Source organism: Psychromicrobium lacuslunae, assembly GCF_000950575.1.
GTDB classification, from domain to species: Bacteria; Actinomycetota; Actinomycetes; order Actinomycetales; family Micrococcaceae; genus Renibacterium; species Renibacterium lacuslunae.
The window spans coordinates 3204220-3261890 of record NZ_CP011005.1 but is presented as its reverse complement, the minus strand read 5'-3'; the positions used below and the strand labels follow the sequence as shown (position 1 = coordinate 3261890).

Here is a 57671-nt window from a genome sequence, read left to right as displayed (position 1 = left end):
CTGGGCCGATCAGATTCTTCCGGAATTCGTCAGACATCCGAACCGCCTAGAGGCTCTTGCCAGCGGAGCCGAGCTCCTGTGCAGCAAGTACCAAACGCGCGGCCAGACCAGCTTCAGCAGAAGCACCCCAGACTCGCGGGTCGTAAGTCTTCTTATTGCCGACCTCGCCGTCCACCTTGAGCACGCCGTCGTAGTTCTTGAACATGTGATCGGCCACCGGGCGGGTGTAGGCGTACTGGGTGTCAGTGTCGATGTTCATCTTGATCACACCGAAGGAAACCGCGTCGGCAATTTCCTGTGGAGTGGAACCCGAGCCGCCGTGGAAGACCAAGTCGAAGGGGCTGCTCTTACCGAGCTTGGCACCCACCTGATCCTGAATTTCCTTGAGGATCTCGGGGCGCAGTTTCACATTGCCCGGCTTGTATACGCCGTGCACGTTTCCGAAGGTCAGCGCCGTGATGTACCGGCCATTCTCGCCCGAGCCCAGCGCCTCAACGGTCGCCAAGCCATCGGCGACGGTGGAATAGAGCTTGTCATTGATCTCGTTATCAACACCGTCTTCCTCACCGCCGACCGCACCGATTTCGACCTCAAGAATCATCTTGGCGGCCGCCATCCGGGGCAGCAGTTCCTTGCCAATCCGCAAGTTCTCCTCCAGAGTCTCGGCGGAGCCATCCCACATATGCGAGTTAAAGAACGGGTTACGGCCAGCAGCCACCTCCGCCTCCGAAGCGGCCAACAATGGCAACACAAAGCCGTCCAGCTTGTCCTTAGGGCAGTGGTCGGTGTGCAGCGCTACTTTGACCGGGTAGTTCTTAGCCACCTCACGAGCGAATGCTGCGAAGCCCAGGGAACCCGCCACCATGTCTTTGACCTTGGCACCCGACCAATAGGCTGCGCCACCGGTGGAGACCTGCACAATGCCATCAGAACCGGCGTCGGCAAAGCCTTGCAGGGCTGCATTGAGGGTCTGCGAGGAGGTCACGTTCACTGCGGGGTAGGCGAAACCGCCAGCCTTTGCGCGATCGATCATCTCTGCGTATTCGTCCGGTGTCGCGATAGGCATACGTACTCCTTGAGGTAACTTGCTGGGTCGCTCTCATCTTAACTCAAGCCGCCTGCCCTCGGGGTAGTTATTGCGCAAGCTCGCTTTCCCACACTTCGATTACACCGATCGCTTGGACCTCAGATCCTGGCAATCGACCAGCAACTGGTCACTAGCTGCACAACTGCTGGGCCTTATCCCACAGAAAGCTGACAGGGGAGATCTACCCATTGTCGAAGCCGCTTTGCCCTGTTTGACTGAATCCGCTCAATGATTCTCGGCATCACCAATCGAAAGATATGACTATGACAGATCAAGGATTTAGCCGGAAGACTTTTCTCAAAACCGGTGCCTTAGGCGCGGCCGCTGCAGTGCTCAGCGTACCGACTTTAGGGGCTGGCCTGGCCAGTGCAGCGTTGCCAGCGGTCAATATGGAAAAGGTCGTTCTGGCCGCTCAAGTTGACCCATACCGCGGTTCGGTCGCGATCACCGCTGGCGCTGGCCCTTCGGTGAAGCTAGTACAGCAGGCCCTGATCGCCAAGAAGTTCCTGGCCGCAGGCTATGCCGATGGAAACTTCGGCAAAATGACGATTGCCGCCTACAAGAAATACCAACAGTCGCTCGGCTACACCGGCTTGGATGCCAGCGGCTTGCCCGGTCCAACCTCGCTGAAGAAGCTCGGCACCAATCGCTACACGGTGACCAGGCCGATTACCGTTGGCGCGAAAACCACTGTGAGCGGTAAGCGAGTGAACACTCGGACCAAGAACATGCTGGTGGCAGCGGGCAAACGGGCTGGCATCACCATGTCACTCACTCAGGGCTCCTACAACCCGGGTGGCGTCGGCGCCTCCGCTGGTACGCACGACGGTGGCGGCGTGGTCGATATCTCGGTGAGCGGTAAGACTTCGGCGCAGATGACCAAGATGGTCAAAGCGCTCCGTGAGGTTGGCTTTGCCGCCTGGCACCGCACCCCGGCGCAGGGCTTTGCGCATCACATCCACGCGGTGGCCATCTGCGACACCGATATGTCTCCTTCAGCTCAAGCCCAGGTCGGCGATTACTACCGTGGTCGTAACGGCTTGGCTTCGCATGCGGCAGATGATGGCCCCAAGGTCACCAAGACTTATTGGGAAGAGTATCTGCGCTAAGCCCCTCTATCGGGCTCTGCCCTGCTGTCTCGGTTCGAGTTGAACGACATTTTTGGGGGATTTCAACTCCACCACTCGAAGGCAGCGGGGCAAAGTCTTTTAACAGATGGACAACCGCTCGGATCACGAACAGCGCGCTCGGCGTAAGCCTCTAAGCGCTAAACCTTGGCTCAGGGCGCCGATCCGGAAACTCGCTGACCGAATTCGTATCTGCGAATCCAAGCATGCATCGCAATGGCCGCAGCCGCTGAAGCGTTGATTGAGCGAGTCGAACCGTATTGGGCAATCGAAAGAGTTGCTTCAGCCGCCTGATGCACTTCCGGTGTCAGCCCGGGGCCTTCCTGGCCGAACACCAAGACGCATTTGCTCGGCAGCGGGTAGCTTTCCAGGGGCACCGAATCGGGGAAATTATCAATCCCGATCACGACGACCCCCTCCTCCGCCGCCCAATTCACAAAGTCCTCGACCGTCGGATGATGCCTGACGTGCTGGTACTTATCGGTGACCATAGCGCCGCGCCGGTTCCAACGGCGTCGGCCAATAATGTGCACTTCTTTGGCCAGAAAAGCATTGGCGGTGCGCACCACCGAACCGATGTTCAGATCGTGCTGCCAGTTCTCAATCGCGACGTGAAACTCGTGGCGACGTTCATCCAGCGCGGCCACGATGGCATCATGTCGCCAGTACCGGAACTCATCTATAACGTTCCGGCGGTCGCCTTCGGCGAGTAGTTCAGGGTCCCACTGCTCGCCTTGCGGCCAGGTTCCCTCCCACGGGCCGACGCCGATCATCTCCGCCACTGCCTCCGCACCTGTAGCCGGTTCGCTATCTGCTTGTTTGGAGGAATCAGCGCCCTTGGCGGCAGCTCCGCTCAGCTCAATCGGATCTTGGCTAGTCGATTCCGCTGCTGGGATGGCGGTATGGGGAGTGTCCGGGGCGCCGTCTCCGGGCTGCGCGATTGTGCTCACATAACTAGCCTATCTACCCGAGCTCTAAGCTATTTGCCTCACGTTGACCTCGAGTTACTCTCGAATCGGTGAAAGACTTGGAGGTATGGCACACGACGAACCCCGCAAAGCTGAAGATATTGAATGCTGGTTGACCGATATGGACGGCGTGCTGGTGCACGAAAATCAGGCCGTCCCGGGCGCTGCCGAGTTGATTCAACGCTGGGTGGACACCTCCCGACGCTTCCTGGTGCTAACCAATAATTCGATTTACACCCCGAGGGATCTGGCCGCCCGGTTGAAGGCCTCGGGTCTGCAGATTCCGGAGGAGAATCTGTGGACCTCGGCGCTGGCGACAGCCGAATTCATGAAATCGCAAATGCCCGGAGGCCGTGCCTTCGTGATCGGTGAGGCTGGGCTGACCACCGCCCTGCATGAGGCTGGCTTTATCCTGACCGACCAGAGTCCCGATTACGTGGTGCTCGGCGAGACTCGTAGCTACTCCTTCGACGCCATCACCAAGGCGATTCGCCTGATTGGCGAGGGCGCCCGCTTCATCGCAACTAATCCGGATGCCACCGGGCCGTCCAAGGAGGGGCCGCTGCCGGCCACCGGGGCGATCGCCGCTTTGATCACCAAGGCCACCAACCGAGAACCTTATGTGGTGGGCAAACCGAATCCGATGATGTTCCGCTCGGCAATGAATCAGATTGAGGCGCATTCGGAAACCACCGCAATGATCGGGGACCGGATGGACACTGACATCATTGCCGGTATGGAAGCAGGTTTGCACACTGTCTTGGTGCTCACCGGGATCACCCAGCCCGGCGATGTTGACGCCTTCCCGTTCCGACCGGACCAGACCCTCGAGTCGGTTGCCGAGCTGATTCCGCTGATCTAAGCGTCGCAATAAGAGGATGCACGGTGGAATCTGCCACTTCAAGACCATGAAATGAACCGACTGCTGCGCCATCCAAGCACGCCAACACTGGGCGAGCCACTAACCACCAGTTGTCACCAACACCGGGTGACTTCTCACCATACTTCGTGAGTAGCCACCCGGCAGTTGAGAGGCGTGAACTACTAAATAGTCAGGAGACTACGTATATTTCCTCATGTATTTGCTCAATCTTGTGATAGTCATTCTCCAATTGAGCCTCATCTTCGTGGGTCATAAAAAACCGCAGCGGACTCGACAGTAAATCAGTGGTTGGTCGAATTACGTCTCCGGGTTTCTTTTTCACGGTCAGATCTACCACGCTCGGAAAGTCACGTATTCGTGACACAAGCTCATCATCGATTGAAACAACGGTTCCGCTATGCGAAGTTGGGGCGTTATAAACGACTGCGGGCTGCCTAACTGTGTAGGGCTGTTTAAGATAATTATCAGTAAAATCCTTAGAAGAGGCATACAGCTGAGCTGTGAGCTTCGCCTGATCTGTGCCGAGGCAAATATCATGTAGAGCCGGGTGCATATTGCCATTCAACCGGCCTCCAATCTCGACCAGAGCCGGCCCATCCGCTTCCACAATGATCTCAGCATGCGCTGGCCCGTTCTGAATACCCAAAGCATCTAGAACTCGAGTGACGTATTCACGAAGCGAGTCACAGATTGGATCCGATGGCGCAACCAGGACATCACGATTGTAAATGGGGCTCCCGTCATCGAGGAGAAACTTCTCATAACGCCAGATGCCAACGACACGGGCTTGGCCATCACAGGAAACAGTATCCACAATGTACTCAGTGCCCGCTAAATACGTCTGAACTAAGACTTGGTCATTAAGCTCATCGAAAATATCGCGTTTTCCAAGAATCCTTCTTGCTGCCGAAAGCACCTCCGCTTCAGATCGACAAACAACGACGCCGTCTGTTGATGCTGAGGAGATGGGCTTTACTACACATGGCCAATGAGCATTGGTTCTTGCCCAATCCGCCGCCGCCTCAGCACTATTAGCGAGGCTTTGCTTCGCGACTTTTAGGCCCGCTGCACCTACCGTCTCGATCATCTCAAATTTGTTTCGCCTCGCCGAAGAAAGCGCGGAACCATTGGTTCGGAGATTAAGGGTCTCGCTAAGCCAATCTGCTAGCGGAACGCCTGGCTCCTGCCCTGCAATGACAAACGAAGGTTGTAGGGCTTGGAGCTCAGCCACAACGTCATCCCGGCCCATGGCGAGCATCTTGCAATAGCCATCAGGATTGGGTTGAAGCATAGTGGTCATCGGCTCCGGAGTGCTAAAAACATGAACTAAATCAATTCCTAATTCATCGAAAACAGGAGGTAGATAGTTCCCCGTACTGTAGGCATCCACAAGAACGCCTACAGTACGTTCAGGAATCATTGATCCCCCACAGCTTCATTGCGAGGCTTGATCCCAAGTTTGTCCAGCTTTTCCACCCATTCGGCTTTGTCTTGCTCTGAGCGGAGTACACAGAAGTTGTTGCCCTCCAGATCTGCCATCACCACCCAACCCTCACGACCTTCATTGTCACGGTGATCTTCGAGAATGGTTGCCCCCATGTCTTGAAGTCGCTGCACTTCTTCAGCCTGAGTGCAGTCGGTAGGTTTGATATCCAGATGCATCTCTGTTGGGCGAATTCGCTCGCTATCGCTAGGACGCTCTCTTTCGAAGACGAGCGCAGGCAACCCATCACCTGTGGTGATGAGGAGGCCACAAGGATCCTCAGGATAATTTCGGTTGGTCGGATCTTCGGTGTACCCGATCACTTTCGCCCACCACAAGCTCTGTCCGTACGGATCCTTGCTGTCAACCGATACGCGGAGAATTTCAGAGGTCATTTTGCTACCTTTTCTTTCGTTTTAATAGTCAGCGCCGGATGACGCTGTACGTCTGTGATCGCCGATATCAGCAATACTCTGAAGGACATTAGCCGGATGCTCGGCCAATCGATGCAGCAGATGGAGCCACCAAGACCGGCCATAACAGCAGTAAATTCTGCAGGGAACTCCCTCCTCCTTAAGGCTCTTCAGGAGCCCCGGTTGAACCCCATGAAGCATTTCAACTTCTTCGACTCTCGAGAGCAAGCCCTCATTTCTCGCCATTGAAATAACCGCAGAGTCGTGAGTCGCCATCGACGTCTTTATCCCCAACTCGAGCATGTATTCAAGTAAACTCTCATACCTCCGATTGAGCTCTTCCCCCCTAGGCAGCGCTAGCTGCACTGGCTCGTCATAAACACCCTTAACAAGCCGCACCTTCGCTCCGATTTCGGCTACCCGAGCAATATCATCACGAGTTCGATGAAGGTAGGCTTGGAGCGTTATCCCGATATTTTTATGATCTTTTGCAAGCCGTTCAAAAACCCTCAAAATATTGGGGAGTTGTTCACTGTTTTCCATGCTCAGGACGATGTGAGCGTTTTGTTCGGCAGCCACGGTGAGCAAGCGCGCTGTATTCTCCTCGGCGAGCTGCCAACTCAGAGTTGAACCCAGATTGGATAGATCGAAGCCTAGCTGTACGGGCTCATCGATAGCTCCGGGGAGATGCTTAAGAAGCGCTAGATATTCATTGACAACGATGTCAATTTCTTCTGCTGTTTTAGCCTCTTCGCCAACTAGCTCGACCGCAAGCCGATAGCCCTTGGCCGCTAAAACCGGGAACTTCTGCAACAAGCCAACGGAATCTTCGCTAAGAATATATCGGTTAGCTGCTGGCCAAAGCGTCTCCCTAAGTAACTCACCATTGTCGAACGCGGCTCGGTACTCTGGCGAGCGTGCCAAGCGCCTGAGAGTTCGACTAGCCTCCGCGTCATACAAGTTTTCATCAAAAGTCATTGATTTCCTTTAGTTTTCTGAGTCTTAGATCGAAAGACTTTGTCAGCGCTTGATACCGGCCACTTCGTCTATGCTTCGTCGGCTTTCATCTTGTCGTTTGATTTTTGGCCGCTCCCGGGAGGAACCTTCGGGCTTCGCGACAAGAGATACAGCGGTGCCGCTGCTGCCAACACGACCCCCGCGACAATGAAGGCCAGCGCCGATGATGCCCAACCAACTACCTGAGTGAGGACGATCAATCCCAGCGCATTGGCGAGTTGATTGGCAGTTGAATTCACCGAAGATGCGGTGGTGCGATGGGGGCCCTCAATGGCATCGTGCACCATTGAGTTATGGAGTGGAGTAGCAGCGCCATTGATGATGTACGAAAAAAGGTAACCGAGGACTACGCCTACTGGTCCAGCCACCAAGCCCATTGCAATCACCGCAATACCTTGTACTATTTTCAAAGTGACCGCAGCGCCAACACGTCCGAATTTCCGGGTGAGTAACGGTAGAGCAGCTGCCCCGAGCGCGGACACTCCCCAGCCTGCAGCAGTGACAGGACTGAGAATAACGGCAGCGACACTTTGAGAAGTAATCTCTTCGAGTCGAAGCGGCACCAGGGTTTCGGTAGCAACCATTCCGAATCCCCACAGAAGCTCCACGAGTACCAAGCCCAGAAGAATTTTACTGTTTCGAACCAACCGCAAGCCGTCCCGCAGAGTAGCCGGAACGCTCCGGATTGCTCGGCCGAAGGGCTGTGACGATGACAACTTTGTCTCCGGTATGAATCGCAGAGAAGCCGCCAAAACGATGAGATTGATAGCTACCGCTAACAACACCGGTTGATTTAGCGCCGTAACTCCTGGAATCGGATGCCACCAGACAAGAACGCCGCTGAGCAAGCAACCCGCACAAATTGACCATCCCAGAACTGCCCCAGAGAGCCTAAATCCTCTTTCAATTGAGTCTTTTTTCCCGAGGGCGATCATGGAATCCACATACCAAGCGTTCAAGGTTCCGCTATCCAAACCTCTGTAAAGTCCCTGCAATACGGAAAAAATGACTAAACCGCTGAGCGTCGGGATGGTCGCTAACGCTAAGTGGCTCATGAGGGTCACAGCAGCCGCAGTAAGCAGAACCGGCCTGCGCCCCCAAGTGTCCGCCAAGCTGCCAGCTGGCAAATCCATGAACAGCCAAATGAAACCCCGCAAACTAAGCGCGACACCGACATCCGCAACCGAAATGCCTCTCTCCAGACAGAGCAGTACCAAGGAAGGAATTAATAGACCAACTGGCACCCAGCGCAGCCCGTAAAGTGCCAAAAATCTCCGCAACACCTGCGAAGCTGTGATGTTTTCAATACCCATTGGTGTCCGCTCCCTTCCGGCCATCCCGCACGTTGCTGTGTCGGGTTAAGTCGGGCGATGAACTCTCAGTTTCAGGCATTCCACTGCATTCGGACGAGGATTCGACAAGGGCAGATTGGAACAAACTGAGCTCGGCTTCTAAACAACTCTCCAAAGTTTCGATTTTGACAAACCCGTGACCCTCACCCGCGATAGTCTTATAGGTGTTCCTTATCCGAACTTTCTCATCGCCCACAGAACCTACTGCGTCGATTAAGGCCCGAGCCTGTTCCGGTGGACAAACAGTGTCTTCTTCTCCTTGGAACAGTGCAAAAGGCACTCGGATCGAACTCGCACTGCTTAAAGGCGAACGCTGCCGATAGACCTCACGCTGTTCGGGCCAAGGACCGAGGAGTGAATCGAGATATCGCGACTCAAAGTCATGAGTCCCGTTTTCGTACCACAGCTCAGGTGAGATCACCGGATAGTAGATAGCAGCCGCTGCAAACCTTCCAGACTCTTTGCCGATTGCACAAGCCGCTGTCCAACCACCCGCGCTACCACCGCGAATAGCAAGCTTCCCAGCTTCGCCCTCCTCCAGTAGCTTATGGGCTACAAACTCAACATCCATCACATCGATAACTCCCCAGTTTTGCTGAAGTAGCATCCTAAATTCGCGGCCAAAACCCGTGGATCCACCATATTGAACGTCTATTACCCCTATTCCCCGGCTGGTGAAATAGCTGAACTCCTGGCTTCTTATGGCTTGGCTGCGGCTTGTTGGCCCGCCGTGAGCGACAACAATATAAGGCGGTTTTTGTCCCGAAGGGGCGGTGAAAATCGGACTATAAGGTCGATACTGATGGGCATGAACCTCACGCCCATCAACGTGGCGCCAAACGCGGAGTTCAGGAACAGAGGTATATTCATCGTTCGAGGATATACCGGGCCGGATGGTCTCCCAGGTGTTAGTTTCCGGATCAACCGTTATGACGGTACGCCGATGAACCGGAGAAGCAGCCACCGCGACTATTTTCCGACCGTCGGTTGAGATTGAGAACCATTCCGTAAATGGCGTATCCAAATCAGTCAGATGCCCGTAGATATCTAGAATTCCCAGCCGCCGAGTGTTCCTGCCATGCACCACGGCGATCGAACCGTTATCCAGCGGCACAAACCACCGCTGACCGATCCGCCATAATGCGTCCGCAAATTCCTCGGCCGCCGCGTGTAGATTTTGACGGGTTCCGTCTTCATTGATTTGATCAATGTTCCACCAGCCACTCCGATCGGTCACCACCAGCAATGCTCCGCGATCGCTGGTTGACCATTCCAATTGAGTAATCGACTCCGCGTCCTTACCTGCAACGCACATTGCAGATAGCGATTCATCACCTTGGGGAATTTCGGCAATCATGACTTCCGTACGATCCCAGGGCATGGCCGGGTGATTCCAGCCGATCCAGGCAACTCGTCTACCATCGTCCGAAATCTTCGGTCCGGTCATAAAGTCATGGCTGGCGGCCCTGACTCGCACTAGCGAGCCATCGGATGCTGCCGCTCCCGAGATCGGAAATGAGACAATGTGTCGCTGCACATTTTGGCCAGCCTCGTCCAGCACAGTCTCTCTTAAACACCAGATTTGATGGTTTGTCACGGAAAATTCGGAGTATCGGTATTCTCCTTCGATCGCCTCGGGCGTCAGTGCAACTCGATCATTCCCAGGTCTCAAGAGATAAACGCGCTGATCGACGCCATCAACAATGAGCAAACCATCCGTATCAGATCGTGAGACTGGCGCCCACGGCACCCCACCATAGCCAATGACTTTGCTCTGGACCGAAGATTCCCAGCGAATATCTCCAGACTTTCCTTCGTGCGAGCGAACCAGTGCGCGACGTCCCGCTTCTGCTGGTCGTGACTCAATCCAGCACGGATCGGATCCGTAGAATCCTGCCCATTCGACGGGAGCATCGCATTGAGCTACTTGATAAGCAGTAATCGGTGAAGCCCATTTTCCAAAGGGAAGCACTGAAGATTTATGCATGCTGCTCATATTTCCGGTAGTCGATGACTGGATTACCAGAGCGACTAGAATCAAGCCAGTATTGCATTGTTGGTTGGTCGCCGGAGATCCAAAAGTGCCCATCCAGATCTGTCCAGTCCGCCAGGGCGTTTAACTGAGCGGCATAAGCTACCGCGTTGGCGGGTTCGAGGAAACTGCCCAGCATGCTTGTCCGCCCGTTCTGACGCAATCTCTGCAGGGACTGAATTGCCGGAAACAGGCCCCCCATCCGCATGATTTTAACGTTGGCACCGACCCCGATCCGCAGAGCCCGTTCGATATCACGTTGATCGTGGATGCTTTCATCAAGCACGATAGATGTGGACGGCAAGCTCTCCTTGATTTCCTCGAGTAACGTTTCATCTTTGGTCGGGTCTTCTAAAACTGCGGGCGCAAGACTTTGCACAGCAGCAGACAACTTCTGCCACGCATCCCGATCCCAACCTTCATTGACGTCGAGCATAATCGGACCTGCCTGCCCCTGCAGACTCTCGATGACCTCAAGGTCGTGTGCTCCCCCGACTTTGACTTTGAGCGGTCTTTGTCGAACTGAAGCGTCCTCCCCGATCGGCACTGTGTGTAACAACTGGATCTTCCCAGGCTCCGGTAGGCGTAGTACTTCCCAAGTTGATTCGTCTCTAAGACGGGCACACCGGTCGAGCAAAGCCATCTCAGCAAGCAGAAGAGCCGGACCAGATACCCGCCCCCGCCAGCTTCCCAATGCTTTTTCGATTTCTGCTACCTCGGACAGCTCGCTTTCCGAAAAGCCCTGTTCAACGATGTCCCTCGCTTCTTGCGCGATGAGTTCCGCATTTTGATCGAATGCCGAATCGGCCGAGATCTCGCCACTGCCAGCGCTCCCGTCTGGCCCGGTCAATACTAGGTGAAGTAGATGCACCTGGGAGGTAACCGCATGCGATACTCGGAATTCACGCTCCAATTTGAACGGCTCAAGGCTCACACTAACTGTGGTCTTCAACTCCGCCACCTTTCGTTCCGCTCCAGCAAAGTTCCGAGCCCGTCGAATACTGACCCGTCGGCCATCGTGAACTGCACAGTTCGGCTGAGCATACGAACGTACTCTTCAACCTCACTCGCCTCGCCCGCCGCCGTACCGACTATTACTCCGATGCGGTCTCGGCTGCTTTGATATCTCCTGATAGACCCGCCGGACGTCACTGAAAGTTCTGCATGAAGCACCCCGGGCTCGTCCAGCACAACTGGCCACCCCTCAATCGCCACAATTTCTCCCGGTGGCGGGGTGAGATAAATTGCCGCGGTTTGCCTGGGTGGCGATAGTTTTTCCTTCGGAACTGCCGAGCCGACCGCGTCTGCGAAAACCTCACTGAAATAATCAACGCCCGAGGCATATTCCGCCATCAGATGAATCCAGTCACCACCCACCCGAGTATGAATCTCGCCAAGAGTTACCTCGCCCTCCTCGATCCAGCCTTCGATGTGGAACACCCCAAAGCTCAAATCCAGGGCCTCGAGTGCCCGAGTTGTTGAGTCCTCTATTTTGCTCCGCTCAGCCGGCCCGTACGGAGCGGGTACAACGTGCCCCACCTCAACAAAGCAGCTACTCGAAAGCGTTCGCTTGGCAGTGCAGGCAAGGTAAACCGGTTCGCCTTGCAGAAAGTAACCTTCGATGCTGAACTCTTCGCCGTTCACGTAGCTTTCCGCTATAAAGTGGGAATCTGGCTCTGGTAGCAATTCAATTGCCGCGGGAAGTTCTTCGGGGCCATTTACTAAACTCACTCCGATGCTGGCTGTTCCCGCTCGCGGTTTAATAATGACTGGTCCTGATTCTCGTGTAACAAAGAGTTCAGCCTCTTCAAGCGAGCTACACAGCTGAAAGCGAGGCTGTGTTAGGCCGGCCGAGGACAGCGCGGCGCGGCAGAGATCTTTATGGATGGCGCGGTGGACGCTCTCGACTGGGTTGCCACGGGCCTGCAGTGCTTCAGCAATCTCTGCTACCGCCAACTGCATGGCATCACGCACACCGAAAACCACTTGATACGGTTCTTCGAGGTCGTTGATGTAGCGTCGCCGCTCAGCTGTATCGGCAAGGCTGACAGCAACTACATGGTCAGCGAGGTCACAGACCGCTTGGGCTTCCGGACTCTCAATATCGGAAAAAGTTACGGTTATCTCAAATCCCAAGTTCTTCGCGGCAGTCATTGCCCGACGGCAGGCATCAATGCTGAGGTCAGAGGGGCCGGCCCCACCAACCATCAGTAGCTTAGTTGCGCTCATTAATAAGGTCCGTATCCGCGCCCTGATTCGCTAGAACATATAGATCATCTTTTAGCTTTTGAATCTGCTGATAGTCGGCGCGAATTTCATTTTCAGTCTCGGCTATCTGATGTAGACGGAAAGTTGCGCTGTATAAGTCTGCCGTTGGCACGAGCTGATCGCCTGGACGCTGGCGGGGTACGAACTCCCGAACAGTCGGCAAATTCCGAATGTCGTTCGCCACCGTCTCATTGACCGCCAGCACCTCCCCGGATTGTTCGGTGATTCCGTAAGTCACGCTCCCATGGCGAAGTTTTCGATAGGTGCGACCCGCATATTCGGAGTTAAATCTGGCTGGGTCGGTGTAGGCGAGAGCCAGCACATCAGCCTGGTTTGTTCCAGTGCAGGCATCATGAAATGCTGGCAGCAATGAGCCAGAGGTTCGAGCCCCTACTTCAACGAGGGCCGGCCCATCCTGGGTAATAATAACTTCAGCGTGCGTTGCGCCATTACGAATCTCGAGGGCCTCTAAGGCCAGATCTAGATAGTTGATAATCTCGGCCGCAACCGGATCCGTCTCGGGGTCGACGATCTCACTTCGATCATAAACTCGGTGACCATTGAGCAATCTCTTGTGGTATCGAGTGATGCAGCAGGTGTACCTGCTGCCATTTAGCGAGACCGTGTCGATATTATATTCATCGCCGTCAAGATAAGACTGGACGAGGATGTGATTATTCTGAGTACCAAAGATGTCCCAGCTACCGAAAAGTTTTTCACAAGCCTCACGCACCTGCCCAACATCGGTGCAGATAGTAACTCCGTCCGATGCAGCTGAGGAGATCGGTTTAACCACCACCGGCCAGGCGCCGTGTTGCTCAACCCAGTCCAGAATCTCCCCGATATCACCTGAGCGCATTTGCTGCGCAGAATTCAAACCTGCACCCTTGATGGCCTCGATCATTTCAAATTTATCCCGACGAGCTTTGCTCATTCGAGTACCATTTCCCGGCAGGGCCAATCGCTCAGCGAGTTTGTCAGCTAACTCCACGCCCGGTTCCTGACCCGCAACCACGCAACTTGCCCTGAGCCCACGTAGCTGAGTTACCACCTCCTCAAAATCTTGGGAAGCCAGCACATAATCGTAGGCTTCTAAGGCAGGTGGTTTCATCGTCGTCATCAGCTCAGGCGTAGATTGCACATGGGCCAATTCTGCCCCGGCACGACGAAAAGCCGGAGGTAGATGATTCCCACTGGTATATCCATCGACAATCACAGCGAGACCGGACGATAGGTGAGTTCCCATAGTGGATGTTTCCCTTCAGGAGTCGAATGGGGCAAGGTATAGTTCGATTGGCGGATCCGGGCTCAAGTAAAAGTGGCCTCCAGGCAATTCTCGATGGCGGAACTCACCGGTTGTTAGTTCTGACCAACGTTCGCCGTCCTGATAACTCACATCTGGGTCAGTGGCCCCCCTGACCACGAGCAACTCGCAACTCAATGCGGGACCAGGCATTCGTTTATATCTCTGAAGCATTTGATAGTCCGCTCGGAGATACGGCAATACAAGTTCCCGCACCCTGGGGTCGGCAAGCAGTTCTGGGTCCTCATTGGTTCCCCCTAAAGAGACCAACGATTGCATCGCGGCGTCGTCGTCCCAAAGAACCTCGGAGTCAACGACGTTTCCACTCTCGTCCGGAACCCGACAAGCAGAGGCGATGAGCCGGCTTGGCTGAAACTCTGCGCTTGTCGCCAACCGAGCCACCTCGTAGGCGAGCACAGCGCCCAAACTATGCCCGAAAAAAACCACATCTCGCCCGCTAAAAGAAGGCAAAGCCTGGTGAACTGCCTTCGCCATCTCGCCTAAATCTTCATAGCAGTCTTCCATCAAACGGTCTGCCCGTCCTGGGTACTGAACAGCGAGAATATTTAGCTCGGCCGGCGAAGACTTCGCCCAGGTGCGGAAATAGTTCGCTGACCCGCCAGCGTGGGGAAAACAAACGAGCACTTTTCTTGCGGCCGGGTCACCATTAAGCACACGCAGCCACTCACTGGACTCAATCATTGAGAACCCTAGCGGGGCCTGCGATAGCCGAACGATACCCGCCGAGGACGAGCATTTCAGTCAGATCTTCCACGGAACGCACACCGTAAACGTCTTCGAAGGGCAACTCAATACGTGTGGACTTAGCGATATCATCAATCAGCCGAATCAAGTCAAGTGAGGTTCCGCCCGCCTCAAAAAAACCTATCCCGGGCTGAGGCTCCGAACCGCTATGTTCAGTCCATAGCCGCGTCACCGTAGCAACAATTCCGGCCGGATCCGCTGAAGCAGAAGAATTACTAATGGGCGTGGAGTCGCGTTCAGCTAAAGCTTTCCGGTCGATTTTTCCAGAGGTATTCAACGGAAAAGCAGTCAATTCATCTAGAAAATCTGGAACCAGATAGCTTGGGGCTTTAGCAAGCAAATGTGTTCGCAGGTCGGCGAGACTAGATTCGGGCTCCCTGAGGCGGACAAACGCTCGGATCCTGCGCTCGTGGCCCTGGCCTACAGCAATAGCAGCCACCTCCCGGACTAGAGGTTCGGAAAGCAGCAAATTCTCGACTTCAGTCAGATTGACTCGATGGCCACGAACCTTAATTTCGTGATCGACCCGTCCCCGGAATTCAAGGTTTCCATCAGGGAGCATGGCTACTTGGTCACCAGTTCGATATATCCGATCAGAGGGATTGGATGAAAACGGGTTACTAATGAAAGCCTCATTGGTAGTAGCTGGATCATTGAAGTATTCCAGCGCTAGCCGATCTCCCCCAACATACAGTTCTCCAACCTCCCCTTGAGCCACGGGCTCCAGATCACCGTCAAGAACGTGGCAGCTTGCACCTGCTATTGGGACACCGATCGGGACAGCACCTTCAGGTCTCTGCCATTCGCTTAGCCGGAATGCGGTGCTGATGATCGTGTTCTCAGTAGGTCCGTAGCAGTTCACGATATCCAACTGAGGACAACTCTCGATTGCGATCCTCGCCTGCTCGGCGGGCATTACGTCACCGCCAATAATTAGACAGCGCAGCCGCTGTAACTCCTCGGCATACCGCTCGACCATCAGGGCAAATATTGCCGGGGTGAGGACAGCTACGGTTACCAGCGGATCGGCAAGCAACTTGGCCGTCTCCGCTAAGGACAAAACTGAATGCGGCGCGCAAAGCACCGAAGCGCCGATCAACAGCGCTGACCAGATCTCAAGCATCGACGGGTCGAAAGCCAAAGTGGTATGAACAAGAAAAACGTCATCGGCATGTAGCTGCGTGGGACCCGGGCGCTGACTAAGTGCAGCTAAAGCACCTTGCGGCACGACCACGCCCTTTGGCGTTCCGGTCGACCCGGAGGTGAAAAGGATATAGGCAGCACTATCTTCGGAGCCTTGGCTAGAGGCTTTCACGCCAGGCTGAGACTCAGCGAGTTCGGTAATGCATTTCTGCGGACACAACACGGTGGAAAGCCGGTAATCGCCAGACGTCAAGATCATCTCAAGATCCCCGAGCTCAACTATTCTTATGATGCGTTCCTCTGGGTGGGCGGGATCCAACGGAACAACACAGATTCCCGACAACCATGCACCCAGCATGGCTACAATGGTCTGCTGGCTACCGACCCCTAATACACCTACCCTGGCACCCTCCAAGACACCCTCAGATCTAAGTGCCACCGCGAGTTGATTGGCCAACTCCCAAACTTGTGAAAAGGTGTAGTCCCCGGAGGGATCCCGGATCGCTACCTTTTCCGGGTTAAGCTCAACTTGCCTGTGGAACGCAGCGGCAATTGGCTCAAAGTAATTTCGATTCGTCATTCGTCTTCTATCTCCGCTCGCAGCGTCTTGACAAGTTTTATTTGGGCTCCGAGAGATTGAGCTTTGAGTAGATCAGCCAGCTCGATAGCCAGCGATAAGCTTGATTCAAGATGCCTGGCTAATCGAATCAACAGCAAGGAGTCACCACCTCGCTCAAGAAAATTGTCGGTGGTTTGAAGATCATCGTGACCAAGCAGATCCCGCCAAGCTTCGCGCACTGCGGCTTCTGCCGAGGTGAACGAAACCTCGGCAGGCTGATTAGCCACCTGGTGAGTTGAAGATGTAACGTCTCCCAATGACGCTTCCGGAGCAACGAACTGTTTCCTATCCATTGCTGATCCCGGCAAGTGAAGACGGCGTCGGTCCACCACTCCGAAACTCAAATCGATCGGCTGCCCCTCGACCCACAATCTGGCGAGTGTGTCAGCAGGTCCGCTCAACATGGACTTTGCCGCCCCGCCCAGCGGAAGCGTTTTCACTCCCGCGGCCGCAGCCATTACAGATAAGGCCTGACCCGGTCCGACTTCAATCGCACGCGCCTCGGGGTATAAGTCGCGCAATGTTTGAAGACAGTCCCCAAAATTGACCGTCTCCACAATGCCATCCGCAAGGAAATCCAAGGACGATAAAACGCTACCCTCTTCAATCAAGTGAGCAGTTTGACCAGTCACCATCGAGACGTTGGTAGGTTCTGCGCTTAGCTCCTTCGTGTAATTTCGAAGTTGTGTCGCCGCCTGAGCCATTAAGCTGCTATGGAACCCGTGGCTGGTGAGCAGTCGCCGAGTTCGATACTTCCCAGCCAACTGCTTTTCAAGTTCATCAATGTCTTCCAGTCGTCCACTCAGAACTTGACCCACTGGCCCGTTTGACGCCGCCAGTTCAATGAGCCCGGTCGCCTTCTTCAAAATCTCCTGGACAGCCTCAGCTGAGCAGGAGACACTTAGCATCGCCCCTTCAGGACAAGCCTCCATCGCCTCAGCGCGACGGGTTACTAAGGCCGCCGCATGACCTAAACTGAGCATTCCAGATAAACAGGAGGCAGTGATCTCTCCTAGGCTGTGACCCGCTACGCAAAGCGGAGTTAGCCCGAGTTCCTGCAGTGCTGTCGCCGCTGCCCATTCGAGAGCAAAGAGAGATGGCTGCGCCAAGGCTGTGCGGTTCAGCTCTTCCGGGTCAAATCCTAAGTCAGTCAACGCCCGGCGTATTTTATCTGCAAGCTCCGGTTCAAAATGGTCCAAACATGATGCGAGCTGATCCGAGAAACCAGGCAGTTGCTCAACGAATTCGATTCCCATTCCTGGGCGCTGGCTGCCCTGTCCCGGAAATAGAAAAATAATAGGAGCGGGCCCATGCGTCGGGACAGTGCCTCGGACGCCCTTTCCGCTTCTGAGAGCGTCAACAGCCTCGGCAATCGTTCGGCCGACTACCGCCATGCGCTCGGGCAGTTCAGCTCGTCCAACGCTTAGGGTATGGCTTACCTCGGCGAGCTCCACCGATGAGCTAGCCAGGTGACCCGCGAGTTCCTGTCTGGTCTGGTCTAATCTGCCTTCCTCAATAGCTGAAAGAGGAAGGATCCTGATGGCCTCAGTAACGTCTTTACCATCGGTAGCCTCGACTATCGGCGGCTGTTCAACGATGAGATGTGAATTAGTTCCGCCGATCCCAAAAGAGCTGACCCCCGCTCTCCGCAAGCCCGGCGACAACCATGGCTCAGCATTAGCAGGCACCCGCAGCGGGGTCTCAATCTGTTCAAGAAGGGGGTTGAGACGATTGAAGTTTGCCAATGGGGGGATCTCGCCGCTAGCAACGACCTTGAGCGTCTTGAATAGTCCAGCGAGACCAGAGGCAGCGTCGAGATGACCGATATTCGCTTTGAGTGCACCTATCGGTATCGCTCCTTCGCTCACCCCAGCCTCGCGAAACACTTCTGAAGTCGAAGACCACTCAATCGGATCCCCAACCTTTGTTCCGGTACCATGCATCTCGAGGTAACCGATCGAAGAGGCCGTGATATCCGCCGCCGCGAGCGCGGCGCGCATGGCTCTAGCCTCACCCTGAGGTGAAGGCGCATTAAAACCGGCCTTTATGGATCCATCATTATTGATCGCCGAGCCAAGTATCACACCATGCATTGGCACTTCATTTTCTGCATCAGCATATCTGCGCAGCACAATCGCTAAAGATCCTGAACCGCCGACCGTGCCATTTGCTTCAATATCGAAGGGCCTGCAGACGCCGTCAGGTGACATGATTCCGCCGCGGCTATAGCGATAGCCCGCGTTGGGCCAGCCAGCAGAAGCGGCCACCACAACAGCCTGATCGCAGTCGCCATCAACCAAAGCCTGCATGGCCAGATGAACGGCTACTAGAGAGGACGAACATGCTGTGAGGACACCCATCGCTGGACCATTCAAACCCAGGTGATAGGCAATCCGAGAGGCCATGAAATCTCGCCCGGTCCCCACCTCAACCTGCTCGATGACCTCTTGGTCGAGATCCGGGCGACTCAGTATGCGAGCTGCATAACGACTGGAGCTTGAGGAGGCAAAAATTGCCGTTCTAAGGTGATCTTCCAGCGGATTACGACCTGCGTCTTCTAAGGCGAGCCAACTTCCTTCCAGCATCAGTCGATGTTGCGGATCGATCAGTTGGGCCGAGCGCGGCGGTATGCCGAATAGTTCGGCATCGAAGCGGTCAATATCTCTGATACTGCCTCGGACCGGAACATAGCTCGAGTCAGAGCGAACCTCGCGGGGAATTCCCATGGCTGCCAGGTCAGCATCGGAAAAACGACTGGTCAGCACTTCCCCGTCGCAAACCGCAGACCACCACTCGGCCAAGTCCTCAGGACCTGGAAGCCTCGACCACATACCAGTGACTGCGATATCAAGTGAGCGATCCCGCATATCGTTCACTTCGTCGCAAGTCGCCGCGAGCGAGCTGCTGCGGAAGCTAGTCGGGATTGCCGTAGCCCCGTGGAACTATTGTCTTTTGTCGCGCTCTGCTGCCGCCCTTTAGTTAGCAGCTCTGCTTGGGCGCTTACCGTTGTCGCGGTAAATAGGTCTACTATAGACACTTCGATTCCGGTTCTGCTCAGTAGCTTCGCTCTCAGCGCGGGCACTAATAGCGAATGCCCGCCAGCATCAAAAAAGTTAATATCGTGAGCTACAGAATTCATCTTTAGAACCTCGCACCACACGGTGTGAACAACATCGATAGTTTCTGACACCGGGGCTGCTTTGCCATCACGGGCCGGAACTTCGGTTAAATACTCCTGGGCCATACTCTTGAGTCTTTCCCGGTTCAACTTGCCGTGAGTTGTCCTCGGTAGGCCGGGAACAACTCTTACCGAGCTGGGTAGCATCGCGGGAGGCAAAACTCGTGCAAGTTTTGTCCGGATCTCGCCTACTTCGGTTTTCAGAGACTCGTCAATGAAAGCGGTTAGTGTCGCATTGTCGTGAGTTACCGCAGCCACTTCAGTGGCCGACAAGGTCAAGCGCATTAGACTCTCAACAGCTTCCAAATCCACTCGTTGGCCTCGAATCTTGACCAGCGAGTCCCGCCGCCCGCGGAATTCAAGTTCGCCATTTTCGGTCCACCGCACATAATCTCCAGTACGATACATTCGCTGAGCCTTAGCGCCCAATGGATCCGGAACGAACACGGAGTCCGTGTCTTGTGGTCGATGTAAATAGCCTCGCGCGAGGCCAGGGCCACTAATGCACAGCTGGCCAGTAGCGCCCCACGGCATCAACCTGTCATGTCGGTCTAATACGTAGGTCCTGACCCCCGGAATCGGTTTCCCGATAGAGACTTTCTCCGGCCGATTAAAACGCGCGTAAGTGGCCCAGATAGAAGTCTCGGTCGGACCGTATTCATTGACCAATTCTGCTGCTTCAGCCCATTTGAAATGTCGCTCTACTGTGACTTCGGAGAGGCTCTCGCCCGCGGTTATCACGGTCTTCAACGAGGTGGGTCGACTAATTTGGCTACGATCAACTTCGTCGAGCATGGCGCTGTAAAGCGCCGGCACAGAGAGCATCATGGTTATGGCATGAGCATCCAGCAGATTGAGGATCTCCCGCGGATCCTGAATCTCCTCGCGCTGGGCAACGACCAAGCACCCACCGCTGGTCAAGGTGCCCCATAAACCTGCCAGCGAAGAATCAAATGACATCGGTGACAGTAAGAGAAACTTGTGACGGCCCGGGTAGACCTCGCGTCGAGCGGCGGTGGAAGCAGCCAAAGAACCATGCTCTACAACGACGCCCTTAGGTTCGCCGGTACTACCAGATGTGTAGATAATATAAGCCGCGTCATTCATTTTGACTTCGCCAAGGGGCGCCGAGGTAGTCCGAGATGCCGCAATTTTCGGATTGATGACCTGCTGGACGCTCTTCAGATCAAACTCGGTGATAACTATCTCGATACCAGCGTCGGAGAGGATCGCATCGATCCGTTCCTGGGGATATTCAGGATGCATCGGAACGTAGGTTCCACCCGCTCTCAGGATGGCCAGAGCTGAAACGATGCCTTCGACCGAGGGATGGAGAAGGGTTCCAACCGGAGCTTCTTTGCGGAGCCCCGCTTCCAAAAGAACCTGGGCCAAATCAGCTGAACGTTCTTCGAGCTCTTGGTAGGTCAGGCGAGCATCGGCACCTACTACTGCTAGGCTGTGAGGATTTTCGGCAGCCAAGTCAGTGAAGAGCTCGTGAACCGGACGAGTTCCCTTATTTTCGAGAGCTGGCCCGCTGCCGGTATCCAATTGTTTGCCCCGTTCCGCCTCCGATAACTGCCCGAGAGCTGACACGGTTCGCTGGAGGGTCATCTGGGAAAACCCATCGGCAACGTTCTTGACTATTCGCCTAATCATCGATTCTGAATAGAGGCGTCCTCGATAGAGGGCGACTAACTCAGCGGTCTCACCATAATCTCGCAAAGTAAGCGTCAGATCGTAGAGAGAGACCGGCATCGGCAGTTCAATAAGCCCTACACGGACGCCTTCTAAGCTGGGGCTCGGCGGCCGCGATTCATAATTGAATAGCACTTGAAATATGGGCGTCCGGTTGCCGTCAGCTCCACCCCTCAGCCGACGTACAAGCTCCTCGAAGGCAATGCCCCGATGGGAATAGGACCGTAAAAGCCTGCGGTGCACATGGCCAAGGTATTCTCCGATAGACATCTGATGATCCACCTGGATCCGCACCGGCACCGGATTGACGAACATTCCAACCGTGTCTATATGGGCTGGAGCACGGGTGTCCATGGTTCCGCCCACCACAATGTTCTCAGCGTCTTTATAATGGCTAAGTGTGGCGGCAAACGAGGCCAAGCCAATCACTTGGGGCGTCGTTCGATTCGTTTGCGCTAGTTCGCGAATTGCCTCAAGCTGAGGCCCGCTCAGCGGCTGGCGCACTGATGAGGCTAACCGATCTTCTTCTACAGTCGCAGGCGGAACACCTAGAGGATCCTGATCATCAAGTACTCCTATCTCATCAACCCAGGCATCGATCTGGGCCTCGGAAGGACGGCTCCGGCGTTCTTCCACGACGTAGTCGAGATAAGTTTGATCTTCCTTGGATGCTGGCTGCCCTGCATAATTGTGAGCCAACTCCGACACCACGATACTTAAGGATCGACCGTCGAGGACTGCGTGATGAGCAACGATGATTAGAACATGCTCCTCGGCACGGACGCGGAGCAAGACTGCTTCGGCCAGGGGACTGTCTATCAGTGGGAAAACCTTGCGGGCGGCTAAATCAAGTTCCTCGGCCACTGCCTTCGGCGAGGCATCCTCATACCGCATTTGAAGATTATCGACTTCCCAATAATCCCGGCGCGGCTCATCACCACATTCCAGCACTCGTAGCCGTAACTCGCGATGCCGATGAAGAACCCTTCGCCAGGAAATTCGAAGTCGTTCAGCATCAAGCGATCCATGCAGTCGAGCCGCCCAGGCGACAGTGAATTCGGGGCTCGCCGAACGCATCTTATGAGCAAACCAGAGTCGTTTTTGAGCATTTGATAATGCATCTTCCGCAGCTTTCACTTCTGCGTCATCATTGGAAATATCAGTCGAAACTTCACTCCCTATAAAATCGCCATCAGCCTGGTTCTCGCGATTAAATTGTGGATTCATATTGTCCCCCGAGGTCAGCTTCCGGTGCACTCACAGGCTACGTGCCTTGAACGAAGTTTGTCGAATAGGTCACATTTTCATCAGCCGACAGCTGGCAGATTGATCTGGCTGGCTGGCGACTTTGAAGGAAAGTTTGCGGATCCGCAAACCTGGCTGAAGAAAGCTTACTGAGGCTCAACTACTTGCACCTGACTCAGCGGGAATAGTCGAACCTCTAGTTTGTCGAAACCATTCAAAAAGGCAGAGGCACTGGGAACCGGTGCGTCTGATAAATCCATTCGCGCGACGCGTTCAAGCAGCACTTCAAGAAGAACTCGAATCTCCGTTCGACCAATTGCGGCTCCGATGCAGTAGTGAGGCCCGCCTCCCAAACTCAGATGAGGATTGGGACGGCGGTCAATTCTGAATTCGTCGGGATTGTCGAACACGGTCTCATCACGATTGCAGGAAGGGATCCAGATCACCACCCGATCACCCGCCTTCATCTTGACACCATCAATTTCGACATCAGCGCTAACCGTTCGCATAACATGCATTGGCGGGGACGCCCACCTGAGTATTTCCTCCACGGCCGAGCGCACTAAGGTACGGTCTGCGCGCAGTCTCTGCCATTGCTCTGGGTTGGACGCGAATGCCAGAATCGCTGCCGAGACCGCATGTCGCGAAGTTCCTAAACCGCCGTTGACCAGTCCGTCGCAGTTGAGAAGAACTTCGTCGTGAGAAAGAGAGCCTTCCGACATTGAAGCCTGAGTCAGCAGGCTGACAATGTCTTCCCCGGGTTCTTCTGCACGCCATGCAACCAGCTCTGTGAAGTAGGAAAACACTTCTGAACTGGCAGCGGCTTGTTGAATTTTTCTCGCCGGGTCATCCAAAGTGGTCTCGTCAAAACTAGATCTGACAAGTTCACTGAGCAACTCGGTCTCTTCTGCCGGAGTCCCCATCATCTGCCCCATGACACAGGTCGGAATTGCGTCCGCAAGCTTGTCCACTACGTCTATCGACTCCCCAGTTATCAGGGGTTCTATCAATTTCTCGATCTGGTCTCGAAGCACCTCCCCCAAAGCCTTTGCGTTTTTAGCAGTGAACCACGGTGAATGAGCGGCACGTATCCTTTGATGGGAGGCGCCGTCTGCAACTACAAGCATGCGATTCGCCGCTGCTCCGACAGAAGATTGATGGCCACCGATCCGCATTCCCTCCGAAGAAATAAAGATCTCGGCTTTCTCAAGAATTTGACGCGCGGGTGCATGTGAAGTGACCGACCAGTACTGCCCATGACGTTCTGATTCAAGTCTGATAATGGGGTGTTCTCTGCGTGCTCTCCGCCAAGAATCTAGATAGTTAGGTTCAAGGAAGGTTGTGGGTTCAGTAAAATCCGGATCATTAGCACGCAGGTTCATCACTTTCCTCTTCTGCCTCAGCTCAACTGAGGCAATAACTTCGTTTACGGCACGCGGACGCCTCTGACAAATACGCCCTCGAGGAATCATCGCATATGCTGCTGTAAATAGTGATCCAGCTAACAAAAAACGTTCGTCTACCATTAGGCTATATTTTTGTCATGATGTGGAGGCCCTCGCCGAGCATCCATCTAGGCCGCAACTCATGGTGGATGGATGACGCGTCAATAGTTGCGGCTCAATACGGGAGATGTAGGAATGGGAGATAAGTAAGGCGAAAGCCGCGCGACGCCTTGGCAGCAATCTGATCAGCTGGGGACAATGAAGAAGGGGAGTTGCAGCGTTGGTTACTGATACGCGCAAACACATATTGACTCCGCCGCTGGCGATCGAGCTTGCCGGAGAAAGAAGACATCTAGAATTTTGGCGAGAGCTAGGGCAGTTTCTGGAGTCAACTGAAGCCGTTGATCTAATTAGCCTGGGACAAGATCCAAACGCCGACCCCAGAGCTTTGTACAGAGCCATGGGTGAGCAAAGATTACTGGCCCCATGGTTTCCGCTCGAATTTGGCGGACGAGCCCTCGGCCAAATCGAGGCGGTGATGGTGCTCAATGCTCTTGGCATGGTAAGCGTTGTGGACACGCTCTACGTCACTTCGCTTCAAGTGGTTGGAAACGTTCTGCTGGACCATGCCTCTGCTCAGCTGCAACAAGAATTCTTACCCGAATTGGCGTCCGGACGTCTATCCGCGAGCGTACTCTATTCGGAAAAAGGAGCTGGCTCTGACCTCCTAGGCATTAGAACCCGTGGCGAAAAAGCCGACAGCGATGGATGGCTGGTAAGTGGGGAAAAATGCTGGTCCGCCAGAACACCATTGGCCTCCCATGCGCTCTGCGCCTTCCAAACCGAGAAGTCACCATCGAACCCTTACTCCGGTTTCACCCTGGGCCTCATTGACCTCAGCGATCCAGGAGTGGCTTTGCAGGAAGAACCCACTCTGAGCGATGAGGCGTTCTATCGGGTATCACTCGATAAGGTGCTGATACCGTCAGCGAGGATGGTTGGTGGTACCGGCGAAGCATGGCCCATTATTAGCTCTTCGATCTCTTATGAACGCACCGGAATGGACTACCTGACGCGGGCCACTCGGTGGCTTGATTCAGCTGATGGTTTTGTCGACACCAATAGACTCCAGAGGTTACGGGACCGTATCGCCGCAGCTTATTTTCTAGCGTATCGGACTGCGGATGAGGTTGATAGAGGTGGTCGAGACGACCGGGATGCTGCGCTCGTAAAGCTAGTCGCCAGCGAACTAGCTCAAGAGTCGGCTTATTTAATAGCCGAAGCAGGCCTGGCCGCGCACCCGGCAATTTTGGAGGCACCGGGGCTCACAATCTCTGCAGGACCAAGCGAGATGCTGGTAGACATGATCGCCAATCAGATCCCAGAATCCGCAGTGGGAGGCACGTTATGACATTGTTCAATGATCCGGTTGCCATAGAATTTCGCGACCTCGCCGCAGCAGCATTTGCCGGGCGCGACCCTCGAGACTCAGATGAGATTCTCACCGGCTTAATCGAGGCGGAGTGCCTCAGCCTCGAACTCAGTACTGATCTCAACGGCATGGGTCTTGGTTTAACTCCCTCAGTCGAAATTTTTGCTGCTATTGGTTTGACTGGAGCGGATGTGACGGCAGCTGAGCGTGCCTTCGCATCGCTCGACGCACTAGGAGAACACGGAGATGACGAAGCCCTGGAATGGTCTGAGCGTGTTTTGGCTGGGTCAACCGAACTAATCCAGGTATCTAACGGCTGGCAGCTACAGGAGTGCGGCAACTCTTTCGCACTTAGCGTCGGACCTCAGTGGAGTTCTCGCAGGGCGATTCGTCGCGCAAGTTATTTGATCGGTTTGGCGGACTGCTGTTATCAAGAAATGGTGTCCCACACGCACAGGCGTCAAATCGCTGGAGCCGGGTTATTTTCCAAACAACTCGTCGCCGACAAAGTAGTAAGAATCTTGGCAGAGATTCGTTTGGCATCCTCGGCCTGCCGAGAAGCAGCCTTAGCGGCAGACGCCGGAGCAGAAAACCGTGTGGCGGCTGCCCTTCGAGCGCATAGATTAGCTATCTTCGCGGCCCAGAAGGCGAGCAGATCACTCGTGCAGTTGCGAGGAGCGAGGGGAATGACAGCTCACAGTACGAGCGGCCAGTTATACAAGCTCTCTCATCAGCATTCCGGAACCGAAGACCTCGGTTGCAGCTTTAGTGAGCCTCGGCTCGAGCAGCAACCTTTGCCTTTAGCTGTGGCTGACTCCGGGATACAGCACTGACCACAGGCATAACGAAAGCGCAGGCTGATGAACGACCTTTCCACCTTAATTTCTCGTCTTCCCGACCAGAGGAGAGAGGATCTCCTACGACGGCTAGCCTCGGCCCGGGCAGAAAAACTCAAACTGGTTCGTCGTCGCCCAGGAGCCGAAACTCCCGCTAGTTTGCAGCAGCAATGGTTCGTCGACCAAACCCACAGGGATAATACTGGAGATCGTTTTAACCATGTCTGGACCTTGTTTGGTTCCCTCGATCTTGAGGTTTTCCGTGCTGCCCTAGATATTGTGATGGCGAGGCACGAATCGTTGAGAACGAGCATGGCGATGAGCGGAATCGCAGAGCTGTCTGTGGTTGAAGCTAAAGAATTCCCGCTCAGCTACCGAGACCTATCAGCGGAGAAGGACCCTGAAGCTTCATTCAGGATCCTCGCCGATGAAGTACAAAAAAGCAGTTTCGACCTCCAGCGTCCCCCCCTCTTCAAGGCAGCTCTGGTTCGCATGTCTCCGCAAGAGCATCGATTCCTTTTAACTGTCCACCACTTCATCTGGGACACCGCCTCCGCCAACATCTTCTGGAGAGAGCTAAGTGCCTCGGTCAAAGTTATTCTGGGGGTCGAGCAACTAAGAGCTGAGAGTGCGATCAATTACCGAGATTACGCAGTCTGGCAGCGGACCGCTGTGACGAAACGAAAGCCCTCGCTTACGCAATGGTGGCGAAGCTATCTGGAGGGGGTGGAGGCTACCGAATTGCCGGGAGATCGACCTCGTCAGGAGTTACAAAACCGCAGAGCAGCCGCACTGAACGGCACGCTAGCTGGAAAAGAAACCCTAAGTGATTTAGCCAAGCTCTGCACTTTGGAAGGAACCAATTTATTTGCAGGCCTAGCGGGTATTTTTGCCCATCTTCTAGGGCGGTGGACCGGCTCCGACGAAGTAACTTTCGGCGCACCCTTCGACCTCCGAGTTGACGAACGCCTGAGAGATTGCATCGGGCACTTCAGCAATATGCTGCCGCTGCGTTGCGACACTGGCAACGCCCGGACTCTCCGAGAACAGATCGGAGTTACTCGCGATCTGATAGACGCCGTAAAAGCGCGCCAGGACCTTCCCTTCAACGATATAGTCGCTGCGATCAATCCAAAACGAGATCCAGGTAGAACCCCTCTATTTCAGATAGAACTAGCATTGCAAGAGAGCCATCCTGGACAGCAGGAACCCGTTCTTCCTGGAGTCACGGTATCTCCGGAAATCAACCAGACCGAAAACGCCGAGTTTGACTTTTCTCTCTTAGTCCAAGTTGACACTGATCGCCTGAGGTTCATCCTCGAGTACAACACGGAGATCTATGATCGACAAACGATGGAGGCTTTCTCAACATCAATAATCACGCTGATAGCTCAAGCGGTGGCAACACCCAACGCACCACTTGAGTCGATCGAGCTGATCGATGAATCTGAAAAGGCAATATTGGAAGAACTCGGCGACGGCGGTCCGAAGACCGGCGACTGGAATATGCCGGTTCCAGAGATCATCTTGAACCGGGCTAAGGATTACCCGCAGGCCGTTGCCGTTTCCTATGCCGACCGTAACCTCGAGTACGGCGAACTAGTGGCCCGCGCTAGTTCGGTGGCAGCTCGATTGGGGCAACTGGGGGTGGGACCTGGTGACCGGGTACTTCTGGTGGCTCGACCATCCGACGAGGCGATAGTTGGCATATTAGGAATTCTTCTTCTAGGTGCCACCTACGTCCCTCTAGACCCGGATTTGCCAGTCACAAGGGCGCGACACATCGCCGATCAAGCCCAAGCAGCAGCTTGGCTTCTCGATTCGGTTGAGGTAACCAAATTTTCAGATCTGATTTCAGTCCCCCGCATGACGATATCCTCTGCTGAATCGGTTGATCTCGTAGTCAACTCTCACGCTTCTGCGGAGGGAAGCGCTTATGTTATCTTCACTTCCGGCACCACGGGTCGTCCCAAGGGGGTCGAGATCGATCACACTGCCCTCGCCCACTTCTGCGGTGAGATTCGCCGCGCCTACAGCATCACCAATAGTGATCGGGTACTGGGCTTCGCAAGGCTGAATTTCGATGTTTCAGTTTTCGAAATTTTTGCCACCTTATCGGCTGGGGCCACGCTCTGCATCCCGGAACTACCGACCCGTCGAGATCCGGTCCGATTACAGAACTACCTTGATCATGAAAAGATCTCAGTTGCCGAGCTTCCACCGGCATTATTGCCGCTCCTCTCCCCCACTCTTTCTTCGCTCCGCTTGATTTCAGTCGGTGGGGAACCCTTCTCTGGACAACTCGTCAAACTTTGGAGCAGAGATCGGGAATTCTGGAACGGTTATGGGCCAACCGAAAGTACAGTAGCGATAACGCTCAAGCAGTGTGCTGGGGACTGGTCTACCAACCCACCGATTGGCAGACCCCTGCCTGGGGCACGGGCCCGAGTCATTGACTCAGCGGGTCGATTGGTACCTCGCGGCTGTGTCGGGGAGCTGATGGTTACTGGGCCAACTGTGGCGCTTGGTTACTTTCGTGACGAGACGCAAACCAAGCGAGCATTCGATGAATCCCATGGCGAGCGATCCTTCCGTACTGGGGATCTTGTCCGCTGGCGCTCCGATGGCGAGTTAGATTTCATCGGACGACGCGACCGGCAGGTCAAAGTAAACGGATTTAGGATCGAGCTCTCCGAAGTTGAACACGCTCTCCTCGAGGTTGATGTGTCAAGCCAAGTTGTTGCGAAAGTCGTTAAAGCAGAAGGCCTAGGCCAGGTCCTCGTTGCTTTTGTCACTCCACACTCTGATCAGCAAGCGGACCCGATGCTGCTTCGAGCTGAAGCGGCAAAGAAGCTCCCCCCGTACGCAGTACCAGCCCGGATTATTTGCTTGCAGGCCATCCCGCTAACCTCAAGCGGAAAGGTAGATCATCGAGCTTTGGACAGCGCGCTCGAGCTTGATTTACAGCGCGGACGCGGAGCTATGCAGAGCAGCCGCGAACTCAGCTCGGCTGAGCACCACTTGGCCGTCAACGTATTTTGCCCAATTCTTGCCATTAGCGAGCTTGATCCCGATGCCGGTTTCTTCGAACTGGGCGGAAACTCTCTCCAAGCAACCCAAGTTACCGCGCTGGTTGAACAGCGGCTCGGAATCAAAATCTCGATTCTAGAGCTCTTCCAGAACTCAAGTGTGCGCGCGCTTAGCTCACTTATCGAATCGCACCGATCCGGGGAAAGCTCGAGCTCATTCAGAGGCAAGAACGCCCTCTCCGCGGAGAGTGCAAGCCAATGAATACAACTCAAGCAGAAACCGCGCCTTGGCTACGCTCTCTTCGCCGGTCCGAGGGAGCTGGTTTCGCCAGACTTATTGTCTTTCCTCACTCGGCCGCAGGACCAGCGTCCTTGGAGAAGTTCTATTCGACGCTACCATCATGGCTTGAACTCTACGGTGTAGTTGCCCCAGGACGTGAGAATCGCTTTACCGAGCCGCTCGCATCAGATGCATCACAGCTTATTGCTGAGGTCGTAGCGGAGTTAGCAGAGTTGCCTAGCTTACCGACCGTGCTCTTCGGGCACAGCCTTGGCGCACTATTAGCTCCTTTGGTTGCACTCAATTGCTCACATCTGGTTGAGGGACTGGTGCTTAGCGGTTTGGCACCGAAGCAAGTTCACCAGGATTCAATGGAGCTAATACGACAAGCAGGCCTCACTCCAGACGAGTTGCTGGGAGATGAGGGGTGGCATACCCACTTGGCGGCTTTAGTCGATGCGGATGGTGCCGTAGCGGAACAAGCGAAAACACTGCTGGCGAGAACCGTCGTGGAACATCCTGCACTGGTGATCGGTGGTGATTCGGACCCCTTTGCCGATCCGAAGGGGCTCGAGGACTGGAGACTTCACGTCAATGGGACAGTCGAAATTCGAACCTACCCAGGAGACCATTTCTTTATGCTAGATCCGGCCAGCACATCCCAAGTTGCAGAAGACGTTGCTCAGGCAATAGCTGGCTGGTTAAGAGGCGACCTATGGTAACGACCCACGCCGGCGGACATCTCTGACCAGAGAACCCGCGCCCGATGGCGGGCCGTTAAGACGGCCCTAAATCAGCCGATCCAAACACCTCTGCAAGGAAAGCAGCCTCCTGCTCAATGCTGTCGATGATGTTTGAACGCATTCTGAGACCATGCCCTTCGCCGGGATACAGGACAAGGCGCACTGGCACTTGACGTTCGATCAGGAGTTCTTTTAAGCGCTCTGACTGGTCGATTGGGACTATGGGGTCGGCCGTGCCGTGCAGCAACAGGGTAGGGGTATTAAGGTTAGCGATATACGACAACACGGAACGGCGCTGGTATTCGAGAAGAGCGGCGGGCCACGGGCCAATCAGCCCAGTTAAATAGTGCGATTCCATCTTATGAGTGCGATCAGGGATGCTGCTTGGGTCTATTACTCCGCTAAAGCTAATCACTGCCGCGAATTCATCGCTCTGGGCCGCGGCCAGCAGCGCAGTGAGCCCCCCGGAGCTTAGTCCCCTGATGGCAATGCGCTCCGGATCAGCTTTCCCGGTTGCGATCAGATACCGAGTTGCATCGATGCAGTCCTCGACATCGGCAATTCCCCAGCGCCCCCGAAGACTTTCCCGGTAATCCCGTCCATATCCAGTGCTGCCACGGTAGTTGACCTCAACCACAGCAACGCCCCGGCTCGTCCAGAAGTCCACCAGATAGTTTCGCGCACCGTTGAAAGTAACGGAAGGGCCCCCATGGCAGAGTACGAGAAGTGGGCGTTGGTAGTCCGAGCCGACGGTCGGATAGTAAAAAGCGTGGATCAGCTTGCCGTCCCTGGCTGGGAAGACAATTTTTTGCGGAGGACTCGGAATATCTTCCTTAAACTTATTCCCATAACGTTCGCGAATACTCATTGGTGATTCAGTTCCAGAAGTCTCGAGGAGGGACACGTTCAGCGCCTCACCATGCCGCGCTCCGAGAACAGCCAGGGTCCCTCCTGCGGCTGACACGGTTTCGATGGCTTGCCAGCAGTCAGGTAGCTCCGTCGAGAGACCAGTTGCGGGTTCAATGAAAATGAGTCGATCTCGCCCATCGGAACGTGCAGCGGCAACGATACGACCGTCCTCAAGAAAATCGTAGGTACGCTGCCCGCAGTTCCAGTCTGGTCGCCCGAACTCGGCTTCCTGTGGCGCTAGGGCGACGAAGTCGTCACCCCCGTACTCGGGACGAATGTAGAGGTTCCACCAACCGCTGCCGTCGTGCACCACGTGCAGTCGGCCGTCGGGACCATATCGCGGCTGAGTATATGATCGACCAGGCACTGAACCGATGATGTGTTCTCCCTCAGGGCCTAACTCGTGCAGCGAGCTCTGGTCCCATGCCATATTGGGGTGTTCCCACGCGACGTAGGCTAACCGTCGGCCATCAGGGCTGATAGCCGGAGCCCCATAAAAATCGCTCCCTGATGCTATCTCGACTATGCGTTCGGAACCATCAATGGCCACTGCAACAATGTCGTGGACCGTTTCCGTGTCGAACTCACGTTCTCGCACGGCGTAGAGGAAGCCACTTCCCTCAACGGTGATCGGTGCCGCGTAGCGAGTTGCTGACACTCCGGGGTCATGACAGGTCAGCGCAACCGCACCACCTTTTTCCGACCATTTGTAAAGCTGTTGGCTAGATGATTCCACAAAGAATATCTCGGATCCAATTACACAGTAAGGCAGCGCCCCGTAACCATACACTGCCGACCCCACGCTCATCGATTCCGTAATGGCTAGCGTCGGCGAGGCTCCGTCCTCAGCACACCAGAGCTGAGAACCAACTGATGCCTCGGAACTGAGTTCAACCCAGTATGTCCGATGTCCACCCCGAAATAGGTAGCTTAATTCACGAGCCCCTTCAACAAGGTCCTCAGCAACGAGCGGCGTAACGACCATTACAGCTTTTGATACATGACATGCAATCCGACTAAGCCATCCTCTGGGTGATCGAATGCTTGTGGCACGGTTCCGATAGTCTCAAAACCCAAAGCTTTCCATAGATGAACAGCTGCATCGTTCGATTCAACCACCGCGTTGAACTGGATACCGTGATATCGAGCATCTCGGGCCCAGTCCAGAACATATCCGCCTAGACGTCGACCGATGCCTCGATTTTTATACCTCTGGTCCACCAAAAAAGACGCCGTAGCGATGTGTTGTCCGCGTCCAGGCCTGTTTGGACCCATTTTCGCTGAGCCTACAATCTCACCGTCCTCGATAGCGACAACGGTCTGGCCGGGGTCGGCTTCCATCCACCAGGGCCTGGCCTGTTCAAGCGTTTGCCCCGTGGGGAAGGCATAGGTGCGTCCAGCGTCCATAATCTCTCGATAAAACCGAAAGATCTTTGGCCAGTCCTCATCGACAGCTCTTCGAATCTCCATGCCAGCTATTGTAGCTTCACCCCTTTGCTCTGGAGAAACACTAACAACGTCGAAAGTTCGCATTCTTTTTCGTAGTAATCGACATGAACTCAGGCTCAAAGGTGTCTATGAATAGATGCCATGGATTTACCGATCGGATCACAGACACAAATTTAAGAAAGTTACTCCTTACACTCGCAAAATGACCGATAAACCACCTGCTCCACACGATCAATCTTGGACCCAACGGGTTCATAGCCGGCAAGGACCAGTTTGAGCTTAGTCGAGGCCGAGTTCGTCTTTGGAGAAGGCGTAGAGATAAGGCACACCGGTTTCCTTTTCAATCAAGTCCTTGGCGCCGGTAGCTCGGTCAACGATGACGGCCACGGCCTGCAGCTGACCGCCAGCTTTACGCACCCCTTCGACTGCCTGTAATGGGGAGGCGCCGGTGGTTGAGGTGTCTTCCAGCACGACGACGGGGCGTCCCTCAATTGAGGGGCCTTCCACTTGGCGGCGCATGCCGTGTGATTTCTGTTCCTTGCGGACCACAAAGGCGTCGATCGAACGCCCCTGCGCGGTGGCGGCGTGCATTACCGCGGTGCCGACCGGATCAGCCCCAAGGGTCAGGCCACCGGCCGCGGCGAACTGGATTCCGGCGTCGTCGAGCATGCCGAGCATTACCCGACCCACCAATGCGCTGGCTTCGTGATGCAAGGTGATCCGGCGTAGATCAATGTAGTAATCAGCCTCTTTGCCGCTGGAGAGCGTCACTTTGCCATGCACGACGGCGATCTCCTTGATCAGTTCCAGCAAACGGGCGCGGGCAGCAGCAAGATCCAACACGTCAGTCATAGCTCCAAGCTTATCGCCCGAGGGACCCGAACCGAGGCACGAGGTTTGGGAGGGGGATAAGCGTTATCGCCCGAGGGACCCGAACCGAGGCACGAGGTTTGGGAGGGCGATAACGCTTATCCCCACAGCCTCCCACCTTTCGTCCCTCAAGGTGGGGCCCTCGGGCTCTTGCGAACCTTAGAGCGCTAGATGTTTGGCGGGCGCCTCACTTGTTCGGGACCCAGTCCCGTCCAGGACCGGGGAATCGGTTCCGGCTTCTTCGAAAGCGGCAACTTCAACCACCTCTTGGTTCCTGAAATGCCCAATCATGGAGAGCACAATTCCCAGCAAAGCCCAGCCGGCCAGCACCAACCAGGAGAAGAGCGTCGGGCTCTCCGGGAAGTAGGAGGCATCACGAAGCAGCGTAGTGGAAGCTCCCGGCACGAACCACTGACCAATCGCTCCCCACGGCTCCGCCATGAACTGCACTGGCTGAGTCGCTGAAGACAATGGGTTGCCAATCAGCATGGTGATCACCGAGCCAACCGCGACTCCGGCGCGGCCCAGCAACGCCGTAGCACCAACAATGAAGACCGCGGTGGCAAAGGCGGAGAGCGCTATCACCGCGACATTGAGCAAGAAATTGCCTTGCACGATGCCAAACCACGGACCCAAGACCGCGGCAGCGAGGAATCCGACCAGCACAGCGTAGGTCGCCACACCCACTAAACGACGCCACACCCCGGAGAGCAGCAGGGAGAGCAAAATGCCGCCGATCATGCCGCCCAGCACCATCGGGAAGGAGGCAGCCGCGAGTCCAGTGCCACGAGCGTCAGTGGAAGCCAGCGGTACCACGTCAGTCACCACCAGTTTCACGGTGGGCGTTGCCGGGGCGCCAGCGGCGGCGGCCTGCGCAGCTTGCAGGCTCAGTTGCTGCTGCAAGTTTTGCGCTAGTTGATTCATCATCTGCAATGGGGCGGGACCAGCGGCGGAAGCCTCAAGGACTTCAGGAGCCTGTCCGATCACGATTGCACCGTAGTAGCTGCGATCTTTGATGCCGCTAACGGCCGCGTCCCGACTCTCCACTACGGTGAGTTCGAAAACACCCTCGGAGGCCTTCTCCAGCTGCGCCTTGAGCTGCTGCACGGGAGCCGTGGGCCCGGAAATTGCAATCGGTAGTGACTTCGCTGAAGAGGTGACAGTGGGCCACAAGAAAGCGAGTACCACCAGGGTGACTGCCACTGCGGCGGCGGCCGCAAGTCCCAACGCTACTTGCCATTTAGTGTGCTTGACCGATTCTTCCTGTGCCATTTCAGGCCCCTTCAACTCTTTAAAAAAGAATGTTCGTTTTTTATAATGAAACTAATGCGCTAGATTGTCAATATAGGAATGTTGAGGAGGGGCAGTGCCGAAGGTCTCGGAACAGTACCGTAAGGAACGGCGACGCGAAATCATGTCGGCGGTGCTCAAATGCTTCGCGCGTAAGGGCATTAAGGCCACTTCAATCACTGACATCATCACCGAGTCAGGGCTCTCCGCGGGCGCCATCTACGGGCACTTCGGCAATAAGGAAGAGCTGGTGCTCTTTGTGGTGTCAGAGGTATTCGATCTGCTCGGCGAAGAAACCGGGACGAACGAACCGTCCGCTGAGGTGCCGCATCCGGCGCAACTGATCCGCGGCGTGCTGGCGCGCATCCGCACAGAAATTGGGAACCCGGCGCTGTTATTGCAGATCTGGGGTGAAGCGGTAACCGAGCCTAAGGTTCGCGAGCTCTTCAACCGGGTTTACGGGGTTCTTAGCAAGCAATTCAGCTCACGGGCCAGCCTTTGGTTTCAGGAACACGGCCTGAGTGAGGCCGAAGCCGATCGGCGCGCTGCCCAGCTAATGCCACTGCTGATCGGGGTCGGCCAGGGGTACATGATTCAATCGACCCTGATCGACAGCTTTGACGACCAGGCCTACTTCGAGAGTTTTGAAAATCTGCTGAGTCAACCCTGATTTGTGGGCAGCCACTCACCGTGACTTAGACCCGAGGGCGCCGAAAGTAGATTGCGCCACCAACCAGCACGAGGACTCCCACCAAGGTCAGCAATCCAAACAAGACCCCCAGCCCAGAGAGCTCTACGCCGGTAGCCGGCAGCTCGCCAGCCGATCCCTGCGCTTCGACGCCCCCGCTCCCCGAGCCACCGCCTTGGCCTTCAGCGCCAGCTTCGGAACCGGCGTTGCCCTCAACGGTAGTGGATGTCGGGTCCACTACTGCCCCCGGGGTGTTTTCACCAGCAGCGGCGCGCACCGAAAGTGCCGTGCTTGCCACAGCTTTTCCCGCCACCGAGGCCAGCAAGCTGTGCACACCAGCGGCGGTAGTGGCCGGAATCAGCAGGTTCGCTTGAGCGGAACCAGCGGCGTCGGCGGTCACCGCACCGAGCAACACCGGGGTTGAATGCAGCCATAGCTCAACCCGACTTCCGGCGTCGAAACCGGTGAGCTTAATAGTCAGCTGCTTTCCGGCCTGAACCGAATTTGCGGCCTTAATGACCGGAGACCCGCTGGGCTTGCCGAGCGGCGGAATCACCGCGGCCGCTGCGCCAACCGTCACATTCCCGGCCACATCGGTGACTCGATACTGCACCGAGAGTCCACCAGCATTCGCAGTGAGCGGCTTACTGTACCGTTTCCAGGTCTTACCGCCGTCCAGCGAGTAGTCGATGAACGCCACACCAGATCCGACGTCCTTAGCACTCAGCGTGAGTTTACGTTGCGCAATCGACGCCGAGATGTCAGGCTTCCCGGTATCCACTTTGAGCGTCGACGACTGCACCGCCTCGGCGTTACCCGCCTTATCCCCTGAACGATATTCCAGTTTCTGGACGCCGTCGGGCACCGTGAACGGAGCTTTGTATTCGCTCCAGTTAGCGGCTTGCCCAGCCGCCGATCCCGAGCCCGTTCCAGCGGCGCCCAATCGGTACTGCGTCGAGGCTACCGCCACGTTGTCACTGGCGCTCAGCGTGACAGTTGGGGTGCTGAGGTACCAGCCGGATGCCGCCGGAGCACCAGAAACCGAAGCCTTCGTGCTCGGCGGTGCGGTATCTGGCGGTGTGCAGCTGAACTTCGCATTTCCCCAAATGCCGTGCGCACCATTGATTGCACCCGCGTTAGCCGGGTCCAGTCTCAGCTCAAGATACTGCACCCCGCTGAGATTCGCGTTGATGTGCTCGGGTGCAAAGCCAGGAGTGAAAGTACGGCTCTGGTAAAGCTGCTTACCATCACCGTTCACGGTGAAGATAATGGCACCACCAAAGTCTTTCTCCAGCCCGACGTCCGCGGTGAAGGCGCTGCACTGTCCACCCAGGTAGTAGGTGATATTGCTGGCCGCATGTGCCCCGAGGCCTTTAGGGTAAGTCGGGTTCTGACCGGTGGCCGGATCGGTGTAGTTCACCGCAAGTGGCAGATCCGGCGAGTTCGCGGCATCCTTATTGGCTACGTCCTTGCCGATCACGCCGTAGCCATTCGTAGCGCTCGCCCAGGGCCAATCGGAGGCGAAAACATCTTTATCGGGAGCGGCGGGCAGCTTCTGGCTGATCACCTTCCAGTCAAAGAATTTCACATTGCTAGCCACCGGGAGCGTCACTGCGGCGAGCTGTTTGCCAGGGATTAATCGCAGCGTATTGGAGATCACTTGGTACTTGTACTGGGTGTACTCGGGCGAGGGGCCGTTGGCGTTATTGCGACCCTGGCTGGAGATCGCTAGCACTCCCCCGCCGAGGTCTTTGGGCTGCAACCAGTTCGGGAAGAACACGGTCTGCTTCTGTCGCGTACCGTCGGCATAAATCAGCGTGAGCTCGGGGCTAACGCCGCTACCGCTGGCCGCGGACGCCAGCACAGCTAAATGGGTGCCGGTACCCGACAGCGCTACGGTCTGCCCGTTCAGGGCCACCGAGTTATTGACATCTGGACCGGCAGCGGGCCAGCTGTAATCAATGGTCGAGCCATCAGCGGTTGTCACCGAGACCTTCGACCCCGGTTTCACTCCCCCGCTGGGCACGGTGGCGCTGGCTAGCTGCTCAGCCGAGAAAGTGGCACCGCCGCCGTCGAAATTACCGGTAGCCTTGCCCGCCACGGTGGTCACCGAGACAGCGTTGTAGGCACCTGCCAGGCTGCCGTAGGCGACGTCGATCTGATTCGCTCCGCTGAGATTGTGTGAGCCGCCGAGCGAGTCTTTGTATTGGCCAGTTGCCTCCAGGGTTTGCAAGCCTGCCGCCGAGCCCGCCCCCGGCACCACCACGAAGGTCGCGGTCACACTAGCGCCCGCTGGAACGCTCGACGCCGAGGTACCGCTAGAAGATTTCACGCTCCAGCCGGACGGAACCTTGATTCCCAGTGTCACATTGCTCTTCGGCTGATCACCAGTATTGCTGAAGACAGCGGTTGCGGAGGTCTCAGCGCCCTGGAAAACCTGAGCCGGCAGTGACAGTTTGAGTTCGGCCGCTGCGGCGTCCGAGTTTTTGCCGCCCACCGCACTGGAATCCTTTAGCACCACGGTGCTACTCGCCGCCTTGGCTAGACTGCCCAGCTTGATCTGTACGACGCCGCCCGGCGAGGTTGAGTCGTAGTACCACCCGCTAGTTGCGGCGTCGAAGGCGGCTTGATCGGTGAGCGCGGTCAGCGCCACGCCGTCCTTGACCACCGAGGAGGGTTTGGAGCCGGAGTGCACGCTGAGCTGATAGGGACGGCTCGCTGCGATGCCGCTGTAATCGCCCTTGCGCGCGCCGATCGTCACGGTGACATCCCCGCCGTTCTTGACTGGGGCGGTGACGGCGAAATCCTGAGTTGAGCTCTGGCCAGTCTGGTAGGAACGGCTGGTCTTGTCATCCTCATACAAGCTGAACTGGGAATTACCACTCGGGTAAATGTTCAGGGTAAGAGCTGAATTCTCAGGCACTAGCGAAGCGTTGCGCGCCACCATGCCCTGCGGCACTAGGGCACCGGCGCGAACGAAGAGCGGCAGGGTCTGCAGCGGAGCCTTGTAGCCGTTGAGCACTTGGCCGCCCTGATAGATCGTGCCGGTCCAGTAATCCACCCACTGGCTACCAGCCGGCAACACGATGCCATTGCGAATGTCGGTACTGGCCGAAATCGGCGCCACCAAGTAGTTAGAGCCGAGCATGAACTGGTTATTCGCCTCAGCGCTGTAGGAGGCCGGATCCTGCGGAAACTCAAGAGCCATGGTGCGCATCATCGGGGTGCCATTGGCATGGGAATTTGCCGCCAATGAGTAGATGTACGGCATCAATTGTTGACGTAGCTGCAGATATTGCCGATTGATCGCGGTGGCTGCATCGCCGTAGAGCCAGGGCCGCTTGTCAGTCGGCGCCCAGCCACTCATTGAATACAGCGCTGGCGCGAAGGCTTTCCATTGCAGGTCCCGAACGTAACTTTCGGGTGAGCCACCGAAAATGCCGTCCACGTCGGCGGTGGTGAAGGCTAGGCCTGAATTTCCTGAGCCAGCCAACGCCGGCACCTGCCAACGAATTGCATCCAGGCTGCCGGTGTGATCACCCGTCCATTGGATGCCGCAGCGTTGCGAGCCTGCCCAGCCTTCTACCATCAGGGCGACGCCGCGATTGGCCGAATATTGCTCAATGCCGCCGTGTGCACTTTCGCAGCCGGTGAGCGCCATCCGATAGCCCTCGCCAACCCAGGCGACGTCTAGCTTGCGCAGCGAGATGCCATCCTGCCCCACTTCGGTGGCCTGCTGGGTGAGGCTGCGCTGCGTCCACAATCCGGTCTGCAAATCGGCGTTCTTTTTGATCGCCTGCACCGTGCCGCCCAGGCCTTGACCCGGGTTGGCCGGGTCATAAGGGCTCGGGTCCTTGGTGTATTCGCAGCCATAGCCGTCATTGACCAGCATCCAGGCGCCCGGCATGTCATTACTCTTGAACTGCTCGGCGGTCTTCACCGCGTCGAAGGTATGCTGTTTCGGCGCGTTCGGATCGTTGTAGCCGGACGATGAATAGTCCGGATTGGAGCGGTTGTAGCAATCGGCGTCGCCGTATTCCAGGGCGTAGATCGGCGGCATCAACGGACGGCCGGTGAGCTTAGTGTAGCCATCAAGGGATTGCTTGTAATCACCGACGAAGTAGTAGGCATCAAAGCGCTTTTCCTGGTGCGTGCTGGTTTCGTCGCTACCGGCACCGGCGCTGCCGAAGTCGTAGCTGCCGGGTGCGAAGGTGTTGCGGAAGACGCCGTAGCCGCCGCTGGACATGTAGTACGGCACAGCATTGGGATTGCCGCCATCGGCCCAGTTGAAGTCCTTGCTGACATTAATGGTCTGCCCGGTGTGCACGCTGCGGCCGTTCTGCATGCCGCCGCCGAGGAACTGCTCCCCCGCTTTAGCCGCCAAATGCTGGGTGGCCGAGGAATTTCCGAAACTGAGTGGCGCCGTCTCTTTCCAGATCAGGGTGCCATCGGCCTTGCGCAAGGTGAACTTGCCGGTGGACTTTTCCACCTCGAGCTTGACCGCGCTGGTGCTGATGGTGATGGTGCTGCCGTCTGCAACGGTCACGGTGGGGGCACTGAATTGCGCTGCACCGACCACCAGGTTGGCCGATCGGGCGGGATCGTTCTGCGAGGTATTCGCAGGGTCGCTGAGAGTGCCGGAGGGATCCGCTTCAATCCGGAACGTCTTGGCGTCCAGGAAGCTGACCTTGAGCACTCCGCTCGCTGGCTTCAGGCTGACACTGGCACCAGTCTGCTGGAAGCCGGAGATCGCGCCAAGCGGCTTACCGTTCGGGTCCACCGGCACCTGCGCGGAAATACCGCTGGCCGCATTTGCGGCCGGTGCCGCACTGGCTGGCGATGCCAGCGCGGGCAGCACACCCAAGCCAAGCAAGGCGGCTAGCCCTAAGGCAGCGGCTCTGGAAAATTTCAGGGCAGGAAAAGCGACCACAGCGTCCAACTTTCACCAATGACTTTATGTGATTGCTATCACACCATAACGATCACATAAAATCAATGCTGCGGCATCACCAATCGTGGACGGTACCGTCGGCTAATCGGTTGTAGGGCAGGTAGGCCTGCTGATAGGGATAGTGGGCGGCCGCCTCCTCGTCGAGTTCGACGCCGAGGCCGGGCGCTTCCGAAAGCCTGAGATAGCCACCTTCAAAGCGCAACGACTGCCGGAAGACGGTGTTGGTGGCCGCCGAGTGCGCCATGTACTCCTGAATACCGTAATTGTGGATTGCCAGGCCAACGTGACATTGCGCGGCAAAGCCCACTGGCGAAATATCGGTAGGCCCGTGGAAGCCCGATTTGATCTGATACTGCGCCGCGTAGTCCATCACCTTCTTGAGCGGAGAAATGCCGCCGAAGTGGGTTGAGGCGGCCCGTACATAGTCGATCAGCTGCTCCCGGATCAGGGTCTGGAAATCCCAGACCGTATTGAAGATCTCTCCGATCGCGAGCGGGGTCGTGGTGTGCTGGCGAACCAATCGCAACGACTCTTGGTTTTCCGCTGGGGTGCAATCCTCCAACCAGAACAAATCATAGGGTTCAAGTGATTTACCAAGCTTGGCGGCCTGGATCGGCGTCATCCGATGGTGTCCGTCGTGCAGCAGCGGTAAGTCCGGGCCGAATTCATTGCGTACCGCCTCAAAAACTGTGGGCAAATGGTTCAAATAGGACCGAGTGTCCCAGTCTTCCTCCGCGGGGAAAACACCACGCCCGGCCGGTTCGTAGTCGTAACGCTCACCGGAAGATTGTTCCTGAGCGGCAATGCCGTAGATCGCTTTAAGGCCGGGCACCGAGGTCTGAATTCGCACCGAGGTGTGCCCCTCCTCGAGGTTTTCTCGGACCGAATCGAAAAGTTCCGGCAGGTCTCGCCCGGAGGCATGGCCGTAAGTTCGCAAACCAAGCCGCGAAGCCCCGCCGAGCAGTTGATAAACCGGCAAACCAGCGGCCTTGCCCTTAATATCCCAGAGCGCCATATCCACTGCAGCAATCGCTGCCATGGTGACCGGTCCGCGCCGCCAGTAGGAGCTGCGGTAAAGGAACTGCCAAGTGTCCTCAATTCGGTGCGGGTCCCGGTCGATAAGTAATTGTGTGATGTGCTCGGTGAGATAGCTGGCGACGGCAAGTTCCCGACCGTTCAGGGTAGCGTCTCCTAAACCTGTGAGACCCTCATCGGTGGTGATTTTCAGGGTCACGAAATTCCGGCTAGGGCTGGTGACAATAACATCTGCGGCAATGATTTTCACGGTAACTCCTCTGCAACGTCCTGGTCGATCAAGTTCATAAGCTGTTCTGCTGGCTGCGGACCACTGAGCGTCACATCAATCAATGGATCAGCGGTATCCGGGCTACGAAAGCCCGCCACAACCGCTTCAACCCAGGCGAGCAAAATAGTGTGCGAGGCAGCTCCAGAACGCCCGGCCGCTCGCTCTGCCCGCCAAACTGGAAGGACGCGCTGTTGCAGTTTCACCACTGAATCCTGCGCGATCTGGCTCAGCAGGTGCTCGATTCGCGGGTTACCGAAACGCGCCAGCAGACTTTCCGCGTACTCCGCGGCTTCCAGCTCAGCTGGTAAATGCTGGGCTGCCTCGGCCCAAAACTGCTGTACTGCGCCGAGCAACTCTGGATCGGCGATCGCCTCCGCCACGGTTCGATAACCGCGCAGTTGCCCGGCGTTCGCGAGGTAACTGTGCGCACCATTGAGCATCCAGAGCTTACGACGTTCCCAGGGCTCGACGTCCTGCACAAAGCGCACTCCGGCTTGTTGCCAGAGCGGGTGCCCACCGGGAAAACAACGCTCGACGCTATCAACCTGCAGCACCCAGCTGGCGTATTCCTCGGTCACCACCGGCACCGCATCCTGCCAGCCGGTAGCAAGCTCGACGACGGTCCGGTCCGCATCGGTGCTGCGCGGAGTGATCCGATCCACCGAGCTATTCAGGATAAGCGCTTCGTCCAGGACAGCCAGGCTCGCGGTTGCTGGCTGCCCTGAGGATGAAGAGAGCTCCCGCACGGTCTCCAGCAGCGCTTGCCGCAACCGCTCCCCATTGGAACTGAGGTTATCGCACGGTAGCACGGTGAGCGGACCGCTTCCTGCTGCTTTTCTGGCCAGTAACGCTTCAAGCAGCAGTCGCATCGCTGGTCCGCCCGATAGGTATCCGGCCTCGGTGATGGTCAAGGTGAGTACAGCAACTTCAGCGCTCGCCACCAGGTCAAGCACTCGTTGTCTGCCGACTTGAGAGGCCGCGTTACCCACCTCGACAATCGACCAGAGCAATTCAAATTCGTCCTGCTCAGCACGAGTTACTAGGGTGTAAAGCCCCTCCTGCGCCGCGAGCGCATCACTCACCGCGGCCGAGCGCATGCTGAACGCGGCAATCCCCCAGTCCTCGCCGTCGACCGCGTGCTGGGTAAACCACGCTTGATGCGCCCGGTGAAAGGCGCCCACCCCCAGGTGCACAATCCGCGCCGGGGGGCGTGGCGGCGCCGCTCCGGCCTGCTGCAGCGCGAGGCGTGAAAGTTTCACGACGGCGATTTTCCAGCCGAGGCACCAAGTTTGAAAACTCGACGAGGTGCGGCGTCCACCAGATCGACAATGATCTCCGCGGCCCGCTCTTCGGTGACCCGGCGCTCGGCGACCAAACGGGCGAGGAACGCCGCTTCCACCCGGCGTGAGGCGTCATGCCGCGCCGGAATGGAACAGAACGCCCTGGTGTCATCAACGAAGCCGGCGCTGCGCGAAAAACCAGCCGTCTCGGTGACTGCCGAACGGAACCGCAGCATGGCGTCGGGAGCGTCGAGGAACCACCATGGCGCACCGAGAAAAACCGAAGGGTAAAAGCCGGCGAGCGGTGCCAATTCTCGGGAAAAAGTGGTTTCGTCCAGGGTGAAGAGCACCAAATGGAATCCCGGACTGGTGCCGAAGTCGTTGAGCAGCGCACGCAGCCCTTCGGTGTAGCTCACCGGGAAGGGGATGTCGTGCCCGGTATCTGCCCCGAAACGATTGAAAGTCGGCTGGTGGTGATCGCGCCAGGAGCCAGGGTGCAGGGTCATCACTAGACCGTCTTCGACCGACATCCGAGCCATCTGGTAGATCATCTGGGCTTCGAAAGCATCTCGATCCTGTTGACTGAGCCCGCCCCGGATAGCCGCTTCGAAAAGCCGCGCTGCTTCGGCCTGATCGAGTCTGAGCGTGCTTGGGGTACGCACTCCGTGATCTGCCGAGACGGCACCGGACTCAATAAAGTGGGCCCGCCGGTTCTGCAGCGCCCGCAAGTATCCGGCATAACCCACTAAGCCGTCGCCCGCCTCCGAAATCAACCGATCGACCCGCTCCGCGAAGCCTGGTGCAGAGGCATTGAGGTAGCTATCTGGCCGGAAAGTCGGCAGTACTCGGCCGGAAAAACCAGGGTCAGCGGCCAGGGCCTGATGATCAGCCAGAGAGTCCAGCGGATCGTCAGTGGTGGCGAGCACTTCGATACCGAAAGAATCAAAGAGCGCGCGGGGCCGGAACTCTGCTGTCGCCAGCTTGGCAGAGAGCTGATCGAAAAGATGGTCGGCCCGTTCCGGAGCTAACTCCGCCTCGTCGAGACCGAAAACGCTGACCAACTCGGACCGCAGCCAGTAACCAGAGGCAGTGCCGTCGAAAATCGACCAGGCCGCACAAAACCGGCGCCAAATCTCGCGAGGCTCCGCCTGGGTTCCGGCTACACCTAGTTCGTCAAGACCGATGCCGGAGGCATGCATTAGCCGGGTGACATAGTGATCGGGGCTGATCAGCAGGCTGGCCGGATCGCCGAAGGGTTGGTTGTTCAGTAGCAGTTCTGCTGGCACATGCCCATGCGGGGACAGAATCGGTAAGTCAGCGACCAGCTGGTGCAGTTCGCGGGCAAGCTGCCGCAACGCTGGATCGACTGGGAACAGCCGGTCTGGATCGAGCGCGATGCTACTCACTGTGCTGCCTGCCAAGCCTGCCGGATGAAATCATGGTTCCGTGCGGTGCGCTGCGCCAAAGGTAATTCAGTGGAGAAGTCTTCTAGGGCTACCCAGCCGTCGTAACCGTACTGCAGCAAGGTCTTGAAGTACTCCGGCACGGAGGAAATTCCCTGATCAACCGGAGCCCATTCGTGCTGCCAGATCGCGCCGCCAAGCTCATCATTGCCCGACTTCGCCCAGCGGCCGTTCTTAACGTGCACGTGCGCCAGGTATGGGCCAAGCATTTGAAAAGCGGCTAGGTGATCTTCGTGGCCTTCGATCTGTAAGTTACCGAGGTCATGAATCACCCCGACGTGGGCCGGGTCGAGGCCATCGAGCAGTCGGAGTGCCGCCGACGCCGAGGAGACTAGGGTGCGGTGGTGCAGCTCGACGAGCGCCTTCACGCCATGAGCGGCAGCCCGCTCGGCCACCCAGGCAAAGTGCTCCCGCGCCTGCGCAAATAGCTCCGGATAGCCTCGCCCGCTGGCTGCTTGGCCACCCCACGGCGCGGTGCCGAGGGCGGGCACTACCACGCGGACTTGCGGCGCACCCAGCGCAGCAGTGGCAGCGAGCAGCCGTTCGACGTCGTCGTGCTGGGTGCAATTGGCATAACCTCCGACGCCGGAAATGCCGAGACCCGCCTGCTCAGTGAGAGCTTTGATCCTGGGCACCTGCGCCTCAAGGCCGGTGAGCGGAATAGTCGCCTTGTTGCCGGCCCAGAACCCTGGCGTTTCTGCGGTTTCTTGATCGGTGACTCGCCACTCGATACCGTCCCAACCCTGCGCCGCCAAGGCGCTCACCGCCTCTTCGGGGGACCACTCTGGTGTGGACGCGGTAAAGACCGAAAATTTCATGAAACTCGTACCTCGATATCGTTATATTTCCCGGCCAGCACATCGTCGAAGTTAATGGTTTTGCCAAGGGTCGCGGAGAGATACACGGCTCGCACGCACGCCAATGCATTGACCGCATCACTCACCGTCACGGCGGGCGGAGCACCTTGCGTTATCGCCCTAATGACGTCGCGGTACTGCCTGCTGTGACCCACCGGATAGACGGTCGGATCGGCAACCTGTGCGGCTTCGGCGGGGAAGCCTGCAATCCGCTCGTCGGCGAGATTCCAGTCGCCCTGCACTCCCATCCGAGCGTCCTCAGACTGCTCGGCAGTGGCATGGAAGTAGGCCAGCTGGTCGGTGTCGATACGGGCTGAACCGTGTGAACCCATCACCTGCACCGCGGCGCTCAACCCCGGATAGGCGGCAGTGGTGGCGTGCAACACCGCGAGCGCCCCGGACTCAAAGCTGATCACCGCAGCAGCGGTGTCCTCGACTTCAATATCTTGATGCGCCAGCAAGCCGGTGTGACCGGTCACCTGAACCGGTTTGCCGAGGAACCAAAGCAACAAATCAACCGTGTGCACACCTTGATTCATGAGCGCTCCGCCGCCGTCCATCGCCCAGGTACCGCGCCAGTCTCCGGAATCGTAATAACTTTGGCTGCGCCACCAACTCACCGAGGCAATCGCCGAGGTGAGGCGTCCCAACTCCCCCTGCTCGACGGCTTGAGCGACCGCCTGGCTGGCCGGGTCGAAGCGGTGCTGGCTGATCACGGTGGCCAGCACGCCCTTATCCGCGGCCTGCCGAGCGGCGGCTTCAATCTGCTGTGCCTGAGTCAGATCGACGTCGAGCGGTTTCTCGATCACCACGTGCTTACCGGCGTTTAGCACCTCGAGCGCCCCACTGATGTGCAGACCGCTGGGGGTTGCTAAGACGAATAGATCGATCGCTTCCCGGTCGGCGGCCAAGGCCGCCGCGATGCTGTCATAAGCTTCGGGTTTGGCACGACCGGCAATGAATTCCAACAACGCCTCACGCGCCGCCGGTACCGGATCAATCAGCGCCGCGAGTTCCAGTTCGGGCTGTTCCAGAATCACCGCGGTATGGGTCCGGCCAATCGAGCCACAACCAACCAAGGCCACTCGAATCTTTCCGTTCGCTGGCAGACTCATTTCGTCACCACCCCGGCGTGATCCAAAACCTTGGCGAAGGCTCGCGCGGCCACCCCGAACGCCGCCGGGCCGGAAAAGCCGCCCAGCGCGAAAGCCTCGGCCAGATGTGGTTCTAAGGAGGCAAAGCCGGTATATCCATCATCACGGAGCGCCTCGATGGTGCGCTGCACTTCGCCGTCGCCCTGCCCTGCCGGGACCACCGAGGCATCGCTGAGGAGCGCATCCTTCACTTGCAGATATTCCAGGTAGGGGCGCAGCAGGGCATAGCCCTCGCTGAATGGTCGCACGCCGACCTGAACGAAATTTGCAGCATCCCAGGCCAGCCGGAGCGCCGGCGAATTCACTGTTTGCACGATGTCGAGCACCCTGGCCGGAATATCACCGAAAATGTCTTTCTCATTCTCGTGCAGCAACACCACCCCGGCCTGTGCCGCACGGTCGGCAAGTGCTGCCATCCGCTCCATCACAGCGTCGCGTACCAACTCGGCCTCGCCCTGGTAGTAGAAAGAAAAAATCCTAATGTAGCGGGCATCGAAAGCCTGAGCTGCGGCAATGGCACGCTCCAGCCGATCAAGTTCATGCTGCACCGGCAGCTCAACCGACACCTTGCCGATCGGTGAAGCGATTGCCGAGACCGCCATTCCCCGGCTCTTCAATAACTCGGCAAGCTGCTCAAGCTGCTTGGCTGAGAAATCAACTACGTTGACGCCCCAGGCGCTACGCAGCTCAAGGTGATTCGCCCCCAAGGCTTGCAGCACGGCGCATTGCACCACCGGGTCATCATCGATCTCATCGCCGAAGCCGGAGAGCTTCCACTCGACCATTTATTTCACCCCTCCGGCGGTCAGGCCGCCCACTAGATAACGTTGGAAAATCAGGTAAAGAATCACCACGGGAGCCGCGCAAACCAGTGCTGAGGCCATCATTTGGCCGTAGTAAGGCACCGCACCGCCCTCAGTTGCCGAACCGAAAATCTGCAGCGCGACAGCGACTGTCTGGCTCTCCGGCCTGGTCATCACTGAGGCAAACAACACATCATTCCAGCCCAGTAAGAAGGCGAAGATTGCCGATACCACGATGCCGGGCCAGCTCAGCGGCACGATGATCCGCAATAGCACTCCCAGCGAGCCAGCCCCGTCAATTCGTGCGGCCTCCTCCAGTTCACGCGGCAGGCCGCGTAAATAGGTCACCATCACCCAGGTGGAGAACGGCAATGCGAAGGTGAGGTAGGTCAGGAAAAGCCCCCATTGAGTGCCAATAATTGTCACTCCCAAGTAGCTGGCGGCGGATGAGAACAGCACAAAGACCGGTAGCAGCATGAGTGTTCCTGGAATGCTCTGCAAACCGAGCAAGCCGCGCAGGATGGTGAGCCGGCCTCGGAAGGCAAAACGCACCAAAACATAGGCAGTAGCCACCGAAAGCAGAGCAGAGACAATGGCGGTGGAGCCAGCCACCGCCAGCGAGTTCAGCAGCCCATTTGCCAGCCCGACGCTGGTCCAGATCTTGGCGTAGTTCTGCCAGCTCAGTTCAGTGGGGAAGAAATCGCCCTGAGCCACTGAGATATCCGAATTAATCGAGGCGAAGAAGATGTAGAGCACCGGTATCAGCACCAGCGCGGAGAGCACCGCGATCACGATGATCAGCAGTGGGCGTGGCATTAGCCGGGTCACCTCGGCCTGCCGATTCTGCACTCTTCCCGGTTTGCCAGCAACGGTCTCGGACCGGAGCTGGGCCTGCCTGACGGCGCTCATGCCAGCACCCGCTCTCGTTCATTTTTCGATGGCTCCGGCAGCGCGGAGCGCCTGGTTTTGCGATCTTGCCGACCGCGCTTAGGCCCTTGCTCGCCGTCGTCGAGCTTGACCGCGCGCAGGTAGACGAAAAGGGGAATAGCGATCAGTATCAGCGAGACCAAGGCCATTGCGGCACTCAGGCCGAAGCGGAAGCTCTGGAAACTCGTCACATAGGTCAGGATCGGTAAGACGTTCACATCCGCTGGCGCGGGCAGCCCGAAGAGCACATAGGGCAGCGTGAAGTTATTAATGTGATGCAGAATGCCCACCAAGAAGGCCAACGAGAGCGGTCCCTTGAGATAAGGGAAGATGACATAACGCAGTTTGCGCCACCAGAGTGCACCATCCAGGGCGGCCGCCTCATGAACCTCGTGATCAACGCCCTGCAGACCGGAGAGCGCCAGCATGTAGACGAAGGGCCAGGAGGTCCAGATCTGCACGATGACCAGGGTCCAATAGCTGTTTGGGCCATTTAGCCACAGCCCGGCATGAATACCAATTCCTGACAAACCCTGGTCGATCACGCCACCCGGCTGGAACATGGTTCGCCAAACCGTGGCCACCACGAAGGACGGCAGGATATACGGGATCAGAAAGATCGAGCGCACCAAGCCGCGTCCGCGGAACTTGTTCTGGGTAGCGATCGCGGCCAGCACGCCGAGCGGGATGGTGACGATCATCGCGATTAGCGCGTAGGAAAGGCTGAGCCACACCGAACGCAGCAGCTCTGTCGCGGTGAGCGCCTCAATGAAATTCCCCAGCCCGATGAACGGAGCCGAAACCCATCTCCTCAACGTGTACTGATCCAAGTTGAGCGTGGACATGTAAACGCCCAGCAGCAACGGCACCAAGATCACAACGATCATCAGGGTGCCACCGGGAATCAGCATCCAGAGCGGTCTGTTTCGCTCATTAGGGCCGCGTCGACGACGTGCTTCGGCCCGTTGGCTTTGATTCGCCACCATTTACCCCTTCTTAACCCCCTCTTACCCCTCTTAACCCTTCGCCGCCCTGTCGAGCGAGGATTGTGCCTTATCTTGGGCTTCTTTGAGTCGCTGCTGAAGCGCTGCATCGGTAACACCGGCCTGTGAAAGCTCCGGAATTGACTGCACCACAACATTGGTCAGTGCGAGCTGAATATCTCCCCAAGCCCCGGTAAAAGGAGTGGCGAAGGACTTCGTCGCGGCGTCGGTGATCGGCGCGAGCTTGGCATCGGTGAGGCTTTTGAGCGCTTCCGCATTTGCAGGCAGGTCGCCGAAGATCTTGTTGTAGTTGAGCTGCTCCTCCTTGGAGGTCACCAGCTTCACATAGGCGAAAGCCAGGTCCTTCTGTTGCGAATAGTCAGCGACGACGAGGTTATCGCCGGAAAGGATGCTGGCCGCCGGGGTGGCTCCTGCTGGGCTGCTGCTCTGACCAGGCGGGATCGTCGGCATCAGCGCGTAGGCATATTTACCGGCCAGCGCAGATTTGTCCAGACTGACAATGGAGCTCGCGGTGGTCATCAGCATAAAGCCGGTCTTGCCCTGCGAAAAGGCGGCGAGCGCCTGGCTGTTCGTCCAACCAACCGAGGCCGGGTCAACCACCTTATCGTTACTCAGCCAGCCGAAATACGTTTGATAGGCCTTCTGCACGGCGGCATCGTCCAGTTTGGCTTTAGAACCATCGACTAGCGGATTACCGGCCTGAGTCGACATCGCCCAGATGAATTTCCACGGATCGAAATTGTCCTTATAGCCAATCGCCATACCGTAGTTACCGCCGCCGGTTAGCTTCTTAGCCTGTGCCAGTAAGCCGTCCCAGCTATCGGCAGGCTTATCAAAACCAGCGGCCTTGAGCAGGTCTTTGTTGTAGGCCAGCACAAAGGGCCGGCTGACAAAGGGAATTCCGGCCTGATGTTCCTGATCCGGTCCGGAGATGCCGAGCGCAGCCTGGTTGAAGCGGTCCTTGCCGCCGACCTTGGTCCAATCGTCGGCGCTCAGCGTGACAAAAGCCTTGGTGGCGTAGGCAGTCGGAGTGAAAGTGGTGCCCAGGCTGTAGACATCTGGGCCTTGGCCGGAGACCACTGAAGTCTGGATCTTAGTCAGCTCATCATTGGCACTGGTGAAGGTTTCGTATTTCAGTTCCGCCCCGGTCTGAGCCTTGAATTTGGTAGACATATCGCTCATCCACTGCTTCTGCTGTTCCGGATACAGGGTGTTTACGTTGACCAGCACATTGAGCGTCTTCCCCGAACCGTTGACCGAGCCATCGGAGTTGGTGCCCCCACCGCAAGCGCTCAGCGCTAATGCGGAAACTGCGACCAAAGCCAGCGTTGCCATGGTCTTCTGCGGGGTTACCCCGCGGCGATACAGTTTCAATCTCATTTCTTCTCCTCATTGAGACGTCATGGCACCAAACCGAAGGAATGCGAGTGAGTCGGATCACAGTGCCGAATTGCTTGAGTCTAAAAAGGTTCGGCAAATGCTGGCAACCGTTTGCCATAAATTGCCAAAAGTGTTCAGATGGTGCACGACGAAGCATCGCCGTCGACAATGAAACGGCTGAGCTGGTAACTCCAGGGAGAACTGATGAACGCAGATCCGGGCCGATCGCCCGCTCCCACCATCCGTGATGTGGCAGCGGCCGCCGGGGTAGCAACCTCGACCGTTTCACGGGCGCTCAGCAATCCGGATCGTGTCAATGCACGCACCCGCGCACTGGTGGAACGCGTTGCTGCCGAGCTGAACTATGTGCCAAGCTCGCAAGCCAGAGCACTCAGTTCCGGCCGCACCGGGGCCGTTGCCGTACTAGTCCCCGATGCGACCAATCCGTTTTACTTCGACATCATCCGTGGTAGCCAGCATCAGCTCAAGGCCGCTGGCTACACTCAGCTCTTGGTTGACACCGAAGAATCCTCCGAGGTGGAAGCGGAAGCGCTCACTAAGCTTCGGCAATCCTGCGACGGCGTCGTGCTGGCCGCCTCCCGACTCAGTGATGAACAGATCCTTGAACTCTCCCGACAGAAGCCCATCGTGACAATTAACCGTGGCGTCCCCGAGGTGCCAACCGTGATCATCGACACCCCACAATCTGTCAGTCAAGCCCTTGAACACCTGCTTTCACTAGGTCATCAGCATGTCGCCTATCTCGCCGGACCGCTGGGATCTTGGTCAAATGCCCGTCGGCTCATTGCCTTTGAAGAACAAGCCAGCCGACTCAGCATGAGGATCACTAAATTGGGCCCCTTCGCCCCCAAGACCACCTCTGGAGCGGCTGCCGCTGATGCCGCCCTGCATTCCGGCGCCACCGCTTGCGTCGCCTTTAACGATCTGATCGCGATCGGCATGTTGCAACGGTTCAGCAGCCGCGGCATACGCGTGCCCGAGGATATCAGCGTGATCGGCTGCGATGATATTTTCGGCGCCGACTTCTGCAATCCGCCGCTGACCACGATCACCGCGCCAATTGAACAAGCGGGCCGGGTGGCCATCAGCATGCTGCTCAGCCGGGTGCGACCATTTGACTATGGCTCGGGCGAGCGCGGGAGCAGCCGAACTTTAGGGGTGCTGCCCACCCATCTGACCGTTCGGGACTCCACCGGTCCGGTGAACCCAAACCCACTCTGAACGGCACGCTTGGCCCCGGGCCTTTCCGGCAAGCCAACAACCGAGCAGGCAATCAGAGCCACTAGCCACAAGCCTGGAAACCTCGCCGAAACCTTGGGGTAGTAGTCTTTTTTTATGCGCGAACTACAGGCTGAAATCATTGCGGAATTGGGCGTCAAACCCACCATCGACCCGGCGGCAGAGATTCGGCGAAGAGTCGATTTTCTGGCTGAGTACGCCAAAGCCAGCCACACCAAGGGTTTTGTGCTGGGCATTTCCGGCGGTTTGGACTCCTCCTTAGCCGGTCGGCTCGGCCAGCTTGCGGCTGAGAAGCTCCGCGCCGAAGGCCTGGAAGCCAGCTTTACCGCAGTGCGGCTGCCGTACAACACCCAAAAGGATGAAGACGACGCGCAGGCCGCTTTGGACTTCATTAAGGCCGACCGCTCCTGGACCTTCAATGTGGCACCCGGTGTCGACGGCCTTGAGCAGGAATACGAAACCACCACCGGTGAGCAGTTGAGTGATTTCAGCAAGGGTAATATCAAGGCCCGAGCCCGGATGGTGGCACAGTATGCGCTGGCCGGCGAGCACAATCTGCTGGTGATCGGCACCGACCACGGAGCCGAGTCGGTGACCGGTTTCTTCACCAAGTTCGGCGATGGCGGGGCCGATATTCTGCCGCTTTTCACCCTAAATAAGCGCCAAAACCGGCAGCTATTGAAGGAACTTGGCGCCGCCGAACGAATCTACACCAAGGTACCAACCGCGGATCTACTCGACGGCAAACCGGGCCGCACGGACGAGGATGAACTGGGCCTCTCTTACGACGATATCGACGACTATCTGGAGGGCCGTGAGGTGGCGGTGGAGGTCGCCGAGCGAATCGAGAAACGCTACCTGACCACCCGACACAAGCGCACCGTACCGGTCTCACTGCTCGATAACTGGTGGAAATAACTGCCTGCTCGGCGACTATGGCCAATCAGCGAACAGTCGTCTAAGCGACGACTAACTTAGTCAATAATGGAAAAGTTCACTCTCTTCAAACGCCCCGAATCAAGCGCCGTCGGCATCGAGGCGCGGGCATCCTTGGTCGCACTGATCGCGATGATCACCTTCACGCTGATCCCGCTACTGGCGTTCTGGGGCCGCCGTCCCGCGCTGTCCGGCGATGGTTCGGTGGGTCTGTGGGCCAGCGTTGGCGCCGCACTGGTCAGCGTCACGGTATTCAGCGTCAGCTATCTCCGTTCGCTGCGCGGCCCGAAGGCTGGTTGGTTGCGCCGCACAGCCCTAGCCCGACGCATCTTGGATGTCTCCGCCCTAGCTTTCGCGCACGCCGCAATCGCTTTCATGGTCTTCCAGGCAGTGTTCTATATTTTCCAAAATGCCTTCACCGGACTGACTCTGGACGCGCTGGCGGGCGGTCTATTTGTCGGCGTTAGCTGTGCGGCCAGCGGCTACGCCGTCTACCTCTCAGGCAGTCGGATTACCACCTATTCGCTCTCCAATATTCTGGCCGCATTCCTGGTCAGTGGGGCGCTCACCGCGATGATCACCACCGATAATCCCGGCTGGTGGGAGATTAACTTCAGCGTGCTGGGCGCTAGCGACAGCGGGATTTCGGCCTACGCTTTCAACACCACACTGATTGTCTCTGGGCTGGTGATTACCACGCTGGCTTCCTATATGACCCAGGACTTGCGGCGCTGGAGCCGACTACGAGGCTCCTCAGGTACCAAGGCGACCACCGTGCAGTGGGCGTTGGTGCTGCTCGGTATCCTGACCGCCGGGATCGGCCTAGTGCCGGTCGACGTCGCGATGCCGATTCACAACACCTCGGCGATCGGCATGATCGTGATGTTCCTGGTGATCGTCAGTTGCTTACGTTCCTGGATTCCCGACTTTCCGGCCAGCTTCTTCCTCACTTCCTACGTGATCCTGGCCGGCATGGCGCTCTCGGTGTTCTTATTCTGGCCGCTTGCTTACTACAATCTGACCGGCTTGGAGTTGGTCGCAACCGCGCTGATCTTTGGCTGGCTGGTGCTCTTTATCCGTAATATTGCAGCATTGCTCGAGGACACCGAACAACCAGCGATCGCCGGGGCCAAGCCAGGAGGCGAGGGAACGTAGGATGGGCTTCATGCCCCAAACAGTTGCCTCGCTCAATGTCGCCGACCTCAAAGTTGGCTATGGCAAGAAACAAGTCTGCGGAGAGATCTCCTTCAAGGCCGCCGGGGAGGCGCTCGCCCTGGTCGGCCCCAATGGTGCTGGCAAATCCACGGCGCTACGCACAGTGGTCGGCCAGCTGAGCCCACTCGCCGGCAAAGTGCTGCTGAACAAGGCTGTCATCGATGATCGCAGTGCCGACTTTCGACGTTTAGCGGCCCTGGTCTTCGATGACGACGCATTCTTCCCTGAGCTCACGGTCGGCGAGCATCTCACCATGGTGGCCGCCGGGCACGGGGTCAGTGACCCGGTCGCGGCAGTCGACGCCGAACTGGATTTTTTCCAGCTGACCGAGCACGACCATGCCCTGGTGACGAGTCTTTCCTCCGGCCAACGGCGTCGTCTATTACTCGCCTCTGCCTTTGTTCGGCCACGCCGTTTGCTCGTTTTAGATGAGCCAGAACAACGTCTGGATACTCAGATGCGGCGTAGCCTGGCCCAACGCATCGCACAGTGCGCCGCTGCCGGCGAAACGGTGCTGCTGGTGACTCACGACCCAGAGTTTCTGACCACCGCCGCACGAAAAGCGCTCTACATCGCCGATAAAGTCGAAAAGCTCAGCGCCGGCCAAGCCGCCGAGCGGATTCAAGCGATGCCGGCATGAGCGAACCAATCGCGGAGGCGCCACTCAGCCACAATGCTGAGCAGCACGATGAGCTCTCCGCCGGTGAACTGCGCCGTTATATTCGCAATGCCCCGCTGAGCCGCCAGACAGTGGGTTTCTCCTCACTGTTCGGGGAAATCTACACCACAGTCTTCGGCATTGTGGTGCTGCTCGTCGCGGCCTACTCCTTGATAGCTAATATTCGCAGCAGTTACCTCTCGGATCATGCTGGCAGCGCCAACCAGCTGGTGCGCCAGCTCGATCCACTGGTCCCCGGGCAGCTTGCCTGGGCGGTGGTGTTGCTCGCCGCCTTCGCTGGCAGCACCCTTTTGGTCAGTCGGCTTGGACCAGCGCATCTGGACACCCCGCACACCCAGTGGTTGCTACCACTACCGGTATCGCGGCGCGCCTTGCTCCGACCGGCGGTACTGCGGTCGGCAGGCATTATGACGGCGGTGGGCGCCGCCGCCGGAGCTGCGTTGGCGATCCTGGAATCCCCTGAGCTGAGCATCGCCGCGATGGCACTCACCATGGCTAGCACCGCCGGGTTATTTCTGCTCGGTTTCGGCCTGGCCCAACTTGGCCAGAATCAGTCAGTCGGCAAGCTACTCGGTCAGTTAGCACTCGGCCTGCTAGCCGTCTTGGCAGCTCTCGGCCTCGCCGCCACCCTCGGTTTACCGGTATTGGGAAGCTGGCTTCTGTTTTTACCTAGCAGCTGGCCGGTGCTGGCGAGCGCTGGCCAGCTGTGGCCCGCGCTGCTGCTAGCGGTCGCTATCGTACTGTTGGTCCTGGTTCTATTCGGACTACCTCGGATCCTGACCAAATCGCTGCGCGAACACTCTGCGCGCGCGTCCTTAGTCCGAAACAGCATCGTCTCAATGGACTCGGCCTCGCTAGCAAGTTCGCTGGGCGGTGCCGAAAGCACCGGAGAGCGGCGCAGTCGGCGAAAATTCGTGCTGGCCTCAGAGCCCGCAGCGGTGCTGCTCCGGGCTGATGCGCTGCGTTACTTGCGGCATCCCGGCAGGCTGGTCTGGATAGCCGCACTTGCCGTGCTGCCCGCCGTCGGTAGAGCTTTTATCGGCGGTAGCAGTTCCTGGCCCATCGTGGTGTTGCTCTTGCTGTGTGGTTTACTTGCCACCGCCGCGGCGTCGAATCCGCTGAAACTCAATGCACTCAACCCGATCCTCGACGAGCTATTGCCGCTCGCACCAGGCACGGTTCGCAAGCTGCATGCCGTGGTTCCGGCTACGCTGCTCACCGGCTGGGCGGCGCTCAGCTTCGGTCTGCTCTGGCTCACCGGGGCAGGCTCGCTGACCCTTTTTATCGCTGGCGTTGTAGCCGGCCCTGCACTTGCTGGCGGCGCGCTGCGTGGTGCCTTTAAGAAACCCGCTGACTGGAGCCAACCGGCAATTGCTACTCCGAGCGGAGCGCTACCGGCCGGAGTAGCGGCACAGTTGCTGGCCGGACCGGACCTAGCCGCAATTGTGTTAGCACCGACGATTATTAGCCTGATCGCGGGGGCCGCCGCCGATTTGCTGCTGCCTATTCAGGTCGCGCTGAGCGCCATCGTGCTACTCGTAGTGACCAGGGACCGAAAGTCCAGCAAATAGAAAGTGACAGAACGGGTATCTTGGAAGAGTGAAGATTGCGACTTGGAATGTGAACTCTCTGCGGGCCCGGGCTGATCGAGTTGAGGACTGGCTGCGAACCACCGACGTCGACGTGCTAGCCATCCAGGAGACCAAGTGCAAGGACGAAAACTTTCCCTGGGAGCTGTTTGAGAATAACGGCTACGAGGTGGCTCACTTCGGTTTCAGCCAGTGGAATGGTGTCGCGATTGCCTCCAAGGTCGGCCTGGACGACGTCGAACGCACCTTCCCGGGACAGCCAAGCTTTGGCAAACCCGGCACCGATCCCGAGCAGGAGGCGAGGGCGATCGCCGCGAGCTGCGGCGGCGTGCGAATCTGGAGCCTCTACGTGCCGAACGGTCGAGCCCTGGATGACCCGCACATGCCTTATAAACTCGAGTGGCTGCGAGTGCTGAACGAGGAGGCCAAGGGCTGGCTGGCCAGCAATCCGGAGAATCAGATCGCACTGATGGGTGACTGGAACATCGCCCCAAAGGACGAAGATGTTTGGGACGTGCAGTACTTCCTCGATGAAGGACTGACCCACATCAGTGCCCCGGAACGCGCAGCTTTTCAAGCCTTCGAAGAGACCGGTTTTGTCGATGTGGTTCGGCCGCAACACCCCGGCCCCGGTGTCTACACCTACTGGGACTATAAGCAGCTACGCTTCCCCAAGAAGGAAGGCATGCGCATCGACTTTGTGATGGCATCCCCCGCCTTAGCGGCACGGGTTACCGACACTCAGATCGACCGCGAGGAACGCAAGGGGAAGGGCGCTTCCGATCATGCCCCGGTGATTGTCGAGCTAAGCTAGTGGCCGCCGAGCTGTATCTAGGCCACAGCAACCTGCCCTATCTCTCGGCACTGCGGCTTTACCTGCCGCTGGAAAGCTTCCATGAGCCCGAGCAGCAGCTCATTCAATTCAATGCCCCACCGCCAGCGGAACGCATGCGCGCAGACTTGCAGGAACTCGGAGATTCGCTACGCCGGATTATCCGAGCCGAGCCGTTCCCCGGGGCGAGCAGTGAGCGGGTGCGTAGCTTGCAGATGTCTGAGCAGGATCCGGTGCTGTTCAACCTCAATCAGGTGCTGCCCAGGTCGTTGACTGCGCTGGCCGAATTGCGTGCCGGCAGCACTGCGCGGCTGGCCAACGCGGTGTTCTCCACCGAGCTCTTCGACGACGTCGAGCAGAAAGTTCACGACGGTGCCACCGGTCAGCTAATGCTGACCCGATCCTCAGGCTGGGGGATCCCGTTTGGCTGGTTTGTGATGATCACGGAATCCGACCGTACCGAAGTGGTGGAATCTCGCAGTCGGG

Annotated in this window: 43 protein-coding genes and 1 pseudogene (2 of these 44 only partly in view); 14 read left to right on the top strand and 30 right to left on the bottom strand. The window is 57.3% G+C overall.

Going from position 1 to position 57671, the window contains the following annotated elements; translation table 11 throughout:
- Nucleotides 1–37, bottom strand: the 5' portion of a protein-coding gene (locus UM93_RS15400) for a DUF3151 domain-containing protein (RefSeq protein WP_045076397.1). The gene continues 383 nt to the left of window position 1, outside the view; the window shows 37 of its 420 coding nt (coding positions 1–37); its start codon is at nt 35–37; its stop codon lies off the left edge, out of view.
- A 9-nt stretch (nt 38–46) separates the two neighbouring features.
- A pseudogene (fbaA, locus tag UM93_RS15395) lies at nt 47–1069 on the bottom strand (class II fructose-bisphosphate aldolase); the annotation flags it as partial.
- Between the two features lie 281 nt (nt 1070–1350).
- Here fbaA and UM93_RS15390 point away from each other — a divergent pair.
- Nucleotides 1351–2196, top strand: coding sequence for a peptidoglycan-binding domain-containing protein (locus UM93_RS15390; RefSeq protein WP_162183386.1), 846 nt, complete (start codon nt 1351–1353; stop codon nt 2194–2196).
- Nucleotides 2197–2366: 170 nt separating this feature from the next.
- Here the strand turns inward: UM93_RS15390 and UM93_RS15385 are convergent, their stop codons facing one another.
- Entirely contained in the window at nt 2367–2987 is a 621-nt protein-coding gene (locus UM93_RS15385; protein WP_045077592.1) for a TrmH family RNA methyltransferase, read from the bottom strand.
- Between the two features lie 262 nt (nt 2988–3249).
- Between UM93_RS15385 and UM93_RS15380 the strand changes: the two genes are divergently transcribed.
- Nucleotides 3250–4044, top strand: a complete 795-nt coding sequence (locus UM93_RS15380; protein WP_045076395.1) for an HAD-IIA family hydrolase — start codon at nt 3250–3252, stop codon at nt 4042–4044.
- Nucleotides 4045–4234: 190 nt separating this feature from the next.
- Here UM93_RS15380 and UM93_RS15375 read toward each other — a convergent pair whose 3' ends face one another.
- The 13 genes from UM93_RS15375 to UM93_RS15315 form a co-directional block, all read right to left on the bottom strand.
- The gene (locus UM93_RS15375) at nt 4235–5485 is read right to left on the bottom strand and encodes an ATP-grasp domain-containing protein (protein ID WP_045076394.1); all 1251 of its coding nucleotides are present in this window, start codon (nt 5483–5485) and stop codon (nt 4235–4237) included.
- Nucleotides 5482–5943, bottom strand: coding sequence for a VOC family protein (locus UM93_RS15370; protein WP_045076393.1), 462 nt, complete (start codon nt 5941–5943; stop codon nt 5482–5484). Before UM93_RS15370 ends, UM93_RS15375 begins: the two co-directional genes overlap by 4 nt.
- 21 nt (nt 5944–5964) lie before the next feature.
- Nucleotides 5965–6939: a proline dehydrogenase family protein gene (locus tag UM93_RS15365; RefSeq protein WP_045076392.1), complete on the bottom strand. Its 975-nt coding sequence runs from the start codon at nt 6937–6939 to the stop codon at nt 5965–5967.
- 68 nt (nt 6940–7007) lie between these two features.
- Nucleotides 7008–8291, bottom strand: coding sequence for an MFS transporter (locus UM93_RS15360; RefSeq protein WP_045076391.1), 1284 nt, complete (start codon nt 8289–8291; stop codon nt 7008–7010).
- Entirely contained in the window at nt 8281–10317 is a 2037-nt protein-coding gene (locus UM93_RS15355) for an alpha/beta hydrolase family protein (protein ID WP_157874176.1), read from the bottom strand. The genes UM93_RS15360 and UM93_RS15355 overlap by 11 nt, the downstream gene beginning before the upstream one ends.
- Nucleotides 10310–11314 (bottom strand): enolase C-terminal domain-like protein, encoded by a 1005-nt coding sequence (locus UM93_RS15350; protein WP_157874175.1) that lies wholly within the window; start codon nt 11312–11314, stop codon nt 10310–10312. Before UM93_RS15350 ends, UM93_RS15355 begins: the two co-directional genes overlap by 8 nt.
- Nucleotides 11311–12591 carry an ATP-grasp domain-containing protein gene (locus tag UM93_RS15345; RefSeq protein ID WP_045076389.1) on the bottom strand — a complete coding sequence of 427 codons (1281 nt, stop codon included), beginning with the start codon at nt 12589–12591 and terminating at the stop codon, nt 11311–11313. The genes UM93_RS15350 and UM93_RS15345 overlap by 4 nt, the downstream gene beginning before the upstream one ends.
- Nucleotides 12578–13876 (bottom strand): ATP-grasp domain-containing protein, encoded by a 1299-nt coding sequence (locus tag UM93_RS15340; protein WP_045076388.1) that lies wholly within the window; start codon nt 13874–13876, stop codon nt 12578–12580. The genes UM93_RS15345 and UM93_RS15340 overlap by 14 nt, the downstream gene beginning before the upstream one ends.
- 15 nt (nt 13877–13891) lie before the next feature.
- Nucleotides 13892–14635: a thioesterase II family protein gene (locus UM93_RS15335; protein ID WP_045076387.1), complete on the bottom strand. Its 744-nt coding sequence runs from the start codon at nt 14633–14635 to the stop codon at nt 13892–13894.
- Nucleotides 14628–16421, bottom strand: coding sequence for a non-ribosomal peptide synthetase (locus UM93_RS15330; protein WP_045076386.1), 1794 nt, complete (start codon nt 16419–16421; stop codon nt 14628–14630). Before UM93_RS15330 ends, UM93_RS15335 begins: the two co-directional genes overlap by 8 nt.
- Nucleotides 16418–19327, bottom strand: a complete 2910-nt coding sequence (locus UM93_RS15325) for a type I polyketide synthase (RefSeq protein ID WP_045076385.1) — start codon at nt 19325–19327, stop codon at nt 16418–16420. The genes UM93_RS15330 and UM93_RS15325 overlap by 4 nt, the downstream gene beginning before the upstream one ends.
- A 5-nt stretch (nt 19328–19332) precedes the next feature.
- Nucleotides 19333–22560 (bottom strand): non-ribosomal peptide synthetase, encoded by a 3228-nt coding sequence (locus tag UM93_RS15320; RefSeq protein ID WP_052663834.1) that lies wholly within the window; start codon nt 22558–22560, stop codon nt 19333–19335.
- A 164-nt stretch (nt 22561–22724) separates the two neighbouring features.
- On the bottom strand, nt 22725–24104 hold the full coding sequence (locus tag UM93_RS15315; RefSeq protein WP_199921770.1) for a cytochrome P450: 1380 nt from the start codon (nt 24102–24104) through the stop codon (nt 22725–22727).
- A gap of 199 nt (nt 24105–24303) precedes the next feature.
- Here UM93_RS15315 and UM93_RS15310 point away from each other — a divergent pair, with 199 nt between their 5' ends.
- From UM93_RS15310 to UM93_RS15295, 4 genes are read left to right on the top strand one after another with little or no spacing between them, the layout of a single operon-like run.
- Entirely contained in the window at nt 24304–25434 is a 1131-nt protein-coding gene (locus UM93_RS15310) for an acyl-CoA dehydrogenase family protein (protein ID WP_324606734.1), read from the top strand.
- Entirely contained in the window at nt 25431–26288 is an 858-nt protein-coding gene (locus UM93_RS18140) for an acyl-CoA dehydrogenase family protein (RefSeq protein ID WP_045076382.1), read from the top strand. Before UM93_RS15310 ends, UM93_RS18140 begins: the two co-directional genes overlap by 4 nt.
- A gap of 27 nt (nt 26289–26315) precedes the next feature.
- Nucleotides 26316–29582 (top strand): non-ribosomal peptide synthetase, encoded by a 3267-nt coding sequence (locus UM93_RS15300; protein ID WP_045076381.1) that lies wholly within the window; start codon nt 26316–26318, stop codon nt 29580–29582.
- Nucleotides 29579–30322 (top strand): thioesterase II family protein, encoded by a 744-nt coding sequence (locus UM93_RS15295; RefSeq protein WP_045076380.1) that lies wholly within the window; start codon nt 29579–29581, stop codon nt 30320–30322. Before UM93_RS15300 ends, UM93_RS15295 begins: the two co-directional genes overlap by 4 nt.
- Before the next feature lie 55 nt (nt 30323–30377).
- Here the strand turns inward: UM93_RS15295 and UM93_RS15290 are convergent, their stop codons facing one another.
- The 4 genes from UM93_RS15290 to UM93_RS15275 all read right to left on the bottom strand — a co-directional run bounded on the left by UM93_RS15290 (nt 30378) and on the right by UM93_RS15275 (nt 34843).
- Nucleotides 30378–31988, bottom strand: coding sequence for a S9 family peptidase (locus UM93_RS15290; protein WP_052663833.1), 1611 nt, complete (start codon nt 31986–31988; stop codon nt 30378–30380).
- A gap of 248 nt (nt 31989–32236) precedes the next feature.
- Nucleotides 32237–32722, bottom strand: coding sequence for a GNAT family N-acetyltransferase (locus UM93_RS15285; protein WP_045076379.1), 486 nt, complete (start codon nt 32720–32722; stop codon nt 32237–32239).
- Between the two features lie 258 nt (nt 32723–32980).
- On the bottom strand, nt 32981–33553 hold the full coding sequence (pyrE, locus tag UM93_RS15280) for an orotate phosphoribosyltransferase (protein WP_045076378.1): 573 nt from the start codon (nt 33551–33553) through the stop codon (nt 32981–32983).
- 177 nt (nt 33554–33730) lie between these two features.
- A complete protein-coding gene (locus tag UM93_RS15275; RefSeq protein WP_052663832.1) occupies nt 33731–34843 on the bottom strand; it encodes a hypothetical protein in 1113 nt (370 codons plus the stop codon).
- 94 nt (nt 34844–34937) lie between these two features.
- On the opposite strand from UM93_RS15275, the gene UM93_RS17325 reads away from it, so the two are divergent.
- Nucleotides 34938–35531, top strand: a complete 594-nt coding sequence (locus tag UM93_RS17325) for a TetR/AcrR family transcriptional regulator (RefSeq protein WP_052663831.1) — start codon at nt 34938–34940, stop codon at nt 35529–35531.
- A gap of 25 nt (nt 35532–35556) precedes the next feature.
- Here the strand turns inward: UM93_RS17325 and UM93_RS17540 are convergent, their stop codons facing one another.
- The 10 genes from UM93_RS17540 to UM93_RS15220 form a co-directional block, all read right to left on the bottom strand.
- Nucleotides 35557–40479, bottom strand: coding sequence for an NPCBM/NEW2 domain-containing protein (locus UM93_RS17540; protein WP_234399329.1), 4923 nt, complete (start codon nt 40477–40479; stop codon nt 35557–35559).
- Nucleotides 40480–40555: 76 nt separating this feature from the next.
- Nucleotides 40556–41785, bottom strand: coding sequence for a D-mannonate dehydratase ManD (gene manD, locus UM93_RS15260; RefSeq protein ID WP_045076377.1), 1230 nt, complete (start codon nt 41783–41785; stop codon nt 40556–40558).
- Nucleotides 41782–43065, bottom strand: coding sequence for a mannitol dehydrogenase family protein (locus tag UM93_RS15255; RefSeq protein ID WP_045076376.1), 1284 nt, complete (start codon nt 43063–43065; stop codon nt 41782–41784). Before UM93_RS15255 ends, manD begins: the two co-directional genes overlap by 4 nt.
- Entirely contained in the window at nt 43062–44492 is a 1431-nt protein-coding gene (uxaC, locus tag UM93_RS15250) for a glucuronate isomerase (RefSeq protein WP_045076375.1), read from the bottom strand. The genes UM93_RS15255 and uxaC overlap by 4 nt, the downstream gene beginning before the upstream one ends.
- Nucleotides 44489–45367, bottom strand: coding sequence for a sugar phosphate isomerase/epimerase family protein (locus UM93_RS15245; protein ID WP_045076374.1), 879 nt, complete (start codon nt 45365–45367; stop codon nt 44489–44491). Before UM93_RS15245 ends, uxaC begins: the two co-directional genes overlap by 4 nt.
- Nucleotides 45364–46521, bottom strand: a complete 1158-nt coding sequence (locus UM93_RS15240) for a Gfo/Idh/MocA family protein (protein ID WP_045076373.1) — start codon at nt 46519–46521, stop codon at nt 45364–45366. The genes UM93_RS15245 and UM93_RS15240 overlap by 4 nt, the downstream gene beginning before the upstream one ends.
- A complete protein-coding gene (locus UM93_RS15235; protein WP_045076372.1) occupies nt 46518–47345 on the bottom strand; it encodes a sugar phosphate isomerase/epimerase family protein in 828 nt (275 codons plus the stop codon). Before UM93_RS15235 ends, UM93_RS15240 begins: the two co-directional genes overlap by 4 nt.
- The gene (locus UM93_RS15230) at nt 47346–48179 is read right to left on the bottom strand and encodes a carbohydrate ABC transporter permease (protein ID WP_234399431.1); all 834 of its coding nucleotides are present in this window, start codon (nt 48177–48179) and stop codon (nt 47346–47348) included.
- Nucleotides 48180–48268: 89 nt separating this feature from the next.
- Nucleotides 48269–49276 (bottom strand): carbohydrate ABC transporter permease, encoded by a 1008-nt coding sequence (locus tag UM93_RS15225; protein WP_045076370.1) that lies wholly within the window; start codon nt 49274–49276, stop codon nt 48269–48271.
- A 30-nt stretch (nt 49277–49306) separates the two neighbouring features.
- Complete coding sequence (locus UM93_RS15220) at nt 49307–50674, bottom strand: ABC transporter substrate-binding protein (protein WP_234399328.1); 1368 nt, start codon at nt 50672–50674, stop codon at nt 49307–49309.
- Nucleotides 50675–50878: 204 nt separating this feature from the next.
- On the opposite strand from UM93_RS15220, the gene UM93_RS15215 reads away from it, so the two are divergent.
- The 7 genes from UM93_RS15215 to UM93_RS15185 all read left to right on the top strand — a co-directional run.
- On the top strand, nt 50879–51916 hold the full coding sequence (locus UM93_RS15215) for a LacI family DNA-binding transcriptional regulator (protein WP_045076369.1): 1038 nt from the start codon (nt 50879–50881) through the stop codon (nt 51914–51916).
- Nucleotides 51917–52030: 114 nt separating this feature from the next.
- The gene (gene nadE, locus UM93_RS15210) at nt 52031–52852 is read left to right on the top strand and encodes an ammonia-dependent NAD(+) synthetase (protein ID WP_045076368.1); all 822 of its coding nucleotides are present in this window, start codon (nt 52031–52033) and stop codon (nt 52850–52852) included.
- A 66-nt stretch (nt 52853–52918) separates the two neighbouring features.
- A complete protein-coding gene (locus tag UM93_RS15205; RefSeq protein ID WP_045076367.1) occupies nt 52919–54025 on the top strand; it encodes a hypothetical protein in 1107 nt (368 codons plus the stop codon).
- Nucleotides 54026–54035: 10 nt separating this feature from the next.
- Entirely contained in the window at nt 54036–54725 is a 690-nt protein-coding gene (locus UM93_RS15200; protein ID WP_045077580.1) for an ABC transporter ATP-binding protein, read from the top strand.
- Nucleotides 54722–56335, top strand: coding sequence for a DUF6297 family protein (locus tag UM93_RS15195; protein WP_045076366.1), 1614 nt, complete (start codon nt 54722–54724; stop codon nt 56333–56335). Before UM93_RS15200 ends, UM93_RS15195 begins: the two co-directional genes overlap by 4 nt.
- A 28-nt stretch (nt 56336–56363) precedes the next feature.
- A complete protein-coding gene (locus UM93_RS15190) occupies nt 56364–57167 on the top strand; it encodes an exodeoxyribonuclease III (protein ID WP_045076365.1) in 804 nt (267 codons plus the stop codon).
- Nucleotides 57167–57671: the 5' portion of a DUF8083 family protein gene (locus UM93_RS15185; RefSeq protein WP_045076364.1), read on the top strand. The gene runs 329 nt beyond the window's last position; the window shows 505 of its 834 coding nt (coding positions 1–505); the start codon lies at nt 57167–57169; its stop codon lies beyond the right edge, outside the window. The genes UM93_RS15190 and UM93_RS15185 overlap by 1 nt, the downstream gene beginning before the upstream one ends.

Excerpts from the sequence above, each read along its gene's own strand:
- UM93_RS15200 (WP_045077580.1), top strand. The coding sequence starts at position 54,036 with ATGCCCCAAACAGTTGCCTCGCTCAATGTCGCCGACCTCAAAGTTGGC.
- UM93_RS15245 (WP_045076374.1), bottom strand. The coding sequence starts at position 45,367 with ATGAAATTTTCGGTCTTTACCGCGTCCACACCAGAGTGGTCCCCCGAA.
- UM93_RS15275 (WP_052663832.1), bottom strand. The coding sequence starts at position 34,843 with ATGGCACAGGAAGAATCGGTCAAGCACACTAAATGGCAAGTAGCGTTG.
- UM93_RS15195 (WP_045076366.1), top strand. The coding sequence starts at position 54,722 with ATGAGCGAACCAATCGCGGAGGCGCCACTCAGCCACAATGCTGAGCAG.
- UM93_RS15335 (WP_045076387.1), bottom strand. The coding sequence starts at position 14,635 with ATGATTGAGTCCAGTGAGTGGCTGCGTGTGCTTAATGGTGACCCGGCC.
- UM93_RS15325 (WP_045076385.1), bottom strand. The coding sequence starts at position 19,327 with ATGCGGGATCGCTCACTTGATATCGCAGTCACTGGTATGTGGTCGAGG.
- UM93_RS15230 (WP_234399431.1), bottom strand. The coding sequence starts at position 48,179 with ATGCCACGCCCACTGCTGATCATCGTGATCGCGGTGCTCTCCGCGCTG.
- UM93_RS15235 (WP_045076372.1), bottom strand. The coding sequence starts at position 47,345 with ATGGTCGAGTGGAAGCTCTCCGGCTTCGGCGATGAGATCGATGATGAC.
- UM93_RS15285 (WP_045076379.1), bottom strand. The coding sequence starts at position 32,722 with ATGGAGATTCGAAGAGCTGTCGATGAGGACTGGCCAAAGATCTTTCGG.
- UM93_RS15355 (WP_157874176.1), bottom strand. The coding sequence starts at position 10,317 with ATGCATAAATCTTCAGTGCTTCCCTTTGGAAAATGGGCTTCACCGATT.
- UM93_RS15340 (WP_045076388.1), bottom strand. The coding sequence starts at position 13,876 with ATGGGAACTCACCTATCGTCCGGTCTCGCTGTGATTGTCGATGGATAT.
- UM93_RS15295 (WP_045076380.1), top strand. The coding sequence starts at position 29,579 with ATGAATACAACTCAAGCAGAAACCGCGCCTTGGCTACGCTCTCTTCGC.
- UM93_RS15360 (WP_045076391.1), bottom strand. The coding sequence starts at position 8,291 with ATGGGTATTGAAAACATCACAGCTTCGCAGGTGTTGCGGAGATTTTTG.
- UM93_RS15205 (WP_045076367.1), top strand. The coding sequence starts at position 52,919 with ATGGAAAAGTTCACTCTCTTCAAACGCCCCGAATCAAGCGCCGTCGGC.
- UM93_RS15215 (WP_045076369.1), top strand. The coding sequence starts at position 50,879 with ATGAACGCAGATCCGGGCCGATCGCCCGCTCCCACCATCCGTGATGTG.
- UM93_RS15370 (WP_045076393.1), bottom strand. The coding sequence starts at position 5,943 with ATGACCTCTGAAATTCTCCGCGTATCGGTTGACAGCAAGGATCCGTAC.
- UM93_RS15225 (WP_045076370.1), bottom strand. The coding sequence starts at position 49,276 with ATGGTGGCGAATCAAAGCCAACGGGCCGAAGCACGTCGTCGACGCGGC.
- UM93_RS15220 (WP_234399328.1), bottom strand. The coding sequence starts at position 50,674 with ATGAGATTGAAACTGTATCGCCGCGGGGTAACCCCGCAGAAGACCATG.
- UM93_RS15390 (WP_162183386.1), top strand. The coding sequence starts at position 1,351 with ATGACAGATCAAGGATTTAGCCGGAAGACTTTTCTCAAAACCGGTGCC.
- UM93_RS15300 (WP_045076381.1), top strand. The coding sequence starts at position 26,316 with ATGAACGACCTTTCCACCTTAATTTCTCGTCTTCCCGACCAGAGGAGA.
- pyrE (WP_045076378.1), bottom strand. The coding sequence starts at position 33,553 with ATGACTGACGTGTTGGATCTTGCTGCTGCCCGCGCCCGTTTGCTGGAA.
- nadE (WP_045076368.1), top strand. The coding sequence starts at position 52,031 with ATGCGCGAACTACAGGCTGAAATCATTGCGGAATTGGGCGTCAAACCC.
- UM93_RS15240 (WP_045076373.1), bottom strand. The coding sequence starts at position 46,521 with ATGAGTCTGCCAGCGAACGGAAAGATTCGAGTGGCCTTGGTTGGTTGT.
- UM93_RS15365 (WP_045076392.1), bottom strand. The coding sequence starts at position 6,939 with ATGACTTTTGATGAAAACTTGTATGACGCGGAGGCTAGTCGAACTCTC.
- UM93_RS15385 (WP_045077592.1), bottom strand. The coding sequence starts at position 2,987 with ATGATCGGCGTCGGCCCGTGGGAGGGAACCTGGCCGCAAGGCGAGCAG.
- UM93_RS15320 (WP_052663834.1), bottom strand. The coding sequence starts at position 22,560 with ATGAATCCACAATTTAATCGCGAGAACCAGGCTGATGGCGATTTTATA.
- UM93_RS15315 (WP_199921770.1), bottom strand. The coding sequence starts at position 24,104 with ATGGTAGACGAACGTTTTTTGTTAGCTGGATCACTATTTACAGCAGCA.
- UM93_RS15380 (WP_045076395.1), top strand. The coding sequence starts at position 3,250 with ATGGCACACGACGAACCCCGCAAAGCTGAAGATATTGAATGCTGGTTG.
- UM93_RS15345 (WP_045076389.1), bottom strand. The coding sequence starts at position 12,591 with ATGAGCGCAACTAAGCTACTGATGGTTGGTGGGGCCGGCCCCTCTGAC.
- UM93_RS18140 (WP_045076382.1), top strand. The coding sequence starts at position 25,431 with ATGACATTGTTCAATGATCCGGTTGCCATAGAATTTCGCGACCTCGCC.
- UM93_RS15330 (WP_045076386.1), bottom strand. The coding sequence starts at position 16,421 with ATGACGAATCGAAATTACTTTGAGCCAATTGCCGCTGCGTTCCACAGG.
- UM93_RS15375 (WP_045076394.1), bottom strand. The coding sequence starts at position 5,485 with ATGATTCCTGAACGTACTGTAGGCGTTCTTGTGGATGCCTACAGTACG.